Origin of the sequence: Streptomyces sp. NA02950 (assembly GCF_013364155.1) — a bacterium.
Classification (GTDB): domain Bacteria; phylum Actinomycetota; class Actinomycetes; order Streptomycetales; family Streptomycetaceae; genus Streptomyces.
In genome coordinates this window covers 8876106-8933776 of sequence record NZ_CP054916.1, presented here as the reverse complement: position 1 = coordinate 8933776, position 57671 = coordinate 8876106, and the positions used below count along the sequence as shown (strand labels likewise).

Below are 57671 nucleotides of genomic sequence, written 5' to 3'. Positions count from 1 at the left end.
CTGGATCAGCCCGCCGAGAACTACGCGGAAAAGCTCAGCGCGGACGCCGGATCCGGCAGCCTTCCGGATGTGGTCAATGTGTCCCCGGACCTCGCCCATCCGCTGGCCAAGGCCGGTGTGCTGATGAACCTCGACCATGAGAAGGCCAGTTCGCGCTACCGCCCGGAGTACACCCCCGAGGCGTGGCGCGGCAACGCCCTTCCGGGCCTGGACGGGACCTATGCCTTCCCCTGGTACCTCAACACCGGCCCGATGTTCTACAACAAGGCGCTCTTCCGGAAGGCGGGGCTCGATCCGGCCGACCCGCCGCGCAGCTACGACCAGCTGTTCAGCGCCGCCGACACCATCGCCGAAAAGTCCGACGGCAAGGTCGCCACCCTCGCGGGCACCCCGTCCATCGAGGACTTCGGCCGCTACGGCGTGACGCTGATGAACGACGACGCCACCGCCTTCACCTACAACGAGCCCCAGGGCGTCGAGCTGCTCACCCGGTACAAGAAGCTCTACGACAAGGGCGCTCTGGACGGGCAGGCGCTCACCAACACCCCCGAGAAGGCGGGGCAGAAGTTCCTGGAGCAGAAGGTCGCGATGAATCCGGGCAGCGCCCATGACCTGGAGACCTTCAAACGGGACGCACCCAGCCTCTACAAGAACCTCGGCATCACGGAGGCGCCCAACAACACCGGCAAGCCCAACATGTATGTGATGGGTCTGGCGGTGAAGGAGAACAGCGAGCACAAGGCCGCCGCCATCGCGTTCGCGCACTTCGTCACCAACCGGAAGAACCAGGAGTCCTTCGCCCACAAGGTGGCGATCTTCCCCAGTACCAAGGGGTCGCTGGACAAGCCGTACTGGACGAAGGACGACGGCACCGACGAGGGCCGCGTGCGGGTCGCTTCCGCGAAGCTGCTCAAGGGCGCGGTGAACTACACCCCCGTCGTCATGAGCGACGAAATGAAGACCGTGCTCCAGAACGAGGTGGCCAAGGCCCTCCAGGGCAAGAAGTCGCCGAAGAAGGCGCTGGACGACGCCGTGGCGCAGAGCAACAAGCTGCTCCAGCAGGGTTAGGGGCACCGATGAGCCGCCGCCCCGCCGCTCCCTCGCCACGGACGCACCGGGCCGCGAGCCCCTGGCTCTTTCTGCTCCCGGGGCTCGCCGTGGTCAGCGCGTTCACCCTCTATCCCTTTCTGACCACCGTCCACCAGGCGTTCACCGACACCCGGACGCTCACCGGCGGTTCCTGGGTGGGCCTGGAGAACTTCCGGACCATGCTGGACGACGAGCAGTTCGCGGTGGGCCTGCGCAACAGCCTGCTGTACGTGGTGATGGTGGTGCCGTGCACGGTGCTGCTGCCGCTGCTGCTGGCCCTGCTCGTCCGCAAGCAGATCCCCGGTGTCACCTTCTTCCGGGCCGCCTTCTACACCCCGGTGGTGGCATCGGTCGTCGTGGTCTCCCTGATCTGGGTGTGGATGCTGGACGACCGCGGTCTGGTCAACGGCATCCTCGCCTTCCTCGGCGCCGGTCCCGTGGGCTTCCTCGGCGACGAGTGGCTGCTGCTGTTCAGCGCCATGGCGCTGACGGTGTGGAAGGGGCTGGGCTACTACATGATCATTTATCTCGCCGCGCTGGCGAACGTCCCGCCCGAACTGCACGAAGCCGCCGCCGTGGACGGCGCGGGCGCGGTCCGCCGCTTCCTCAGCGTCACCGTCCCGGCCGTCCGCTCCACCATGGTGCTGGTCGGCGCGCTCTCCTCGATGGCCGCGTTCAAGGTGTTCTCCGAGGTGTATCTGCTGGCCGGGCCCACCGGCGGCCCGGCCGGGCAGGACACCACGCTCGTCATGCTGGTGCAGCGGGTGGGCACCGGGCTGAACGGACGGGTGGGCTACGCCTCCGCCCTCTCACTCGTCGTCTTCGCCATCACCCTCGTGCTGATGCTGCTGGTGCTGCGCGCCGACCGCCGGGAGGAGCTGAGGTGAAGCGCATTTCCGGCTGGGAGAAGGCGCTGCGCTATCTGCTGCTGCTCGCCGTCCTGGCGCTGACCGTGGGCCCCTTCCTGTGGCAGCTGTCCACCTCGCTCAAGAGCACCACCGAGGACATCTACACCTCGCCGCCGGCCTTCCTGCCCGAACACCCCACGCTCGACAACTACTCCGGGGTCGCCGACATCGTCCCGGTGTGGGACTACGCACTGAACTCGCTCAAGGTGGCGGTGGCCAATGTGCTCACCAACTGCGTGGGCGCGGCGATGGCCGGATACGCGCTGGCGAGGCTGCGGTTCCGGGGCCGGAAGGCGGCCAGGCTGGCGTTTGTGATGGCGCTGCTGGTGCCACTGGAGTCCATCATCATCGCCCAGTTCACCACCATGCGGGATCTGGAACTGAACAACACCCTCACCGCGGTGGTGCTGCCGGGCGCGGTCAGTTCGCTGAACGTCCTGCTGATGCGGAACGCGTTCGCCAACCTCCCGTACGAGATCGAGGAAGCGGCGGTCATCGACGGGGCCAATGTGTGGCAGCGGTTCGTACGGATCGGGCTGCCCGCCGTGAAGGGCACCCTCGCGGTGGTCGCCATCTTCGCCTTCATGGGCGCCTGGGACGACTTCCTGTGGCCGCTGATCGTGCTCTCCGACTCCGACAAGTTCACCCTGACCGTCGGCCTCGACTATCTGCACGGCACCTTCGCCAACAATCCACGGCTCGTCGCGGCGGGCACCATCATCGCGGTCGCCCCGCTCATCGTGATGTTCGCCTGTCTCCAGCGGTACTTCTTCCGTGGCGTCGGTGAGGGCGCCGTCAAGGGCTGAAGGGATCGATTCCGTGCGCTTCGGCGTCAACTACACCCCCACCCGCGGCTGGTTCCACCACTGGCTGGACTTCGACCTCGACGCGGTCCGCGCCGATCTGGACTCCATCGCGGCCCTGGGCCTGGACCACATCCGGGTCTTCCCGCTGTGGCCGGTCTTCCACCCCAACCGCACGCTCATCCGCCCGCGCGCGGTCGAGCAGCTGGTCGAGCTCGTCGACGCGGCCGCCGAGCGCGGTCTCGAGGTGAACGTGGACGGATTGCAGGGTCATCTGTCCAGCTTCGACTTCATTCCGTCCTGGACCACCACCTGGCACCGCCGCAGCCTCTTCACCGACCCCGATGTGGTGGAGGCCCAGGCGGAGTATCTGCGCACCCTGGCCGCCGCCCTCGCCGACCGGCCCGCGTTCCTCGGGATGACCGTCGGCAACGAGTTCAACCAGTTCTCCGCCGCGCCCCACCCCGACCCCGACCGCATCACCTCCGAACAGGCCGGGGCGTGGCTGCGCGGAATGCTCGACGCGTGTGCGAAGGGCGCGCCGGGGCGGCCGCATCTGCATTCCTCCTACGACGCCGCCTGGTACCACGAGGACCACCCGTTCACCCCCGCCCAATCGGCCCGGCTCGGCGCCGCCACCGCCGTCCACTCCTGGGTGTTCAACGGCACGGCGCAGCGCCACGGCCCCACCGGCGCCGCCACCGGACGGCACGCCGCCTATCTCATCGAGCTGTCCAAGGCATGGGCGACGGATCCGCACCGCCCGGTCTGGTTGCAGGAGGTCGGGGCGCCCGCGCCGCACATTCCCCCCGAGCGCGCCGCCGCCTTCACCGAGACCACCGTGGCCCATGCCCTGGACTGCCCCGATCTCTGGGGCGTGACCTGGTGGTGTTCCCATGACGTGGACCGCGGGCTCGCCGACTTCCCCGAGCTGGAGTACGGGCTCGGGCTGCTCACCAACGACCGCCGGGTCAAACCCGCCGGGCGGGCACTCGCCCGGATCGTCCGGGAGCGGCGGGAGCGGCTTCCCGCGCCGCGCACCACGGCGCTGGTGGCGGAGGTCGGGGAGGAGTCCGCCCGGGGGCGTTCGGGGTGCGCACCGGGCGGGGTGTTCTTCGAGGCGTGGATGCGGGCTGCCGCGCGGGGGCTGCGCCCGGCCGTGGTGCTGGCCGAACGGGCCGCGGACAGCACGCACTTGGCGGCCCGGGGCATCACGGAGGTGCTGACCGTCGACGCCATCGACTGAGCCGCCCGCCCCCACCTGACCTCGCAGCGAAGGAGTCCAGCATGTACGACAGCTCCGCAACGCCCGGCACAGCCACCGCTCGTCCCGGCCGCCGCCGGGTGCTGGCCGCGGGCGCGGCCACGGCGGCGGCCGCCGCCCTGCCCATGGGCACCGCGACCGCCGCGGGCCGGACGGGTACGGCGGCCGCCTCTGCCGCCTCTGCCACCGACGATCTGCGGCCGTACGCCTCGTACTGGTTCCCCGACAGCCTGCCCTCCGGCAGCCCGGGGGACGGTGTCGTCTGGCGCAGCCTGATGTCCTGGACCCCGGAGTCCGATCCGGACCTGGCCTTCAACACCTCGGCCGTTCCGCTCGCGTCCCGTTTCACGCCGGTGGCGCCCAACGCCACCGCGCGCACCGGCCAGGCGCGGGTGTCCGCCCTGGCCGCCTTCGCTCCCACCGCCGGCAACCCCTCCCAGGGGTCCGCGACGGCCGACTCCTACGCGCTCACCCACTGGGCCTATCTCGACGAGCTGGTGTTCTGGGGCGGTTCCTCCGGAGAGGGGCTGATCCTGGCGCCCAACGCACCCGTCGTGGACGCCGCTCACCGCAACGGCGTCCCGGTGCTCGGCACCGTCTTCCTGCCGCCCGTGGCGTACGGCGGGCAGTTGCGCTGGACCCGGGATCTGGTCCAGCGCGGCAGCGGCGGCGGGTTCCCGGTCGCGGACAAGCTGATCCAGGTGGCGAAGGCGTACGGCTTCGACGGCTGGTTCATCAACGCCGAGACCGACGGCGGGAACACCCAGCTGGCCACCGATATGCGGGACTTCCTGCTCCATCTGCGCGACCGCGGCGAGGGCCTGCGGGTCACGTGGTACGACGCGATGGTCGACAGCGGGGCCGTGAGCTGGCAGAACGCGCTCAACAACCGCAACTCCGCCTTCTTCCGGGCCTCCGCCACCATGTTCCTGAACTTCGACTGGAGCCGCTCGGGACTGGCCTCCTCGGGGCGGCTGGCACAAGAGCTCGGCCGCAGCCGCTACGAGCTGTGGGCCGGGATCGACGTCGAGTCCCGCGGCTATGACACCTCGGTGAACTGGGACGCCGTGATACCCGCCGACGCCCCGCACACCACCGGCTACGGCTTCTACCGTCCCGAGTGGACCTGGACCAGTCTGCCGTCGGGGCAGCGGACACCGGCGGCCTTCCACGCCCGCGACGACCGCTTCTGGACCGGCGCCTCCCTCGACCCGTCCGCGCCGGGCAGCGGCACCGGAGGGTGGCGGGCGCCCGCCGTCTCCGTCGCGGACCGCTCCACCGTCACCGCGCTGCCCTTCGCCACCTCCTTCAACACCGGCCATGGGATGCGCTGGTACGAGGAGGGCACCGCGCTCTCGGACACGGCCTGGACCCATCTGGGCCTCCAGGACCGGCTGCCGGGGCGCCGCTGGGTGGTGCGCACGACCGGTGCCCGCCCCACCGTCAACTTCGACTTCGCCGACGCGTGGCGCGGTGGCAGCAGTCTGCTGGTGGACGGCGCCCCGGGCGCGCCCACGACGGTCGAATTGCACTCCGTCCGGCTGCCGCTGTCGGCCGCCACCGTGGTGGAGCTGGCCCATCGGGCCGACGCCGGGTCGGCGGCGGTCCGGGTGGAGCTCGCGGTGGCCGTACGGGAGCCGGACACTCCGGGCGGTGCGTACGACTTCAGCTACCTTCCGGCGGGCACGCTCCGCGCGGGCGGTGGGTGGACCACGGCCACCCTGTGGATCGGACGGCGGCTGCGCGCGCTCCGGGCGGAGTCCGTGCGCGCCTTCGGGGTGCGGCTGACCCCGTCCGGCGGTGGCACCGTGCGCTGGCGGCTGGGGGCGCTCGCGGTGCGGGATGCCGCGGCCGGGGCTCCGGACACGCCCGGACCGCTGACGGTGACCGCGTCCCGGCCCGGCGGTGAGACCGGGACGGCCGCGCTGCGGCTGTCCTGGGGGCGCTCGTCCGGTGCGGTACGCCACTACGAGCTGCACCAGGTGCTGCCGGGTGGAGGCCGCCGCTTCCTCGGCGGCACCTGTGGCACGGCCTTCTACGTTCCCGCTCTGCGCCGTGCGGAGGGTGAGCGGGCGTCCCGGATCGAAGTGCGGGCCGTGGACGAGCTGTTCACTCCCTCTCCGCCCTCCGCCGTCTCGTTCACCTGGTAGTCCCCGGAAGCACCCTCCGCCCGGCAGTCAAGGAGTCCTCGTCTCATGCACAGCGACCGTGCCGTCACCGAAGCCCGGCTCAAGCGTGTCCTGGAGGAGCGCATCCGCCCGGCGGTCCACCCGGAGTCCGTACCGCTCGAGACCGGGATCTGGAACGCACCGGGCGAGCCGGTGCCCGTGGCCGAGGGGCTGGCCGCGCCCCGAACCCCCATCGCGGCCGGCGCGGCCTGGGGGCCGCCGTGGGGCACCAGCTGGTTCACGGTGCGCGGCACGGTCCCGGACTCGTGGGCCGGCCGGACCGTGGAAGCGGTGCTGGACCTGGGCTTCGACGAGAACATGCCGGGCTTCCAGTGCGAGGGGCTGGTGTACCGGCCGGACGGCTCCCCGGTGAAGGGGCTCAATCCGCGCAACCAGTGGGTGCGGGTGGGGTCCCCGGTGGCGGGCGGCGAGGAGGTGGTGCTGCACATCGAGGCCGCCTCCAATCCGGTGCTGCTGGACTACCACCCCTTCCAGCCGACCGAGCTGGGCGATCCGGAGACGGCGGGCAGCGAGCCGCGGTACCGGCTGGCCCGGATGGATCTCGCCGTCTTCGACGAGACGGTGTGGGAGCTGGTGCAGGACCTGGAGGTGCTGGGCGAGCTGATGGCGGAGCTGTCGCCCGAGAGCCCGCGCCGCTGGGAGATCCTGCGCGCGGTCGAACGGGCCCTGGACGCGGTGGACTTGCAGGATGTGGGCGGTACGGCGGGCCGGGGCCGGGAGCTGCTGGCGGAGGTGCTGGCGGCCCCGGCCCATGCCTCGGCGCACCGGATCAGCGCGGTGGGCCACGCGCATATCGATTCGGCGTGGCTGTGGCCGCTGCGCGAGACGGTGCGCAAGGTGGCCCGCACCACCGCGAACATGACGGCGCTGCTGGAGGACGAGCCGGACTTCGTCTACGCGATGTCGCAGGCGCAGCAGTTCGCCTGGATCAAGGAGCACCGCCCGGAGGTGTACGCCCGGGTGAAGAAGGCCGTGGCGGAGGGCCGGTTCGTTCCGGTGGGCGGGATGTGGGTGGAGTCGGACACCAATATGCCGGGGTCGGAGGCGCTGGCCCGGCAGTTCGTGCACGGCAAGCGGTTCTTCCTGGAGGAGTTCGGCATCGAGACCGAGGAGGTGTGGCTGCCGGACACCTTCGGGTACTCGGCCGCGCTGCCGCAGCTGGTCAGGCAGGCGGGGGCGAAGTGGTTCCTCACCCAGAAGATCTCCTGGAGCCAGACCAACGCCTTTCCCCATCACACCTTCTGGTGGGAGGGGCTGGACGGCACCCGGGTGTTCACCCACTTCCCGCCGATCGACACCTACAACGCACAGCTGTCGGGGAAGGAGGTCGCGCACGCGGTCCGCAACTTCCGGGAGAAGGGCTCGGCGGGGCGTTCGCTGGCACCCACCGGCTGGGGCGACGGCGGCGGGGGCACCACCCGCGAGATGGTGGCCCGGGCCAAGCGGCTGGCGGACCTGGAGGGTTCGGCGAGGGTGGTCTTCGAACGCCCGTCGGCGTTCTTCGAGAAGGCGCACGCGGAGTACGGACATGCCCCGGTGTGGGTGGGCGAACTGTATCTGGAGCTGCACCGGGCGACGCTGACCAGCCAGGCCAGGACCAAGCAGGGCAATCGGCGCAGTGAGCACCTGCTGCGCGAGGCGGAGCTGTGGGCGGCGACGGCGGCGGTGCGCACCGGATTCCGCTATCCGTACGAGGCGCTGGACCGGCTGTGGAAGACGGTGCTGCTCCACCAGTTCCACGACATCCTGCCGGGGTCGTCGATCGCCTGGGTGCACCGGGAGGCGGAGCGGACGTACGCGCGGGTCGCCGAGGAACTGGAGGAGATCGTCGCGGGGGCGCTGGCCGCCCTCGCGGCGGACGGTGCGGAGGGCGGTGCGGAGCTGGTGTTCAACGCGGCTCCGCATGAGCGGGCCGGGGTTCCGGCGGGCGGTGCCGCGCCCGCGCGACCGGGCGTGGGCGCGCCGGTGGCCGCCGAGCCGCGCGAGGGCGGTGGCTTTGTGCTCGACAACGGGCTGCTGCGGATCGGTATCGACGGCCGCGGTCTGGTGGTGTCGGTGTACGACCTCGTCGCGGACCGGGAGACGGTGGCCCCGGGGCAGGCGGCCAATCTGCTCCAGCTGCACCCGGACTTCCCGAACATGTGGGACGCCTGGGACGTCGACCACTTCTACCGGAACACCGTCACCGACCTCACGGACGTGCGGGAGCTGGCGTGGGTCGACGGCGCGGTGCGGGTGGTGCGGACGTTCGGCTCCTCACGGGTCGAGCAGCGGCTGAGCCTTCTCCAGGGCGAACGGCGGCTGGAGATCGACACGGAGGTGGACTGGCACGAGACGGAGAAGTTCCTCAAGGCCGCCTTTCCGCTGGATGTGCGCAGCGACCGGATCGCCGCCGAGACCCAGTTCGGCCATCTGCACCGGCCCACGCACACCAACACCAGCTGGGATGCGGCGAAGTTCGAGGCGTGCCAGCACCGCTTCGTCCATCTGGAGGAGCCGGGATGGGGTGCCGCCCTGGTCAATGACTCGACCTATGGCTACGACGTCACGCGTACCGCGCATACGACAACCGTCCGGCTGTCGCTGCTGCGTGCCCCGCGCTTCCCGGATCCGCGCACCGACCAGGGGACGCACCGCTTCCGTTACGCACTGGTGCCGGGGGCGGCGATCGGGGACGCGGTGCGGGAGGGGTACCGGATCAATCTGCCCGAGCGGCGGATACCGGTCGGTGCCGCCGTGGCACCGCTGGTGTCGGTCGAGGACGACGCCGTGGTGGTGACGGCCGTCAAGCTGGCCGACGACGGCAGCGGCGATGTGGTGGTGCGGCTGCACGAGTCGCGGGGAGGGCGGGTGCGGACAGGGTTGACCGCCGGATTCCCGTGGACCGGCGCCGCGTCCTGCGATCTGCTGGAGCGGCCGACCGGCCGGGCCGATACCGAAGGCCCGCACTGTGCGCTCGCGCTGCGTCCGTTCGAGATCGTCACCCTGCGCTTCTCCCGCACCACCGAGTGAAATGACGTGACGCACATCACACAGCCTGGGGAGGGTCGCAGCACAGCGCGGTGTGGCCCTCATTCCCCGTCAACTCCCTCTTGTTGTGGCCGAATCGGGCCCCTTATCTTTGGCGCGCCCGGCAGCCCGCCGCACAGGCGCCAGCAGGAGAAGGAGCCGTCCATGCCCTTACGGGGACGCCACCGCCGTCCGAAACCCAACCGCATCTCCCGTGCCTCGCTGAGCGTCACGGCGGGCGGCGCCGGTATCGCCCTGCCACTGGTCGGCGCCACGGGCGCGCACGCGGCCTCGGAAGGGACCTGGGACAAGGTCGCCCGGTGCGAGTCCACCAACAACTGGGACATCAACACCGGCAACGGCTTCTACGGCGGACTCCAGTTCACCCAGAGCACCTGGAAGGCGTACGGCGGAACCGCCTATGCGGCACGGGCCGATCTGGCCACCAAGGACCAGCAGATCGCCGTCGCGGAGAAGGTGCTCGACGGCCAGGGACCCGGCGCCTGGCCGGTCTGTTCCGGCAAGGCCGGGCTGGCCCGGGGGGCCGCCGCGCCCCGGAGCGCCCCCGAGGCCCTCAAGGCATCCGCGCCGAAGGCCCGGGAGACCCAGCAGAAGCAGACCCGGCGGAGCGAGCCCACGCCCACCCGGCTGCCCGGTCAGGCGCCGTCCGGGGCCGGCCGCTATGTGGTCGTCAGCGGCGACTCGCTGTCCCGGATCGCCAATGACCACAATGTGCGGGGCGGTTGGCGGACGCTCTACGAGACCAACCGAGAGACCATCGGCGGCGATCCGGATCTGATCTATCCCGGTCAGAAGCTGGCATTGAGCGGCAGTGGCAAGGCAACGCCGAAGAAGACCGCACCGAAAGCCAAACCGAAGCGCCGGGCCGAAACCCACCACAAGGCCAAGCCCAAGCCCCGGCCGCAGCCCGAGAAGCAGCACACCAGCCGCCACACATCCGCAGCGAAGCCCGCCGCCGGCTCGGGGTTCACCGCGCCGGTCAGCGGGGTCAGGCCGACCACGGCCTACCGGGCGTCCGGTTCCAGCTGGGCCAGCGGCCATCACACGGGCGTGGACTTCCCCGTGGGCGTGGGCACCTCGGTGAAGGCCGTCGGCGCGGGCCACGTGGTCTCGGCGGGCTGGGGCGACGCCTACGGCTACGAGGTGGTGATCCGCCACCGGGACGGCAGATACAGCCAGTACGCCCATCTCTCCCAGCTGTCGGTACGGGCGGGGCAGAACGTCAACGGCGGCCAGCAGATCGGCCGTTCCGGTTCCACGGGCAACGCCACCGGTCCACACCTCCACTTCGAGATCCGCACCGGTCCCGGCTACGGCTCCGACATCAACCCGCTCGCCTATCTGCGCGCCCACGGCGTCAGCATCTGAGACGTTCGGCCCGTCTCATGCGCACAGGGCCGCCCGCTGCGCCTTCTGGAGCCCCTTGGAACGCGGCACGGGCGGCTCGCCCTTCAGCTCCGCGGCCAAGTCGAAGACGGTGGCGGCGAGGACCAGTTGGCGTTTGCCGTCGGCGGTGGTGAGGGCGACGCTGGTGAAGCCCGGTCCGCCGCCGTCGGTCTCCCAGGCCGTGACCGGGTCGGCGTCCTTCCCGGTGCCGCACGGCAGCTCCATCCGCTGCACCCCGAGGCCGTACGCCGGGGCGTCGGGGAACGACACCGGAGTCCGGAGTTCACGCTGCTGCGCGGGACGCAGCAGCGCGCCGCCGAAGAGCGCCCGGTGGAAGCGGGCCAGATCGTCCACGGTGGAGATCATGGCTCCCGCGGTCCAGTCGTAGGAGGGGCTGAACCGGGTGAGATCGCGCCCCTCGAGGTCGTAGCCGTGCAGATGCGGCCCGCGGATGCCGGGGTCGGTCACCGGGAAGGAGGTGCGGGTCAGCCCGAGCGGGGCGAGGATCCTGCGGTGGATCTCGGCGGGGGCGCTGTGCTGCGTGACCGCCTCGATCACCAGCCCGGCGAGCAGGTAGTTGGTGTTGGAGTACGACCAGCCCCGGCCGGGCGCGAACTCCGGCGGATGCCCGACGGCGCGGGCGATCACCTCGCGCGGGGTGATGATGTGGTCCCGGTCGCCGTCCTCGAGGTAGGGGGCGAAGAACTCGGGTTCGGTGGTGGGGTCGTAGATCCCCGAGGTGTGGTTGAGCAGCTGCCGTACGGTGATGGCGGCGCCGTCGTTGCCGTTTCCGCGCACCATGCCGGGAAGCCACCTCTCCACGCTGTCGTCGAGCGAGAGCCGCCCCTCGCCCTCGAGTTGCAGCAGTACCGTCGCCACGAACGCCTTGGTGTTGCTGGCGATCCGGAACCGCTGGCCGGGGCGGGCCCGTTCGCCGGTCGCGGTGTCGGCGACCCCGGCAGCCGTACGCCAGGTCTCACCACCGCGCCGTGCGTAGGCCACGGCGGCCGGGAAGCCGTCCTCGACGGTCTGTCCGACGGCCTCCTCGAAGCCGGGCGGGGGCGCGGCGGACGTCCCCCGCGCCGGAGTTCCGGCCGCGACGGCCGATGACACCGCCACCGCCCCGATGCCCGTCCACAGTGCCACGGTCCTCGCACGTGCACCCACAACTGCTCCCGCTCCGCTCGGCTGTTCCGTCCGGGGATCAAGCCTGCCGGGGCGCCGGGCACGTCGCCCATCCCGCTGGCGCCCGTCCGCCGCGGGGGTTGTCCCCACCCCCTTCCCTCCACCCGGGCGCTTCTCCGCGCACGGGTGGGGACAGGCCCTCAGCAGGCCCCGTACACCGGCTCCGGCGGTCGGGCGGCGGCGAGGAGTTCGCCCACCGCCTCGCCCGCCTCGGCGGGGGTCCAGCGGGCGCCTTTGTCGACGGTCGGGCCGCGGCGCCAGCCGTCCATGACGGTGATGCGCCCGCCGTCGGCCTCGAAGACCCGGCCGGTGACCCCGGCGCAGGCGGCGGAGCCGAGCCAGACCACGAGCGGTGAGACGTTCGCGGGGGCCATGGTGTCGAAGGCGCCGGGCCGGTCGGGGGCGGTCATGGTGTCGGCGAAGGTGGTCTCCGTCATCCGGGTGCGGGCGGCCGGTGCCACGGCGTTGACCTGGACGCCGTAGCGGTCCAGTTCGGCGGCGGCGACGAGGGTGAGACCGAGGATCCCGGCCTTGGCCGCCGCGTAGTTGCCCTGGCCGACGCTGCCCATGAGCCCCGCGCCGGAGCTGGTGTGGATGACGCGGGCGGCCGGGGTGCGCCCGACCTTGGTCTCGGCGCGCCAGTGCGCGGCGGCGTACCGCAGTGGCAGGAAGTGGCCCCTGAGGTGGACGCGGATCACCGTGTCCCACTCCTCCTCGCCGAGGTTGACGAGCATCCGGTCGCGTACAAAACCGGCGTTGCTGACGAGGGTGTCGAGGCGGCCGTAGGTGTCCAGCGCGGTGGCGACGAGGGAGGCCGCGCCGTCCGTGGCGGCGATGTCCCCGGTGTGGGCGACCGCTTCACCGCCCGCGGCGCGGATCTCCGCCACCACCTCCTGGGCCGGGTCCGCCGACCGGCCGACGCCGTCCGGGCCCGCGCCGAGGTCGTTGACGACGACCTTCGCGCCATCGGCGGCGAAGGCGAGCGCGTGTGCGCGGCCGAGGCCGCGGCCCGCTCCGGTGACGACGGCGACACGTCCGCCGCACAGTCCGCTCATCTCACTCCTCCTGGGTGGTGGGGGCCTGGACCGTGGGGCCCTGGGCGCTGGGATCGGTCGCGGCGGTGTCCTCCGCCGCGTTCACCGTGGCGGCGTGGAGGAAGGCCGGGCGCTCCCCGCCGCCGTGCACGGCCAGGCTCGCGCCGGTGATGTAGCGGGCGAGGCCGGAGGTGAGGAAGACACAAGCGTCACCGGCCTCGGCGGGTTCGGCCAGCCGTCCGAGCGGCACGGTCCGGCCGACGGCGGCGACACCGTCCGCCTCTCCGTAGTGCAGATGCGACAGCTCGGTGCGGACCATGCCGAGCACGAGAGTGTTCACCCGCACCTCCGGGGCCCATTCCACGGCCAGGGTGCGGGCGAGGTTCTCCAGGCCCGCCTTGGCGGCCCCGTAGGCGGCGGTGCCCGGGGAAGGGCGGGTTCCGCTGACGCTGCCGATCATCACGACGGAGCCGCCGCCGTGCTGATGGCGCATCATCGCGTGGGCGGCGAGGGCGACGGTCATGGGCGCGGTCAGATTCAGCTCCAGGACCCGGGCGGCGCGGCGTGGACCGGTGTCGGCGATCAACCCGTAGGGGCTGCCTCCGACGTTGTTGACCAGGAGGTCCAGGCGGCCGTACGCAGCCCGCAGCCAGGTGAAGAAGCCGTCGACGGCATCGGCGTCACGGACGTCCAGCGGCCGGTATCGCGCGGTGCGGCCGGCGGCCTCGACCGGGCGGCCGGGGGCGCGGCGGGCGCACACCACCACCTCGGCCCCGGCGGCGAGCAGGGCGCGTGCGATGCCCGCCCCGACGCCGCGCGTTCCTCCGGTGACCACGGCGACCTGCCCGGCGAGGTCGATGGTGACGGCCACGCGACACCTCCCGCTGTACGGTGAGCGCTGCTACCTTCTCACCTAACAAATGTTTGGTGGAAAGGTAGCGGATCTGCTCATGGGTGTCTCCACCACCGCCCCGGAAGCGGGCGTCGCCGTTGTCACCACGGACTTCCCACCCGTCAACGCCCTTCCCGTGCACGGCTGGTACGCACTGGCCGCGGCCGTGCGCGACGCGGGCGCCGACCCCGCGGTGCGCTGTGTGGTTATCACCGCCGAGGGCCGGGGGTTCAACGCGGGCGTGGACATCAAGGAGATGCGGCGCACCGAGGGGTACGGCGCGCTCCTCGGCGCCAACCGGGGCTGCGCCGAGGCGTTCGCCGCCGTGTACGACTGCCCGGTACCGGTCGTCGCGGCGGTGCAGGGCTTCTGCCTCGGCGGCGGTATCGGCCTGGTGGGCAACGCGGACGCGATCGTGGCAAGCGAGGACGCGGCCTTCGGACTGCCGGAGCTGGACCGCGGCGCGCTGGGGGCGGCCACCCATCTGGCCCGGCTGGTGCCACAGCATCTGATGCGGGCGCTGTACTACACCGCGCGTACCGCGACCGCGGAGGAGCTGCACCGGCACGGTTCGGTGTGGCGGGTGGTGCCGCGCGCCGGACTGCGGGCCGCGGCGCTGGAGCTGGCACGCGAGATCGCCGCCAAGGACGGCGAACTGCTGCGGCTGGCCAAGGCGGCCATCAACGGGATCGACCCGGTCGATGTGCACCGCAGTTACCGCTTCGAGCAGGGCTTCACCTTCGAGGCCAACCTCGGCGGGCTCGCCGACCGGCACCGGGACGCCTTCCTCGCGCGGGGCGGTGAGAGGCGATGAGGCACGGGGACAAGCGGATGAGCGCGGCGGAGGCGGTCGGCCGGATCGAGAGCGGGATGACGGTCGGCATCGGCGGCTGGGGTTCCCGCCGCAAACCGATGGCGCTGGTACGGGCCCTGCTGCGCACGGACGTCACGGATCTGACGGTGGTCTCCTTCGGCGGCCCGGACGTGGGGCTGCTGGCCGCCGCCGGAACGATCCGCACACTGGTCACCGCGTTCGCGACCCTGGACTCCATCGCCCTGGAGCCGCACTTCCGTGCGGCACGCGAGGGCGGCACCCTCGAACTGGTTGAACTGGACGAGGCGATGGTCATGTGGGGGCTGACCGCCGCGGTGCACCGGCTGCCGTTCCTGCCGGTCCGCGCGGGCCTCGGCTCGGACGTGATGACGGTCAACCCGGCACTGCGGACGGTCCGTTCCCCCTACGGGGACGGCGAGGAGCTGGCAGCCGTACCGGCGCTGCGGCTGGACGTGGCGCTGGTGCACCTCAACCGCGCGGACGCCGCGGGCAACGGCCAGTACCTGGGTCCCGACCCGTACTTCGACGACCTGTTCTGCGAGGCGGCGGAGCGGGCGTATGTCTCCTGCGAACGTGTGGTCGACACCGCGGAGTTCGCGGCGGCGGGCGGTCCGCAGACGCTGCTGGTCAGCCGTCACAGTGTGACCGGTGTGATCGAGGCCCCGCACGGCGCCCACTTCACCTCCTGCGCCCCCGACTACGGACGCGACGAGGCGTTCCAGAGCGCGTACGCCAAGGCCGCCACCGACCCCGCCGCATGGCGGGAGTTCAGTGCGCGCTTCCTGTCCGGGGACGAGGACACGTACCGGGCCGCGGTGGCGGACTTCCGGAGGGAGAGCCGATGAGCCGGGGCGTGAGCCGGGCCGAGTACTGCGTGGTGGCGTGCGCGGAGGCATGGCGGGGCGACGGGGAGATCCTGGCCGCGCCGATGGGGGTGGTGCCCCGGATCGGCGCACGGCTGGCCAGGCTCACTTTCGCGCCCGGTCTGCTGCTGACCGACGGCGAGGCCATGCTCATCGGCGACGACCCGGAGGTGGTGGAGGGCTGGCTGCCGTACCGCCGCCACCTGGCGCTGGTCACCGGCGGCGGACGCCATGTGATGATGGGCGCGAGCCAGCTCGACCGCCACGGCAACCAGAACATCAGTTGCGTCGGCGACTGGAAACGGCCCCGGCGGCAGCTGCTGGGGGTGCGCGGAGCGACCGTCAACACCCTGAACAACCCAACGAGTTACTGGGTACCCCGGCACTCCCGGCGGGTCTTCGTGGAGCGCGTGGACATGGTCTGCGGGGTCGGCCACGACCGGGCGGCCGCGGCCGGGCCCTCGGCGAGCCGCTTCCACGATCTGCGGCGGGTGGTGACCGATCTCGCCGTCCTCGATTTCGCCACCCCCGACCGCGCCCTGCGGGTGTGTTCCCTGCATCCGGGGGTGACCGCCGATCAGGTGCGGGAGGCCACCGGCTTCCCGCTGGCCGTCGCCGACGACGTCCCCCGCACCCGTGAGCCGAGCGGGGCCGAGCTGCGGCTGATCCGGGAGGTCATCGATCCGGAGGGGCTGCGCGAAAGGGAGGTGCCGTCCTGATGGACACCCCGCTGACCGCGCTCACCGGCGTCCGCCACCCGATCGTCCAGACCGGTATGGGGTGGGTGGCCGGGCCCCGGCTGGTCTCCGCCGTGGCCGGCGCCGGGGCGCTGGGCATCCTCGCCTCCTCCACCATGTCCCCCGACCGGCTGCGGGCGGCGGTACGGGAGGTCGCCTCGCGCACCGACGCACCCTTCGGCGTCAATCTGCGGGCCGACGCGGGCGACGCCGCGGAGCGGGTGCGGATCATCATCGAGGAGGGCGTGCGGGTGGCGTCCTTCGCGCTGGCCCCCACCCGTGAGCTGATCGCCCGGCTGAAGGACGCGGGCGTGGTCGTCATCCCCTCCGTCGGCGCGCGACGGCACGCGGAGAAGGTGGCGGCCTGGGGTGCGGACGCGGTCGTGGTGCAGGGCGGCGAGGGCGGCGGCCACACCGGTGAGGTGGCCACCGGTGTGCTGCTCCCGCAGGTCGTGGACGCGGTGGACATCCCGGTGGTGGCCGCGGGCGGCTTCCACGACGGCCGGGGCCTGGTGGCCGCGCTCGTCTACGGGGCGGCCGGGATCGCGATGGGCACCCGCTTCCTGCTGACCTCCGACAGCACGGTGCCGGACGCGGTGAAGGCCCGCTATCTGGCCGCCGCGGTCACCGATGTCACCGTCACCACCGCGGTGGACGGACTGCCGCACCGGATGCTCCGCAGCGAGCTGGTCGACGCCCTGGAGCGCTCCGGGCGCGCCGCCGCCCTCGTCCGCGCCGTGCGCCACGCCGCCGCCTTCCGGCGGCTGTCCGGGCTGAGCTGGGCGCGGATGGCGCGCGACGGGCTGGCCATGCGCCGCGGCCGGGACCTCACCTGGAGCCAGGTGCTGCTGGCCGCCACCACCCCGATGCTGCTCAAGGCGTCGATGGTGGACGGCCGGACCGACACCGGGGTGATGACCTCGGGCCAGGTGGCCGGGGTCATCGGTGATCTGCCGTCCTGTGCGGAGCTGGTGGACCGGGTGATGGCACAGGCGGAGGCGGTACGCGCCCGGCTGCCGGCCGGATAGCGGTCCGCCCGTTTCCGGTCGGCCACGGGTCCGTGGCTTCCGGTCGGCCCGACGGTCCGGAACGCCCTGGTCAGCACGGAGACAGCGGCTCGGCCCTGTCGTACGCACCGGTCGTACAGTGGGGAGAAACGCGTGACAGCGCCGCGTGGTGCCGCCACGCCGGGAGCCCGGTGGACCGGGCTTCCCCGGCCAGACCATGACACGGGTAACGGAGGCCGTCATGGCCGACCCGAAGGGTTTTCTCACCACACCGCGCCGCCTTCCACCCCGCCGCCCCGTGGCCGAGCGGGTGCGGGACTGGGACGAGGTCTACGCACCGGGCGGACTGCTGCCGATCATCAGCGCCCAGGCCGGTCGCTGTATGGACTGCGGTATCCCGTTCTGCCACCAGGGCTGCCCGCTGGGCAATCTCATCCCGGAGTGGAACGACCTGGTCTCGCGGGACGACTGGCTGCGGGCCATCGAGCGGCTGCACGCCACCAACAACTTCCCGGAGTTCACCGGGCGGCTGTGTCCGGCCCCGTGCGAGAGCGCGTGTGTGCTCGCCATCAACCAGCCGGCGGTCACCATCAAGAACGTCGAGGTCGCCATCGCCGACCGGGCGTGGGAGAGCGGCCGTGTCCCGCACCGGCCCCCGGAGCGGCTGACCGGCCGCACCGTCGCGGTGATCGGCTCGGGCCCCGCGGGTCTGGCCGCGGCCCAGCAGCTGACACGGGCGGGGCACACCGTGGCGGTGTACGAGCGGGACGACCGGGCGGGCGGTCTGCTGCGCTACGGCATCCCCGCGTTCAAGATGGAGAAGCACCACCTGGACCGGCGGCTGGCGCAGATGCGGGCCGAGGGCACCAAATTCCGTACCGGGGTGGGCGTGGGCACCGATGTGGACGCCGCCGAGCTCAGATCCCGCTACGACGCGCTGGTGATCGCGGTGGGCGCGCGGGCCTGGCGGGAGCTGCCGGTGCCCGGCCGGGAACTGGCCGGGATCCACCAGGCGATGGAGTTCCTGCCGATGGCCAACCGGGTCCAGGAGGGCGACTACCTCCGGCCGCCGATCAACGCCGAGGGCAAGCACGTCGTGATCATCGGCGGCGGGGACACCGGCGCCGACTGCCTGGGTACCGTACTGCGGCAGGGCGCCGCCTCGGTGACCCAGCTGGACATCCACCCCCGGCCGGGCGAGGAGCGGGACGAGGCCGAGCCCTGGCCCACCTACCCCAGGATCTACCGGATGTCCGCCGCCCACGAGGAGGCGGACGAGCTGGCGGCCGCACCGGAGGCGGACGTGGACGCCCGGGTGTTCTCGGCCACCACCGTCCGCTTCGAGGGCACCGCACCGGACGCGGCGTGCCCGCACGGCGGCGTCCGGGCGCTGCGGCTGGTCGGGGCGGAGCGCGAGGGGCGGCCGGAGCCGGGCGGCGAGCGGGTGCTCCCCGCCGATCTGGTGCTGCTCGCCCTGGGGTTCCGCGGTCCGGAGCACGACGGGCTCTTCGACCAGCTCGGGCTGGAGACCGACACCCGGGGGAACATCGCCCGCGACGTGGACTTCGGCGCCGGGGCGGACGGGGTCTTCGTGGCCGGGGACGCGGGCCGCGGCCAGTCGCTGATCGTCTGGGCGATCGCCGAGGGCCGGTCGGCCGCGGCGGCCGTGGACCGCTATCTGACGGGCTCCACGACGCTTCCGGCGCCGATCGAACCGGCCGACCGCCCCCTCACGGCGTGACCCGCTCCCGCACGGCGTGACCGCTGGGGCGGCCGCGACGGCTGGGGCGGCGCCACCGTCCCCATGGCGCGAAGTCACCGTCGTGAGGCCCGGCACCCGGGATACTGGCGTTCATGATCTCGCAGTCGCCGCTCATCGCCCTCGCCGACGGAGTCCACCTGTGGTCCCCCAGACCGAGTACCGGATGGGGACTGGCCAACTGCGGTCTGATCGTCTCCCCCGACGGCGCCGCCGCCTGGGTGGACACCCCCTACGACCGGCGGATGGCCCTCGACTTCCTGGAGCGCAGCAGGACCCTGCTCCCCGACGGCGGCCGCATCGGACGGGTGATCGTCACCCATGCCAACGGTGACCATCTGTGGGGTGCGGAGGTGCTGCCGGACCCGGAGGTCGTGGCCACCCGTGAGGCGCTCGGTCATATCGCCTGGGAGCCGAAGCCACGGCAGCTGCACGCCCTGGTGCACGGCAGCGATCCGGAGACACCGCTCGGCTGGTACCTCCAGCGCCACTTCGGACGGTTCGACTGGTCCGCCACCGATGTCGTGGAGCCGACCCTGACCTTCACCGGCGAACTCGATCTGTGCATCGGGCAGGTGCCGGTCCAGCTGTTCGGACTGCCCTCCGCGCACACCACCGGTGATCTGATCGCCTATCTGCCGCGGCAGCGCGTGGCGTTCACCGGGGATGTCATCTTCGCCTCCGGCACGGAGGACCCCGGCGACCACGCGGTGCACTGGGCGGGCCCGCTGAGCCACGTGATCGCCGCCTGTGAACGGGTGCTGGCCACCGGGGCCGAGATCATCGTCCCGGGCCACGGTCCGGTGCTCGATCCGGAGGGCGTCCGCGGCCACATCCGCTACCTCGAGCACCTCCGCCACCGCAGTCATCAGCTGCACCAGGCCGGGGTCCCCGCCCTGGACGCGGCCCGCGCCCTCATCGCAGAGAACACCTTTCCGCGGCTGGGACTGCCCGAACGGATGGTCATCACGGTGGCCACCGAATACCGCCATCTCGACGGGGCAGCAGACGGTCCGGACATCCTCGCCGTCATGGCCGATGTCGCCCAGGTCGCCTGGGAGCGACGGGAGGAGGTGGCGGCGGACTAGGCCGGGACGGGGGCACGGAACACCGGCGGGGCGGCCGCTCATCCGTCCGACGCCGTGGCGATCACCTCGTCCAGGACATCGCGTGAGCGGATCAGATCGCCGATCATGCGGTCGATGCGGTCCCGTTCCCCGATGAGTTCGGTGACCAGCTGCCGGGTGGCGATCTCGGACGGCCCGCCGTCCCCGTCCCGCATACAGGGCAGCAACTGGGCGATCTTCGCGCTGTTCAGTCCCGCGGCCAGCAGTTCCTGAATGCGGATGACCCGGTCGACGGCCCAGTCGCCGTAGTCGCGGTGGCCGCCGGGAGTGCGCTCCGCGCGCAGCAGTCCCTGCTGTTCGTAGTAGCGCAGCGAACGCTCGCTCACCCCGCTCCGCCGGGCCAGTTCACCGATGCGCATTGCCCCACCTCGCATGCCGACTCGAGGACTTGAATCTGACACTGATGTCAACTTCTACCGTACCGGCATGACGAACACATCAGTACAGTCCCCCGCATCGGTGGAGTCCCCGCTCTTCGCCCCCTCCCGCCTCGGCCCCCTGGAACTGCCCAACCGTCTGGTGATGGCACCGCTGACCCGCAACCGGGCCGGGGCCGACGGGGTGCCGGGTCCCATGATGACGACGTACTACGCACAGCGCGCCTCCGCGGGGCTGATCATCGCCGAGGCGGCCACGCCGAACGCCGTGGGGCAGACGTATCCCCACATCCCCGGGATCCACACCGGTGCGCAGGTGGCGGGTTGGCGACGGGTGACCGACGCGGTCCGTGCCGCCGGTGGCCGGATGTTCCTGCAGTTGCAGCACGGAGGACGGGTCGGCCACCCCGACACCCACGGTCTGACGCCCGTCGCGCCGTCACCCGTCCCGCTCCCGGAGACGATCCACACCCCTCAGGGACGTCAACCCGCCTTTCCGCCCCGGGAGATGACTGCCGACGACATCCGGTCCACCGTGGCCGACTTCGCCGCGGCGGCCCGCAACGCCATCGATGCCGGGTTCGAGGGCGTCGAGGTGCACTCGGCCAACGGCCACCTCCTGCACCAGTTCCTGGCGAAGAACACCAACCGGCGCACCGACGGCTACGGCGGTGCGGTTTCCGGCCGGATCCGCTTCACGGTCGAGGTGGTCCGGGCCGTCGCCGACGCGATCGGTCCCGAACGGACCGGACTGCGCATCTCCCCCGGAAACACGGTCAACAGCATCGCGGAAGGCGACACCGACGAGATCTACCCGGCGCTGGTCAGGGTGCTGGCCGGCACCGGCCTGGCCTATCTGCACATCGTGTTCGCCGACCCGGACCAGCCGCTCTACCGGGACATCCGGCGTGACTGGCCGGGCACACTGATGGCCAATCCGGCGCTGGGGCGGGGTCCGCTGCCCGCCGACGGCGGCCGCCGCGCGGGCGAACGGCTGTTGGCCTCCGGAGCCGACCTCATCGCGCTCGGCCGCGCGTTCATGGCCAATCCCGACCTGGTCGAACGACTGCGCATCGGCGCGCCCCTCAATCCGGTGCGGGACCGGTACGCGATGTACACGGGCGGAGAGACGGGCTACACCGACTACCCGACCCTGGCCAGCGCCCGTTGAGTCCTCGCCCACCGGCGTCCGGGACGGGCCCTCACGGTGTCGTATCCCGCCGATAACGTGTGGGGTGTTGCGGGGGAAGACAGGTCACCTGCCGAGGGAGCGTCATGCTCCCCGGCCGGTCGCCCTGTCCTGGTTCCCCGCGCCCTGTGAGCGCCGATGAGAGGACCAGGCCAGATGACCGGATTGCCGCCCCGCCCCGCGTTCGGGCCGCTGCTCGACCGCGGCCGCCCGGAGGATCTGCGGGAGTTGCTCGAGCGGACGCCCGATCTGCTGAAGCCCGTGGTCCGGTCGGCCGAGCGGATCCCGTCGGCTCTGGTGGACGCGGTGCTGGCCGAAGGCGGCACGTGGCTGGAGTTGCTGGCCGGGAACCAGAAGGCGACGGCGGCCGGTCCGGCGCTGCGCGTGCGGCTCGCGGCGTCCGGGCATCCGCTGGTGGCGGCCAAGGCGTTCCACGACGGCTCGTGGACACTCGCCGAGCTGCGCACCGTTCTGGCGGCGGCGGATCCCGCCGACCGCCTCTGGTTCGACAGGCCGGGTCCGGCGGCCGGGCTGCTGACGGTGCGGGCCTCCTCGGCCGGGCACCGGCGGCTGGCCCTGCGGGCCGCGGTGGTCTCTCCGTTCCCCGAGGTGGTGGCGCACGCCCTGGACACCTTGTGGCCCGGCGGGGAGCTGACCCGTGGCGAGCGGCTGCGGGGCATGCTCTCCCTCGTCCTCCACGATGGCTCGGACCGGCTCGCCGCGCTGCTGGACACCGGGGGCGCACCCCGCGGCGGCCACGGCGACGCGGAGGACCTCGCGCTGGGCCGGGCGGCCGCGGCCGGTCCGGAGGGAGTGGAGGCCCTGCGGGCCGCGGTGGCGGCGGCCGAGGGGCCCGCGGGGCTGCTGGACGAGGTGTACGGCGCGCCGGAGGGCGTGCCCCAGGCCCTGGGGCTGCGCGCCGAGCTGGACTGGGCGGGTCTGGTGCGCGGACATCGCTCACGGCCCCTGGCACCGGCGGTGGTGGCCGCGCTGGTGTCCAGGGCCGAGTGTCCCGCCGAGGCGCTGCCGGTGCTGTGCGAGGGACATCCCGACGCCGGGAAGCTGCTGACGGACCTCGGGAGGCCGGTGCCGCTCGCCGCCCTCGAGGCGCTGCCCGCCAAGGACGCCCGCAAGCTGCTCCCCTCCCTGGTGCGGGAGGGGCTCGGCGGGACCGTGTCCGCCGATGAGCTGCTGGCGTTGCGCCCGGCGATGGCGGCGCTGACCTCGGTGCAGCCGATGACGACCACCCGCGAAGGGCGCGAGCGGGCCGCCGAGTTCACCGGAATGCTGGCCGCGCTGGTGGCGGAGAAGCTGGGGGACGAGGTGGCCGCCTGGCGCGTGGTGCGGGCTCGGCTGTCCCGGTTCCGCGGCACGGTGGCCGAGTTGCTGGACGACGCCGTCGCCAGGGCGGCGCGCGGGGAGGGCGCCGCCGGGCCGTGGCCGGAGGCGGCCGAGCGCCCGGCGTTCACCGAGGCGGTGGTCCCCAAGGGCGCCCGGGCGGCGTTCCTGGTGCTGCTCGACGCCGCCGACACCGCGGCCCAGTGGCGGCTGCTGCCGCATCTGGACGCCCGCACCGCGTACGACCTGCTGGTGCTCGGCCGGTGGCGGACCGGGTGGCTGGAACGGGCGCTCACCGCCCCGGAACACCAGGAGCGGGTGCTGCTCTCCCGCCGCCGCGATCTGTCGGCGGAGGCGGTGACGGCGCTGGCGGCCCTGGACGATCCGGCGGTCAACGCGGGCCTGGTCTATCAGCGCGCGGCGAGCTGGGAGCAGCGGTTGGCGCTGGTCACCGGCAGGCCGTTCACACCGGGACGCACCGATCGGCTGCCGGTCGACGAGGCGCTCCGCGCGGACCTGGACCGAAGCACCCGCAGGGACCAGAAGGTGTGGTTCGCTCCCTGGATCGCCAGTGGCGACCCGTGGATGCTGGGGCGTGCTCTGGACCGGGTCTCGCTCTCCTCGCAGCATCTCCAGTGGCGGTTCGCGCTCGGGCTGTGGGAGCGTCAGGGGCCGGAGGAGGTCGGGGACCGGATTCCGGACTGGTTCCAGCCCACCGTGCGCACCACGGTCGCGGGTGCTGCTGGCGGACCCCGACCCGGACGGTGCGCTGGAGCGGTTGCGGGAGCTGGCGCGGAAGGCCGGGTCGGCCAAACAGCTGGCCGGGCGACTGCGCCATCCGACCATCGACCGCACCCTGGACTGGCTGCTGGCCGAGGGCTTCGTCTGGGACTGGGACACCCTGCTCGCGGAGCATCTGCGGGCGCCGCTGCCCTCCTACTACCTGTCGCAGCTGGCCGGACTCGACGGCTGTCCGGAGCTGTTGCGGCTGGCGGTCGCGCAGATGTCCCGTTCGGAGCAGACCGCCTACCGGAAGCTGACGGAGGGCGAGGACCCCTCGCGGGTGCTGGCCAAGGCTACGCTCTCGCTGCCCTACCGCGGGGTGTCCTGGGTGGAGTTGGCGGTCCGGCGGAACCTGCTGACCCACGCCGAGACGATGCGCACCGCCAAGCCCGCCCGGTGTGTGCTGACCCTCGTGGACCACGCGGAGGAGCGGGGCGAGGGGGACGGTGGCGGGGAGTATCTGGAGGCTCTGATCCGTCAGCATCTGGACGGCGGTGCGGAGGCGTGGACAATGGCGCTGCGCCTGCTCCCGGAGTTCACCGGCACCGTACCGGAGCTGTTGCGGACCGCGGCACTGGCGGCCCTGGCCCCCGTCGGGGCCGGAGCGGGGCGGGAGGGCGAGGCATGACGTGGGTGGCGGGGCGAAGCCGGCACACCCCGGTACGCCCGGTCGTGGATCTGGCCGACCGGCGGGCCCTGCTGGCCTGTCAGGTGGACGACCCGGAGGTGACCGAGGAGGGGCGCAGACTCAAGGAGGCGGCGCTGCTCGACTTCGGGGTCAGGGACAGCGTGGTGTCCTCGTGGCTGTACGCCAAGTGCCACTATCAGATCCCGACGGCAGCGGTGGACACCGCGGCGGTGGTGGCCACCGGCGACGGCAGCTGTCTGCTGCTGTACAACCCCGCGTTCTTCGTGGCCATCGGGGCGAGCGGGGTGCGGTTCGTGCTGTTCCACGAGGCGCGTCATCTGATCCACCGCCATCTGTACGTGGAGGAGGAGCTGCGCGCCGACCCCGTCTTCGATCTGGCGGCCGAAGTGGCGATCAACCATGTGGCGCTGGTCCGGCTGGGGCGCACCGAGCTGCCGACCCGCGCGGTGCCGGACGGCGAGGGGGGCGCCCGGCGTGAGCCGGTGGGGGTCGATCCGCGCGAGGTGCACCGGGATTATGTGGCCGATCTGCGGGAGCAGGGTCTTCAGCCGCTGTCCTACGAGGACTTCACCGTGACGGATCTGACGATCTACGGGGAGCTGAAGCGGATGCGCAACCCTCCGGTGCCACCGGTGCTGTGCGTCCACATGGGCGCGGACGGGGACGGGCGGGACAGGCTGCCCTTGGACGCGGAGACGGTGTCCTCGGTGGTGGACCGGACGCTGGCCGAGGCGATGCGCCGGGCGCTGCGCGGTGAGCCGCTTGCTCGCGATGAGCTGCTGGCCCTGGCGGACCGCAGTGCGGGAGGCGGCAAGCGGCTGGAAATGATGTGGGGCCGCATGGGGCTCGGCGCACTGCGCGGCGAGACCCAGCGGACCCGCAAGGTGGAGTGGTGGCGGCGCTGGCTCTCCGATGTGCTGGCGTCCAAGCTGCGGGAGGGCGATCGACTGGTCTACCCGAAGAAGCAGGGGGCGGTGCTGCTGGCGCTCGGGCATGATCCGATGCTGTCCCGGCGCGGTGCCGAGCGCACCAAGGTGGTGGTCGTGGCGCTGGACACCTCGGGGTCGATGCCCCAGCCGGTGGTCGACTGGATCACCTCGCTGGTGGGCCGGACCGAAGGGGTGGAGAGCCATTGGCTGAGCTTCGACGGGACGGTGATGCCCTTCGCTCCCGGGGAGCGGGTGCACGGCGGGGGCGGCACCAGCTTCCAGTCGGTCGTGGACTACGTCGAGGGGCGGCTCGCGGTGAACGGACGGCGGTTCGAGGAGCGCGCCGACGCGGTGATCATGGTCACCGACGGCTATGCGCCCGCCGTCACCCCGGAGCGGCCCGATCGATGGATCTGGCTGATCACTGATGGTGGCGACGACTGGCCGGAGCGACATGACCCGCCGATGGCCTGCCACCGCGTGATCACCGGCGACAGCTGAACGAGAAGTCCGTCGGACCGAGAAGTCCCTCCGCGCCCGGGCGCACGGGGACGCAGACAGAACAACCGGAACGGGATGAGGGAACAGGCCACCGTGAGCAGTGTGGACACAACGGCACCCGCGGGGAACGCGGCGGCGGAACAGCGGCAGCCGGCGGCGCAGCGGACCACCCGCACGAGGACGGGGACCAGCGGCGCGACGACCGCAAGCGCGAGGAGGACCACAGCGGTTGGCCGCGGCACGGCGGCACGCCACGACGGCACCGGGGACGGCTGGCGGGCCACCGCCACCTACCCCGAACCACCCCGGCGGACCGGTCCGGCCAGGGGCGGGCCACGGCTCGAGCGGTTCATCAGCGCCATGATCGCCATGGGGCAGACCGGACAGGTCTTCGGTGAGCACGGCATCGGGAAGACATCGACGTTCCTGTCCTACATACCGCGGGCGCATCCGGGCACCGAGGTGATCCTCGTCCCGGCGGCCAATCTGACCCCGGACGATCTGCTGGTGAACGCGCCGGTCCGGGACGACCGCACCGGGGAGCTGGTCCTCACTCAGCTGATGACGCGTCAGCTCGCTCCGGGGAGGCCCTTTGTGCTGCTGATCGACGACTCCTTGCAGGCCGGGGAGACCATCCAGTCGCAGTTGATGCAGATCGCCTGCAACTGGACGCTGGGCGAACACGATCTGCGGAAGCTGGGGTGCGTCGGTGTCTTCCTCGCGGACAACGAGTCCCTGGCCGAGACCAGCGCCCGCCGCAGCGATCTGGCCGTCCTGGACCGGATGGTCACCCTGCGGATCACGGCCAATGACACCGCCTGGCGGGAGAAGCTGGCCGAGCGCTACGAGGACTGGGACCTGACCGAGGTGTTCCGCGTCTGGGCCGGGCTGACCCCGTATCTGCGGTCGCTGCTGTCGCCCCGCACCCTCCAGCACATCCTGGACTGCGCCCGCGCCGAGTTCCCGCTCGCCTGGGGGCTGCCCCTGGTGGGCGGCGCGCGGCTGCGGCTGCGGGACCGCAAGGGCGACGGCACCCCGGGGCCGGACCGCACCACCGAGCTGCTGGACGCCATCGCCGCCGCCCTGGGCCGCCCCAACCCCGCTTCGGTCCCCGACCCGGTGCGCCGGATCCTGCGCACCGCGGTCCGGGAGAACTGGGCGGTACTGCTCCAGGGGCCGCCCGGCTGCGGCAAGACGGAGATCACCAAGACGGTGGTCCGCGAGGAGAGCGGCACCGACCCGGTGTACTTCTCGCTGCCGGTCACCAACGTCGAGGACCTGTGCGTACCGGTCCCCACCCCCGACGGCACCCTGGAGACCCTGCTCAGCCGCTCACTGACCGGCCCCGACCCCAAGGTGATCGTCTGGGACGAGTACAACCGGCCCAAGGACAAGGCCACGTTCGCCAAGCTGATGGAGATCACCCAGGAGTGGTCCCTGGCCGGGCGGCCGATCCCGGGGCTGCGCGCCCAGGTCGCGCTCCAGAACCCGCCGTACCACCTGGGCCGCAAGCTGCTGGTGAGCAGCAACAACGTGGCGCAGGCCAGCCGTTTCACGGTCAGCTACGAGGTGCGGCCGGAGGACATCCCCGCCAACGAGTGGCTGATCTCCACCTACGGCGAAGTGGCCGAGACGGTGCTCGACTGGTGGAAGAACGACATCGACGACGAGGGCCGGGACTGGATCACCAAGCGCACCCTGGAGCGGCTGATCAAGCTGCATCTGGCCGAACAGCCACTGGAGACGGGGCTGATCTACCTCGGCGAGGGCGAGTACGCACCGGTGCCGCTGTCCCGGCTGGAGGCGCGGCTCGCCGAGAGCACCGAGCGACGGGTCATCGGGCTGCGGGAGATCGCCAAGGACGTGGACCGCTGGGAGGCCCGGCTGGCCGCCGCGTCCGAGACCTCGGCCGAGGGCACCAATGACACCGATCTGGTGCACCAGGCGTTCGCCAACGCCGAGGTGTCCCAGCTGAAGCGGCACACCGAGGCGGTCGCACGGCTGCTGCGCCATCTGCCGCCCAAGCTGCGCGCCACCCATCTGGTGGGCCAGAGCGCGGAGCGGCAGCGCTTCTGGGTCGGCGCGCTGGCCCGGATGGCCGAGCTGCCTGCCACGGAGTGACCCCGGCGCAGGGTATGCCGGCCGGTCTATGGGACAGTTTCACATGAAACTTTCCTGCATATCTGCATACAACACACCGGACGGGAGCCGGTGCCGGATCACATGTTGACCATGTGCCCCGCCAGCCCGTGGACCGCCTCCTTGACGGCCTCGCCGAGCGTGGGATGGGCGTGCACGTTGCGCGCCACCTCGTGCACGGTCAGATCCCACTGCTGGGCGAGGGTGAGCTCCGGGAGCAGCTCGGTGACCTCGGGGCCGATGAGATGGCCGCCGAGCAGCTCCCCATGGCGGCCGTCGCTGATGAGCTTCACAAAGCCGACGGGGTCGCCCAGCCCGTGGGCCTTGCCATTGGCGCTGAACGGGAACTTGGCCACCCGCACGTCGAAGCCGCGCTCCCGTGCCTGGGCCTCGGTCCAGCCGAAGCTGGCGATCTGCGGCTGGCAGAAGGTGGCGCGCGGGATCATGACGTAGTCCAGCTCCATCGTCTCCGCGTCGGCGATGGTCTCGGCCGCGACGATGCCCATGGCCTCGGCCGCGTGCGCGAGCATCAGCTTGGCGGTGACGTCCCCGACCGCGAAGATGTGCGGCACGCTGGTGCGGCAGCGGCCGTCCACGTCGATGGCGCCGCGCTCGGTGAGCCGGACCCCGGTGTTCTCCAGGCCGTACCCCTCGACCCGGGGCCGGAATCCGATCGCCTGGAGCACCCGTCCGGCCTGGAGGGTCTGCCGCTGGCCACCCGTGGTGACCATGACCTTGACGGCGGGGCCCGCGTCGTTGATCGCCTCGACCCGGGTGGAGGTCAGCACGTGGATGCCCAGTTTGCGGTAGCGGCGCGCCAGCTCGGCGGAGACCTCCTCGTCCTCCAGGGGCACGATCCGGTCCAGGAACTCCACCAGCGTCACCTGCACGCCGTAGCTGTGCATGATGTACGCGAACTCCACGCCGATGGCGCCCGCGCCCGCGATCAGCACACTGCCGGGCAGGTCGGGCGAGAGGATCTGTTCCTCGTACGTCACCACGCGGTCGCTGAGCGAGGTGCCGGGCAGCAGATTGGTGGTCGTGCCCGCCGCGATCACACAGTGGTCGAAGGTCAGGTTCTCGATGCGCCCGTCGGCGAGCCCGACCCGCAGCTGATGGGGGCTGGTGAAACTGCCCCGTCCGTTGTACTGGGTGATCTTGTTCTTCTTCATCAGGTAGTGGATGCCGCGGACCCGGCCGTCCGCCACCTTCCGGCTGCGCTCGAACGCCGTGCGGTAGTCCAGGGTCACATCGCCGGTCACCCGGAACCCGAAGGTCGCCGCCTCATGGGTGAACAGATGGGCCAGCTCCGCGTTGCGCAGCAGTGCCTTGGACGGAATGCAGCCCACGTTCAGACAGACGCCGCCCCAGTAGCGTTCCTCCACGATGGCCGTGGTCAGACCGAGCTGAGCGGCGCGGATCGCCGCGACATAGCCGCCCGACCCCGCCCCCAGGACCACGACGTCGAAATGTGCGCTCATGCGTCGCACCTTAGACATTAGAGTCGGAGTATGGCTTCTGATGAGGGGTCCGTACGGGTGGACAGCTGGATCTGGTCCGTGCGGCTCACCAAGACGCGTTCCATGGCGGCCTCGGCCTGCCGCGCCGGTCACGTCCGCGTCAACGGCGAGCGGGTCAAGCCCGCCCACGTGGTGCGCGCCGGTGACGAGGTGCGGCTGCGCCATGGCGGGCGGGACCGGGTCGTGGTGGTGTCGCGGGTGGTGCGCAAGCGGGTCGGAGCGCCTGTCGCGGTGGAGTGCTACGTGGACAACAGTCCTCCTCCGCCACCGCGCGAGCACACGGTGCCGATCGGGCTGCGCGACCGGGGCACCGGGCGGCCGACCAAGCGGGACCGGCGGGAGATGGAGCGGCTGCGCGGTCTGTGAGCGCGCGGGAGGCCGCGGTGTCCCGGTCGCGGGTCGGCGCGGTCAGTCCACGGCGATCAGCACCGGTCCGCCGCGCGGATCCGCCGAGGCGATCCAGTCGGCGCCGAGGTGGAGCGGCCGGGCGGGTGCCACGGTGCGCGGCACCCACCGCCGGTGAAGCGTCCGGCCGTCCTGACGGACGGTGAGGACCGGCCGGGTCAGAAACGCGGCGGTGCGCAGGGTGAACCGGTCCAGTGGCGGACGAGGGCCGTCGGGGTCGATGCGGTTGGGCGCGATCCAGCGCAGTGGCGCGCGGACGCGCACCGGCAGCGGGTCGGCGGGCCATCGTCCGTCGGTCAGATGGCGCAGCACCGGTCCGGCCGCGAACCGGCCGTCCAGGGCGGCCACATCGGCCGTTTCGACGGGGTGCAGCAGATTGCCCACGGCGAACACCCCGGGCTCCCCGGTGCGGAACTCGGTGTCGGCCGCGGGGCCCCGGGTGCCGTGGTCGAGGGCGATTCCGGCGCTCCGGGCGAGTTCGTGGTCGGGGATCCAGTCTCCGGTGAAGACCACGGTGTCGCAGGCGATGGTCGCGGTCCTGCCGTCGCGGTGGCGCACCCGCACACCGTCCAGCCGCCCCCGTCCGGTCAGCCCGGTCACGGTGGTGTCGGTGAGCAGCGGGAAGGGGCGGCGCAGCCGGGCCCCGATGTCGAACGCGGACACGGTCTGGTGGTGCGGGAGAGCGGTGACCATGGCGGCCACCTCGGCCCCGGCGTGGCGGAGGGTGAGGACGGCCGAGTAACTGATGTGTTCGGCGCCGACCACCACCGCCCGGCGGCCGACGGTCTGGTGGTGCACATGGACGGCCTGCTGGAGCCCGCCGGTGGTGAGCACACCCGCCGGGCGGTCGCCGGGGACCAGCCGTGCGTCGCGCGGGCGTTCACGGGCGCCGGTGGCGAGGACCACGGCCCGGGCGGTGATGCGTTCCAGACCACCGGGGCCGGTGGTGTCCAGGGTGCGCGGGCCCGCCCATCCGGTGGCGGTGACACCGGTGCGCAAGCGCGCTCCGGCGCGCAGGGCGGTGGCGATGTGGTGACGGGCGTAGTCCGGGCCGTTCATCATTCGCCGCAGATCGCGCAGTCCGAATCCGGTGTGGTGGCAGTGGCGGGGGATGCCGCCCGCGTGCCGTTCGCGGTCCAGCACCTCGACCCGGTCCAGCCCGGCGGCGGCCAGCCGGGCGGCGACGGCGAGACCGGCCGGTCCGGCGCCGACGACCAGCACATCGACGGTGCGCGGGCGGCGGCCGGGGGCGGCGGTGGCGGGCTCGGTCGGAGTGGTCATCGCCGGACCTCCTTCGGTGCCGTGCCGGGGGTGCGGGGAGGTGCGCCGGGGCCGCCGTGCGCCTCGAACTGGGCGCGTACGGCGGCTCCGCAGGAGAACCCCTGGCAGCGGCCGCCGAGTGCGCGCGTACGGCGCTGGAGGCCGCCGAGGGAGCCCGGTGGCACGGTGCTGGTGAGCGCGTCGCGGATCTCGCCGCGGGTGACGCGTTCGCAGTGGCAGACGACGGTGCCGTAGGCGGGGTCGGCGGCGATGAGGTCGGCCCGCTGGTAGGGGCGCGGAAACGCCTCGCCGATGTTGGGCATCCGCACCGGCTCGAGCTTCCGCGCGGGGCCGGGGTCCAGTCCGCAGCCGGTGAGGAGTTCGGCCACATGGGCGGCGATGGCCAGGGAGGCGGTCAGCCCGGTGGAGCGGATGCCGCCGACGGTCACATAGCGCTGCTCGGGGTGGGCGCGGATCCGGTAGTCGCCGTGTCCGGTGGCGGCGCGCAGTCCGGCGTAGACCGCGGTGACCTCCTCGTCCAGCAGCTCGGGCATGATGCGTGCGCCCTTCTCGCGGAGGAGGGCGAGCCCTTCGGCCGTCGATCCGGTGGCCTGCTTGTCGTCGAGGTCCTCGGCGGTGGGCCCGAGCAGCACATTGCCGTAGACGGTCGGCGCGACCAGCACCCCCTTGCCGAGTGCGGTGGGCACCGGCAGCAGGATGTGGTTCACCAGGCCGCGGGCGAACTTGTCGAAGACGATGAGCTGGCCGCGGCGCGGGGTCACCCGGAACTCGGTGTGGCCGAGCAGCCGGTCGATCTCGTCGGCGTACAGGCCCGCGGCGTTGACCAGATGGCGGGTGCGCAGCACACCGCGGGTGGTGGCCACCTCGTGGGGTTCGCCGGTGGTGACGGCCCGCACCGCGCAGTGCAGATGGAGGTGGACACCGGCGCGCACCGCCTGGGTGGCGTAGGCGAGCGTGGTCGTCCAGGGGCAGATGACGCTCTCGCCGGGGACGTGGAGTGCGCCGAGGGCGCCCGGCCCCAGACGCGGTTCCCGGGCGTAGACCGCGTCTGCGCCGAGGATCCGGGTCTCGTGGCAGCCGTTGCGCACGGCCTTCTCGGCGAGTGCCGGGAGCGCTGCGAGCTGTTCGGTGTCCCAGGCCGCCAGGAGGGCGCCGAGCCGCTCGACCGGGATGCCCGCCTCGGTGGCGTACGCGTTCAGCCGCCGGTGGCCGTCGCGCACCAGCCGGGCCTCCAGGGTGTCCGGGGTGGCGTCGAAACCGGTGTGCAGAATCGCGGTGTTGGCCTTCGACGTGCCGTTGCCCACGTCGTCGGACGCCTCGAGGAGGGCGATCCGCAGCCGGTGTCCGGCCAGTTCGCGGGCGATGGCGCTGCCGACCACCCCGGCGCCGACGATGGCCACGTCGTAGACCTCGTCCGGGAGGTCGCCCGTGGTCGTGACGGTCATGCTGGTCCCTTGCTCGCTGCGGCTCGTGTGCGGTGGCGGTCACCCGGCGCCGGGCGGGGCGGCCGGTGGCGCGGGCTCCGGCAGCGCGGCCACGGCCGAGCGGAAGCGGGCCAGCCGTTCGGCGGCCTGGGCCGCGCCGATCCGCGGCTCGTAGACGGCGGACGGCTCCCAGGCCGGGACGGCCCGTTCGACGTCGAGGCCGGGGTCCCGTCCCATCCGGGCGGCGGCGGCCACGCCCAGCGCGGTGACATCGGGCAGGGCGGACACCTCGACGGGCCGTTGCAGCAGATCGGCCTGGGTCTGCATGAGGAGGGCCGAACGGGTCAGCCCGCCGTCGACCCGAAGGCTCGTCAGCGGCGCGCCCAGGTCGGCGGAGGCGGCGGTGGCGATCTCGGCGACCTGGGCTGCGATGCCCTCGCACAGCGCGCGCACCAGATGGCCCGCGGTGGTGTCCAGGCCCAGCCCGGTCAGCGAGCCCCGTGCGTCGCCGCGCCACCACGGCGCCGCGAGTCCGGCGAGCGCCGGTACGAAGGTGACTCCCCCGGTGTCCGGCACACTTCCGCCGACAGGATCGAGGTCCCCGGCCCCGCCGATCACCTTGAGGTCGGTGAGCCAGCGCACCGCGGAGGCGGCGGTGTACACCTGCCCGTCCAGGCAGTAGCTGGTGCGCCCGCCGAGCCGCCACGCGACACAGCTGACCAGGCCGTGGCTGCCGCGGCGGGGCCGGGGGCCGGTCTGGGCGAGGAGGAAGGCGCCGGTGCCGTAGGTGCACTTGGCGGTGCCCGCCCGGGTCACCCGCTGGGCCAGCAGGGCGGCCTGCTGGTCGACGAGCAATCCGGTGAGGGGGATCTCGGGGCCGAAGGCGGTGGTGGTGCCGACCGCGGTGTCGGCGTCGACGACCCGCGGCAGCCGCTCGGCGCTCAGCCCGTAGAGGTCCAGGGCCTTCGGGGACCACTCCACCCGGTCCAGGTCGAGCAGCTGGGTGCGGCCCGCGGTGGCGGCGTCGGTGACAAACGCTCCGGTGAGCCGGTGCACCAGCCAGACGTCGCTGGTGGTGACCACACCTTCGCGGGTGAGGTGGCGGCGGATCCACGCCATCTTGGGCGCCGCGAAGTACGGGTCGAGCGGCAGCCCGGTCAGTTCGCGCAGGGTGTCCGCGTGCGGTGCGAGGTCGGCGCACACCGTCTCGGCCCGCCGGTCCTGCCACACCAGCGCGTCGGTCAGCGGAGTGCCGGTGGCGGGGTCCCAGGCGAGCACGGTCTCGCCCTGGTTGGCCAGACCGACCGCCACGACCGGTTCCCCCGCCGCCGCGAGCGCCTGGCGTCCGGCCTCGACGACCGAGGTGAGCAACGCCGCGGGGTCCACCTCGACCAATCCGCCGGGCAGGAAACGGGGGCGCACGGTGGCCGCACCGTTACCGATCACACCGCGCTCGGGACAGACGACCAGTGCCTTGGTGCCCGAGGTGCCCTGGTCGACGGCGAGCACCGGCCCGCTCGGGGAGCCGGCCGGGGTGGGGGTGCGGCGCTCTGCTGGCAGCATGTCCCTTTCTCCACAGGGGAGTTCGCCGATCGCGTTCCCCCGATCGGGGGTTGGTCGATCGTGGGGTGATCGATCGGGGGTCGGTCGATCGTGGTGGGTTTCGATGATCGCGCGCAAAAGCCTGGTGGCAGGGTCCGTGCGACGTCAAGGGCGCCCCCGAACCGGTGCCAATTCTCCACACCACCGGCCGAGTGCGGCCGGCCGCGGGATACGCGGTCATGTACCGGACACAGCGATGCCCTAGGATCCCCCACATCCCGATAACCAGCCGCCACTTGATGCCCCATCAGTAACTTCAGCACCACGTCCGGCACGTCCACGTCAGCTCCGCAGGAAAGTCATCCGATGGCCGAGGAAGAGTTCCGCCCCGTCTACCACCCGGCGGGTTACGACGACGGGCTGCGCATCGCCTTGCAGGACCTGCGGACCGGCCGCTGGATCTCGATGCGCAACCTGCTGGCGGAGACCCCGACCTGGGCGCTGTGGACCCAGCGCACCCAGGTGCTGGCCGCGGTGGCCGCCGGATCCAATGTGGTGGACGCGTGGCGAGCCGAGGAGCCGCGGAGCGTGGCGGCGCTGGTGATGCACACCCGGGTGGTGGTGGAGCGGGCGGTCCGCGCCCACCGGGAGGGACACCAGCGCACCCAGGAGCTGTGGCAGGAGGCGTGGGAGTCCTGCCGGATGGCCGCGCACAACTCAGCGGCGGACCCCGTGCCCTGGGTGTGTCTGCTGGCCCTGGCACAGCTCGACACCGGGCAGCGGATGGCGGAGCACCGGACGGAGCCGCCGGGGCCGCTGCTGTTCCCCGGCCCCTGGGGGCTGCTGGCGGAGGCCGACCGGCGCGATCCGTACAACCGCGAGGCGTACCACCGGATGCTCCAGTTCGTGTACATGCGGCGGGCCGGCGGTTCGCTGGCCGAGGCGGTCAACTTCGTGCAGTGGGTGGTCTCGGGCGCGCCCGAGGCGTCACCGCTGCATGTGCTGCCGCTGTACGTCCACGTCGAGCGGTACCGGGAGGAGCGCGGCTTCGAGAAGGCGCTGGATCTGCACTGGGCCACCGAGGACGCGGTCCGGGACGCGAACAGGGCGCTGCACGGCTGGTTCGACCACACGGACCGGACCACACGTTCCCCGCTGGACCTCAACCATCTGGCGCACGCGCTCTGGGGAGCGCTGCAATTCCCCGACGCCGCCCGCGTGTTCGAGGCACTCGGGCCGTACTTCACCCCGCTCCCCTGGGCCTATCGCACCCCCGACCCGGCGGACCGCGCACTGGCCGAGGATACGTTCCTGCGCGCCCGCGTCCGCAGTCTGGCGGGCGCCGGCGGGTCCAGATCCGGGCCGAACGGCTGAGCGTCACCGCTCGGCCCTCCTCCACCTTCCGTTGAACGCTCTCCGCTTTCCGATTCCGGAGGTACCTTCATGTCCACGGCATGGTCGCAATCGGGGCACGCCCCCCAGCACGACGAAGAGCAGCGGCTGCGGGAACTCGGCTATCAGCCGGTCCTGGCCCGCCGGATGGGCGGCTTCGGCAACTTCGCCATCAGTTTCTCGGTGATCTCGATCCTGTCCGGCTGTATGACGCTGTACGGCTTCGGGCTGAGCACCGGCGGTCCGGCGGTGATGCTGTGGGGCTGGGCCGGAGTCGGCCTGTTCGTGCTGTTCGTCGGGCTGGCGCTGGCGGAGGTGACCAGTGCGTATCCCACCTCCGGTGCGCTGTACTACATGGCCGACCGGCTCGGCGGCCGGGCCTGGGGCTGGTACACCGGCTGGCTCAACCTCCTGGGACTGCTGGGAGCGATCGCCGGAATCGACTACGGCGCCGCGCTGTTCACCGGCGCCCTGTTCCAGCTCCAGTGGGGTTTCGATCCCACCCCGGAATCGACCATGGTCATCTTCGCCTGCATCCTGCTGCTGCACGCGGTGCTGAATCTGTTCGGGGTGCGGCTGGTCAGTGTGCTCAACTCGATCAGTGTGTGGTGGCATCTGGTGGGTGTGGCCGTGATCGTCGGGGCGCTGGCGGTCGTCCCGTCCCACCACCAGTCGCCGGAGTTCGTGTTCACCGAGTTCGTCAATGACACCGGCTGGTCGAATCCCCTGTATGTGGCGGCGATCGGGCTGCTGCTCGCGCAGTACACCTTCTCCGGGTACGACGCCTCCGCGCATCTGTCCGAGGAGACCTCCAACGCCTCGGTGTCCGCCGCGCGCGGGATCGTCCGGGCCATCTGGGTGTCCTGGGCCGCCGGGTTCGTGCTGCTGGCCGGGCTGACGTTCGCCATCCAGGACTACGCCGGGACCCAGAACAGTGACACCGGGGTGCCCCCGGCGCAGATCCTCATCGACGCCCTCGGCACCGGCGGTGCCACCGCCATGCTGCTCATCGTCATCGTGGCGCAGCTGTTCTGTGGCAACGCCGAGGTGGCGGCGGCCAGCCGGATGGTGTTCGCGTTCAGCCGCGATGGCGCGCTGCCGGGGTCCCGGATGTGGCAGCGGGTGAGCTCCCGTACCCAGACCCCGGTACACGCGGTGTGGCTTTCGGTGGTGGTCGCCTGTGTGCTGGCGCTGCCGTCTCTGTACTCCAAGACCGCCTACGGCGCGGTGACGGCGATCAACGTCATCGGGATCACGCCCGCCTACGCCATCCCGGTCTTCCTGCGGCTGCGCGCCGGGGACCGGTTCCGTCCGGGGCCGTGGCAGCTGGGCCGCTGGAGCAAGCCGGTGGGCTGGGTGGCGGTGGTGTGGGTCGCCTGCGTGACGGTGCTGTTCTGTCTGCCGCAGTCCAGCCCGGTGACGGTCGACTCCATGAACTACGCCGCCATCGCCCTGGCGGTAGTGCTGCTCCTGGCCACCGTCTGGTGGTTCGTCGCCCGCCGCTCGTACCGGACCCCCACCGGTTACGGGACCGCCCGTGAGCAGGCGGAGATCGCGGAGGGCATCGTCTGAGCGGTCCGGCTCCGTGCGCTCGCCCGGTTCAGTCCGGGCGCCGCAGCGACACGGCGGGCGGGCGCTCGCGCATCGCGCCGTAGGCGAGGAAGTACGCGGGCGCCCGCTTGAGCCATGGCGCCTTGGTCAGCAGATCGGCCAGCCGCAGGGGGCGTACTTCCTTGCCGACCGGTGAACGTCCGCTGAGCAGCGGTTCGATGACCCGGGCATGGGCGAGCCGCTGGAGTGCCTGGGTCGCGACCGTGGTCGGCCACCGGCGGCGCTGGACCGCGCGGACGTCGCCCAGCCCGACGGTGCCCTCGCACAGGGGCCCGACGAGATGGCGGGCGGCGGCGACGGCGTCCTCGACGGCGAGGTTGATCCCGATCCCGAAGACGGGCGACATGGCGTGCGCGGCGTCGCCGATGCACAGCAGTCCGGGGCGGTGCCAGCGGTGGAGCCGTTCGAGCCGTACGTCCAGCAGCTTCACCTCGTCCCAGGACTTCAGCTCCGGCTCGCGGTCGGCGATCCAGGGGTTCGCCTCGGCGAAGTCGGCCAGGAACCGGTCGAGACCGGCGGCGCGGCGTTCCTCGTCGCGGCCCTTGGGGATGAGGACGGCGCACTGCCAGTAGTCGCCGCGGTCGATCATGGCGGTCACGAAGCGGTCACCCGCGTTGGCCACCGCGCCTTGCGGATCGGACTCCCGCCGCGGCAGCCGGAACCACCAGGCGTCCATCGGGCAGGGGAAGGCGCGCAGCCCCAGTTCGGGCAGGGCCCTGGCCAGCGAGCTCCGGCCGTCGCAGGCCACCGTGAGGGTGGCACGCAGCTCACCGGTGGCACCGCCGCCGGTGCGCTCGCGATAGCGCACCCCGGTGATCCGTCCGCCCTCCCGGAGGAAGGAGGTGGCCTCGGTGTTCATCCGCAGCCGGAAGGAGGGCTCCCGCGCGGCCTCGTCCGCCAGCAGGTTCAGCAGGTCCCACTGCGGCACCATGGCCACGTAGTTGTACGGGCCCGAGAGCGCGCCGATGTCACCCACGGTGACCAGATCGCCGCCCGGCCCGATGGGCAGCCGGACGGTGCGGACATGCCTCTGGGGCAGCGCGGCGAACCGCTCGGACAGGCCCAGGTCCTCCAGCAGGGCCAGGGTGCTGGGGTGCACCGTGTCACCGCGGAAGTCGCGCAGGAAGTCCCCGTGCTTCTCCAGGACGGTCACCTCGACGCCCGCTCTGGCCAGCAGCAGACCGAGGACCATCCCGGCGGGGCCGCCGCCCACCACACAACATGTGGTCCGTTCCATCACAATGCGCTCCCTTCGATGTGTCAGGAGACAGGGCAACACTTCGGGATGCGTACCCCGGGGAGCCACGCCATACCGACGCCCGGTGCCGGGAATGGTGAGACCAGTGAGATCACTGATTCGCGGCCTTCGATGAACGCTCCGCTTGAGACGTCCCGGACTTCCGTCCGTATGTCCGCTTGACGGTGTGGGCGCAGAAGGAGGTTGTATGGCAGCCGAACACGATCCCGGCCGGCGGATCGGGAGTGAGATGAGCCGGCCGACCGGCACCTTCCGTTCGGTCCCCGCGCCCGGCCCGGTCCCGGCACCCCGCGCGGCGCGGGAACCGGACGCGGAGCCGGGCCCTCCGGTCGAGGAGTGGATGGAGGATCTGCAGCTGTTCCGCCCGCCCGGTGCCGCGCTGCCGCCGGACGCCCACCGGATGGCCGAGGCCGACACCCAGGAGATGGAGCCCGGGCCGGGGATGCCCGGGTCCTGGGACGCGGTGCCCACCGCTCCCGCGTTCGCGCCCGACCCCGTTCCCTTCCCCGAACCCGGCCCGGTGGTGGGGCGCCGCTCCCGGGCCGCGGCGCTGCTCGTGGGCGGGCTCGGTGCGGGGGTCGCGCTGACGCTCGCCCTGGTGCTGCCCCGGGACGCGGCGACGGGCGCGGCGCCTCCGGTGACGGGAGGGGTGAGTTCGCCGCCCGCCGCCGGGGGCTCCTCCACCGCGCCCACGCCGCCCGCCACACCGCCGTCGCAGCCCCCGACGCAGACACCGGACGGGCAGTGGCAGCAGCAGGCGCATCCGAACATCCTGACGCTCGGGGACAGCGGCCCGCCGGTCACCGAGCTCCAGACCCGGCTGCTGCGGATCCCGGACGTGTATCAGGGCGGGCAGGTCAACGGCCAGTACGACCAGACCCTCGCGGAGGCCGTGTCCCGCTTCCAGATCCTGAACGGGATCCGCGGGGACGCGAACGGGGTGTACGGGGACGCCACCCGGCGCATTCTGGAGTCGCGCACCTGAGCGGCCCCGCCCCTGTCGTCAGACGCCGCCGAAGACCTGGGTCCAGTAGGTGCCGGCCCGGCTGCCGGTGGTGTAGCCGACGCCGATGTGGGTGAAGTCGGGCTTGAGGATATTGGCGCGGTGACCCGGACTGTCCATCCAGCCGCGCACGACCTCCGCCGCGGAGCGCTGGCCACAGGCGATGTTCTCACCGATGCCCCGGTGGCCGGCCCCGGCGGCGCGGGCCCGGTCCCAGGGCTGCTGCCCCTCGGGCCCGGTGTGGGAGTAGAAGTCGCGGGCGACCATGTCGTCGCTGTGCCGCTGCGCGGCCGTCGTCAGCCGCGGCTCGGGGGTGAGCGGGGCGAGGCGGGCGGCGGCCCGCTCGGCGTTGGTGAGCGCGATCACCTCGGAGGTGAGCCGGCCCAGACCGTCCGGGGTGAACGGCCGGGCCCACACCGCCGTCCAGAAGATGTCCCCGCCGGGGCCGACCGCCCGGCCGAGCCCGATGTGGACCACGGCCGGGTCGCCGAACGGGCCGCGGCGCTCCGCGTCCGACAGGCAGTAGTCCACGAACCCCTCGGGCGTGCGCGGTCCGGAGATCAGGTGCTCATCGACCGTCAGACAGCGGTAGCCCGCGGTGGCGATCCGGTGGAACAGCGAGATGCCGTCCGGGCCCTCCATGGCCAACCGCCCGGCGGTGGCCATGGCCCCGGCGTGCGCCTCGGCCGCGGCGGTGAGCCGTGTGTCGAGGGTCAGCGGTGGCGCTCCGGCCCGTGCCCGCGCCGCGTTCACCACCTCCAGCGGTCCTCCCGGCGCGGAGCGCTGCCCCTGGGGCGGGGACGGTGCCGGGGCTGCGGGCCGGGGCCCGTCGTCGGCGACATCGACACCGAAGTCCCGGGCCAGCCCGGCCAGTCCGTCGGCGTATCCCTGGCCGAGCGCCCGCACCTTCCACCGGCCGCCGCGCCGGTAGACCTCGGCCAGCAGCAGCAGGGTCTCCTGGGCGGGGCGCGGCGGGGTGAACCGGGCGACCGGCACCCCGCCGTCCGCCAGGACGGTCAGCGCGGGCACCGGCAGCCGCCCGAGCGGGGTGGCGGGGTCGGCGGGGCTGACGACGACGGTGATCCGCTCGGCGTCCGGGCGCAGCCGCCGGGGGTGGAGGGCGAGGGTGTCGCCGTGCAGCCGCGCGCCGGGCGCCGAGGGCTGGTTGAAGAAGACGAAGTCGGCGTCGCCCGCGACCTTTCCGTCCGCACCGGTGATCAGCGCGGACAGGTCGAAGGGGCCGGGCACCCGGATTGTCAGCGCGCCGTCGGGCAGCGCCAGATTGCCGCCGGGGACCAACTCGCCCATGTCCGCTCCTCACCACCGCGTTCATGGGGGCAACGCCCCGGCCGCACCGCTGGTTCCGGACGGTCCGGTCAGCGGGTGTACGGCGGTGCGCCCGCCCCGGGCCGTGGGGCCGGGGCGGGCGCGGGGCGGTTGGTTCGGGCGGTGCGGTCAGACCGGGACCGCGACGTACTTGTACTCCAGGAACTCGTCGATGCCGACCCGGCCGCCCTCGCGGCCGAGCCCGGACTGCTTGACCCCGCCGAAGGGAGCCGCCGGGTTGGAGACCAGACCGGTGTTGAGGCCGACCATGCCGACCTCGAGCCGTTCGCTCATCCGCAGCGCGCGGTTCAGCTCCTGGGTGAACACATAGCCCACCAGCCCCCATTCGGTGGCGTTGGCCGTGGCGACGACCTCGTCCTCGTCGTCGAAGGTGAGGATGGCCGCGACCGGTCCGAAGATCTCCGTCTCCATCAGCCGGCTCGCGGGGTCCACTCCGGTGAGCACCGTGGGCGGGTAGAAGCAGCCGGGCCCCTCCGGGGCGCTGCCGCCGATCAGTACCTCGGCGCCGCGGGCCACCGCGTCGGCGACCAGGTCCTCGACCTTCTCCCGGCCGGCCCGGTCGATGAGGGGACCCACGTCGACACCGGGGCGGCTGCCGGGCCCCACCTCGAGCGCGCCCATCCGGCGGGCGAGCCGGCCGGCGAACTCGGCGGCGACGGACCGGTGGACGAAGAACCGGTTGGCCGCGGTGCACGCCTCCCCCATGTTGCGCATCTTGGCGATCATGGCGCCCTCGACCGCGGCATCGAGATCGGCGTCGTCGAAGACGATGAAGGGAGCGTTGCCGCCGAGCTCCATGGAGGTGCGGACGACGGCGGGCGCGCACTGGGCCAGCAGGGTGCGCCCGACCTGGGTGGAGCCGGTGAAGGAGAGCTTCCGGATCTGCCCGCCGGTCAGCAGCGGCTCCACCACCTCTCCGGCACGTGAGGTGGTCACCACGTTCAGTACGCCCGGCGGGAGCCCGGCCTCCTCCAGGATCCCGGCGAGGGCGAGGCTGGACAGCGGTGTCTGGGGTGCGGGCTTGAGCACCATGGTGCAGCCCGCGGCGATCGCCGGGCCGATCTTGCGGGTGCCCATGGCGAGCGGGAAGTTCCACGGGGTGATGAGCAGACAGGGGCCGACCGGGCGGCGCATGAGCAGCATGCGGTTCCTGCCGTCCGGCATCGTGGCGAACCCGCCGTCGATACGGACGGCCTCCTCGGAGAACCAGCGGAAGAACTCGGCGGCGTAGGCGGCCTCGCCGCGCGCCTCGGCCAGCGGTTTGCCCATCTCGGCCGTCATCAGGGCGGCCAGCACGTCGGCGCGCTCGAGGATCAGCTCATAGGCGCGGCGCAGGATCTCGCTGCGGGCCCGGGGCGCGGTGGCGGCCCACTTCTCCTGGGCGTCCACGGCGGCGGCCAGGGCGCGCTGCCCGTCCGCGGGGCTCGCGTCGGCGACCTCGCACAGCGCCTCGCCGGTGGCCGGGTCGTCGACCGGCATGGTCAGGCCACCGGCCGCGTCGGACCACGATCCGGCGATGTAGAGCTTCTTGGGCACCCTGGCGAGGACGTCGTCCGCGGCGGGGAACGAGGGGGTGGACATGGCGGCAGTCTCCTTCGAGGTCCGGGGCGCGTCAGGAGGCCGCGGTTCCGGCGCTCACGGCGGCGGACCAGGCGCGCAGACCCTCGTCGATCGCCGCTTCGTCGACGACCAGGGCGGGGATCATCCGGACCACATGGTTCCAGGCGCCGCACAGCAGCAGCAACAGCCCTTCGTCCACCGCGGCCTTCTGGACCCGGGCGGCGGTGGCCGGGTCCGGCTCGCCGTCCTCGGTGACGAACTCGCTGGCCTGCATCAGCCCGAGTCCGCGGACATCGCCGATGGCGGGGGTCTTGGCGGCCACGTCCTCGAGCCCGCTGCGCAGCCGCGCCCCCATGGCCGCGGCGTTGGCGACGAGGTTCTCCTCGCGTACCACGTCGAGGGTGGCGGCCGCGGCGGCGCACGCCACCGCGTTGGCGCCGTAGGTGCCGCCCTGGGAGCCGGGCCAGGCCTTGCTCATCAGCTCCTCGGAGGCCGCGATGCCCGACAGCGGGAAGCCGCTGGCCAGGCCCTTGGCGGTGACCAGGATGTCGGGGCGGACCCCGAAGTGATCATGTCCCCAGAACCGGCCGGTGCGGCCGACGCCGGTCTGCACCTCGTCCAGGATGAGCAGGAAGCCGTGGCGGTCGGCCCGCTCGCGCAGTCCCTGGAGGAAGCCCTCGGTGGCGGGCACATAGCCGCCCTCGCCGAGCACCGGTTCGACGATGACCGCCGCGGTGTCGTCCGGGTGGGAGATGCTCTGGAGGACGTAGTCCAGCTCCCGCAGGGCGAACCTCGTCGCGGTCTCCTCGTCCCATCCGTACCGGTAGGCCGTGGGGAACGGGGTCACCACGACACCGCTCATCAGGGGCGAGAAGCCGGAGCGGAAGCGGGTCCCGGAGGTGGTCATGGACGCGGTGGCGACGGTACGGCCGTGGAAGCCGCCGTGGCACACCAGGACGTTCGGCCGTCCGGTGGCCTGACGGGCGAGCCGCAGGGCCGACTCCACCGCCTCGCTGCCCGAGTTGGCGAAGAACAGACTGTCGAGCCCCGGCGGCAGCACCTCGCCCAGCTTCTCGACCAGCCGCCGCAGCGGCGGGTGCATCACGGTCGTGTACTGGCCGTGGATGAGGGTGCCCACCTGCTCCTGCGCCGCGGCGACGACCCGCGGATGGCAGTGGCCGGTGCTGGTGACACCGATGCCCGCGGTGAAGTCGAGATACCGCCGGCCGTCCTCGCCGTCGACATGGACGCCCTCTCCACGGACGGCAACCACCGGAGTGGCCTGGCGAAGCTGCGGCGACAGATTGGTCATGTTCTCTCCCACACCCAACAGGTCGGCGTTTGCGCGGACTCTTCGAGCGTGAGGGAGCGGACCGGGCCAAGACAATGATCATTGTGTCGCTCTGTGGTGATCGGTATGGACGATCTGTCAACGACACCGCACGGGCACCGTGTCAAGAGGGCCCGTTGCGCGGAGGACGGGAGCTTGTCAGAGTGATCCGCATGAACGGCTCCGGCGGTATCACGTACGAGGCCGGCGCACCGCTCACGCTCGCCGCGACGCTGCGCCTGCCGGTGCTGGCCGCGGGGCTGCCGGAGGTGGTGTCCGGCCGGGAGCAGCTGTCCCGTCCGGTGCGCTGGGTGCACATCACCGAGCTGCTCGATCCGGCCTCCTTCCTCAAGGGCGGGGAGCTCGTGCTCACCACCGGGATGCCGCTGCCCGAGGAGGACCCCTCGCAGGTTCGCCGCTATGTGGAGGAGCTGGCGGACGTCGGTGCGGCGGGGCTGGTGATAGAGCTGGTCCGGCGCTACCACCAGCCGCCGAAAGAGCTGGTGCGCGCCTGTCTGGACCGGGATTTCCCGCTGGTGCTGCTCTCCAGGAGCGTGAACTTCGTGGAGGTCACCCAGATCGTCCACTCCGTGATCATCGGCAGTCAGGTCGAGAGCCTGCGCCGGGCCCACGACGTCCACGACACCTTCACCGCGCTGACCCTGCGCGGCGCCGAGCCCGATGAGGTGGTGGGCATGGCGGCCGAGATGAGCGGACATCCCGTGGTGCTGGAGAACCTGGTGCACCAGGCCGTGATCTGCGGTCCCCCGGGCCCGGGGGTCGAGGCGGCGCTGTCCGGCTGGGAACGGCGGTCCCGTGCCACCCCTTCCCCCGATCGCACCGAGCTGAGCGGGCCGGAGAACTGGCTGGTGACCGCGGTGGAGTACCGGGGCGAGCGCTGGGGGCGGCTGCTGATGCTCCCCGACGCCTCCGGCGCCCCGGCCACCGGCCCCGAGCACGCGATGGTCCTGGAGCGCACGGCCACCGCCCTGACCATCGCCCGGCTGACCCAGCACATCCGCTGGGAGCGGCGGGCGCACCGCACCCTGCTGCTGGACCTGGTCGAGCAGCGCTGCCGGTCGGCCGGGGAGGCCAGGGCGCGGGCCGAGGCGCTGGGGACACCGGTGCAGGGCCGCCGGTTCATCGTCGCCCTGGTCGCCCTCACCGGGCGGCCGGGGCCACCCGAGGAGTCGGCGGAGCTGGAGGACCGGCTGACGGCCGAGCTGACGGCGGGCGGAACGTCCGTGCTGGTCGGGGCGGTGCCCGGGGACCATATCGGGGTGCTGCTCGCCTTTCCCCCGGCCACCTCCTGGCGGCCGCTGGCGGAGCGGCTGAGCCGGTTGGTGCGGGAGTCCCGGCCGGACGCGGTGGTCAGCGTGGGCTCCGAGGTGGCGGATCTGTCCCAGTTGGCGCGCTCCTTCCAGCAGGCGGCCCGGGTCGCGGACGCCGCCGTTCCCGGCACCCCGGACAAGCCCTTCCACGAGCTGTGCGACATCGGACTGCGGCAGCTGCTGTACGCGCTGCGCGGTGATGTGCGGGTGCAGGAGTACGTGGAGCGGCAGCTGGGGCGGCTGGTCGACCACGACGAGCGGCACGGCACCGACCTGCTGTCGACTCTGCACGCCTATCTGGACGCGGCGGGCAGCAAGACCGTGGCCGCCAAGCGGGCGAATCTGTCCCGGCAGGCGTTCTACCAGCGACTGCGCTCGATCGAGCGGCTGCTCGGCTGTGATCTGGAGTCAGGCGGCCGGCGCACCGAACTCCATGTCGCGCTCACCGCCTTCCATGTGCTGCGGCTGTCACACGGCCCCTCCTCCGCGTCCTGAGCCGCTCGCACCGCCCGGCGGATCCCAGCGGACGGGGAGCCGTTCGGGCGGCCGCTCGGCGGAGCCCGCGCGCGGCACCACCTCCTCCGGCGCCATCGCCGGCCGCAGCCCGGGCAAGCGGCCGGCCAGACACCGCAGGCCGGCCTCCAGCTCCATCCGGGCCAGCCGCGCGCCGGGGCAGTAGTGCGCACCGTGGCCGAAGGCCAGATGGCGGGGGGTGCGGCCCGGCAGCAGCCGGTCGGGGGCGGTGAAGACGGTCTCGTCGCGGTTGGCGGAGGCGAGGGAGACCAGCACCACGTCACCAGCGGGCACCGTCACGCCGCCCACGGTGACATCGGCGATCGCGCGGCGGGTGCGCAGCGCGTCACCGAAGGTGCCCAGCCGCAGCAGTTCCTCGATCAGCGCCCGGGGGTCGGTGGGCCAGGGCGCGGGGAGACCGCCCCGGGTGAGCAGGGTCAGCACCGCGTTCGCGACGGCGGCGACCATCGTCTCGTATCCGGTGACCAGGAACGTGGCGGCGAGGGAGACGGCGGTGGCGTCGTCGCCGTCCCGTGCGAGCGCGGAGACCAGGTCGTCCGAGGGTGCCGCGGCGCGTGCGGCGACCAGGGCCGCGGTGTACGCCATGAGGTCGCGCTGGGCGCGCTCGACCTCGCCGGAGCCGTGTCCGTCGACCGCGAGCACCGCCTCGGCCCAGTGCGCGAACCGCTCCCGGTCGCCCAGGGGGACGCCGAGCAGACGGCACATGACGCGCATGGCGAGGGGCCTGGCGAAGTCGGCCACGAGGTCGGCCTCGCCGCGGGGGCCGAGGGTGTCCGCGAGGTCCCGCGCGATCTGGCCGACCGCGGGGCGCAGGGTGCCGATCCGGGTACGGGTCAGCGCGGCGGTGGCCCGGGTGCGCAGTACGGTGTGCTCGGGCGGATCGGTGGTGAACAGCAGCCCCGGCGGCAGGACTCCGGGCCGGATCCGGGGTGCGCCGGGCTCGGTGAGCGCGGCCTTGCTCAACCGGCGGTCGGAGAGCGCGAACCGGGCGTCCTTGTACCGGGTGACCAGCCAGCCGAGATCGCCGGACGGCATCCGGACCCGGCTGACCGGGCACTCCCGGCGCAACCGGAGGTAGAGGGAGGGCGGTTCGGCCGGGCGCCCGCCCGGGAACGGCAGCCGGGGCGGCCCGGCGGGGGCGCGGACGTCGGTCACGGTGTCTCCCGCGGCGCGTCCGCCTCCCGCGTTCCGGCCGCCGTGTCGACGGCCGCGCCCGCGGCTCCGCCGGTGCCCAGGGCCTCCCGGAGGGTGATCGACCATCCGGTGCGGAGCAGCCGCCGCGCGGTCTCGTCGGCGACCGTGTCCAGCCGCCCGGTGAAGACGGCGACCGCGACGCACGCCGGGCCCAGGGCTAACGGCGGGGTGACCGCGGTGGCCCCGAAGACCGGGGCCGGCGCCGCGGGGGTGATCCCGGTGAACGCGATCCGCCGCAGCCGGGAGTGCACGCTCCACCACAGGCACGCGGCGTGGGCCAGCGCGGTGGCGACCTCGCTGCCGCGCCGTCGCGGCTGCACGATCTGCCGGGCGAACATCAGCAGTTCAGCGTCGCCGAGCGTCCTGTGCAGCGGGCCGAAATCGTCGTGGCCGAAGTCGCCTCGGCCGAAGTCCTCGTGGCCGAAGTCGCTTTGCCCGAAGTACTCGTGCCCGAACTCCTCGTGCCCGAAGTCCTCGTAGAGCTCGCCCTCTCCGGCCCGGTCGACGGTGACGCGCAGGGCGCCGACCGCCGTGTCGCCCTCCGTGCACAGCAGATGCACGGCCCGCTCGTCGTCCTCGTCCCAGACCGGGACGCCGAGCCGGTCCAGCGTCCGCCGGTGGTGGGCCCGGCGCAGATGGAGCACGTCGGCGCGGCGCGGGGTGGTCCGGGCGATCCGTACGGTGCGGACGACGCCGTCGCGGGCGTAGTCGGCGACCGGCGGGTCGAGGTGGGCGAGGGCCCGGTCCGTGTCAGGTGTTCTGGAGTGGCGGCGCGGCCACAGCCGGTCGGCATCGGACCGGCTGTGGCCGCGAGTCGCCCACCCCTCGGGCGGGATCACTTGACGAAGTCCTCGACGACCTTCGGAGGCCAGGAGCCCACATTGAGGACGCCCATGGAATAGGCGCGGGAGACCAGGGCGGCACGGTTGGGCACCCGCAGCTTACGGAGCAGCCGGGTCACGTGGTACTCGACGCCCTGTCGGCTGAGGTAGAGCCGCGCGGCCAGGGGGATCGTCGACAGACCGGCGGCGATCCCCTCCAGGATGCGCGCCTCGATCTCGGTGAGCAGCTTCTTGCGTTCGGTGACCATGTTCAGCTCGCCGCCGCCCGCGGTGGGGCGCAACAGCACGAGGATGGACGCCACATGGGAGCGGCCCTCGCGTACGGCCACGCCCGTGAGCACACTGGTGAAGGCCGAACCCTGCGATCCGACGAGCACCGTTTGTGCGGCGAAGCGATGACGGGAACCGTCGACGAGCCCGGTGAACTGACGTCGCAGGGTCTGCCGGACACTCGGGTGGACCAGGTCGCAGAAGCCGCGGCCGCAGACGTCGGCCGTGGCGTCGTCGAACTGGCGGAAGAATTCCCGGTTGGCCTGCTGGACCGTCAGGGACGGGTCGAGACATACGACGCACACCCCTGGCTGGTCGAACTGGCGCAGGAGATCGGCGTACTCGGCCTGTTCACATCCGAGCTCGTGGGGGGTTGGCCGAGCCGAATCTGCTAGTGCGGACATTGCCAAGGGACTGCCATCCCTTCCTGAATTCTGAATTCTGCGGGGGGGATTGTGCGCGCAATTGTTTTTCGAATGTGATTTCAGAATGGAGACTAGGGAGGAGTGGCTGAGCCAGTCAACGTCAACTGCGGTGTTGTGGCCCAATCCTGTGGTCGGCGGGGGCCGGGGTTCGGTCCGCACCCCTGGGTTTCGGTGGTTCGGTTCGGTGGTTCACCGGCTGCGCCGATCCCGCTCAATTACCGACGTTAACTGCGGTTTTCCCGTTGAAGGCGAGGCAGTAGACGGATGAGTTCGCGGCGGCCGGAGACCTCGAGCTTGCGGTAGGCGTGGGTGAGGTGCTTCTCGACGGCGCGTGAGGTCACCCCGAGTTCACCGGCGATCTCCTGGTTGGTGAGCCCGCGGCCGACGAGGGAGATCACCGTGCGTTCGGTGCGGGTGAGACCGGCCTCCGGCCGCGTGGCGGACGCGGCGCGGCCGTTCCGGGTACCGGCCCGTTCCCTCAGCCAGGGAGCGCCGCAGGCGGCGGCGAGGACGGCGGCCTCCTGGAGTACGGTCTCGGCTTCGGTGCCGCCGCGCAGCCGTCTGCCCAGGGTCAGCAGCGCACGGGCGAGTTCGAGTTCATTGGCGGAGGCGCGCAGCACATCGACGGATTCCCGCAGGAGGTTCACGCCCCGGTCGCCGCCGTTCAGCCGCCCCTTGAGCCGCAGGGCGCGGCCCACCGCCACGGGCGCTCCCCACTCCACGGCCCGCAGATGTTCCTCCTCGGCGAGGGCGAACGCCGCGCGGGCGTCACCGACGCGCACCTGGAGGGCGGCCGCGCAGGGCCGCCACGGGAAGAGCACGGGGTTGCGCCAGCCCGACGCCTCCATCTGCCGTCCGCAGGCGAGCAGGGTCTCCAGCGCACCGGTCCAGCGGCCGTGCCCGGTGTCCTGTGCCGCCTTGAGGAGCTGGAGGGCGGCCGTCAGCGCCAGGTCGGCGGAGCGGCGCCGGCCGAGCCGGTCGAGGATCCGCTCGGTGAGCGCGGGGTCGCGCAGTTCCAGGGCGACCCCGGTGAGGGCCGCGGTGGAGATGACGCCGATCTCCTGCCAGTGGTCCTCGGCCAGCCGCGCGGCGCGTTCGGCGTGGTCGAGCGCCTTGGCGGCCCGTCCACGGGCGGTGAGCACCATCGCCCGCTCGAGGTGGACGAACGCGTCGACGACGGTGGCGTCCTGCCGCACGGTGTGCCGCTCGGCCGACAGCCATGAGGTGATGTCGCGCACCGAGTCGGAGGCGACCAGGGCGATCACCACCAGCGGCAGCGCCGAGTGCACCCGTGCCGAGGTGGCCGGTTCGCGTTCCAGGACGCGGTGGGCCAGCCGGGTGACCCGATCGGCGGGCAGCCGGGCGGTGAGCGTCGCCGCGGTGAGCAGCACGGCCGTCAGCTCGCGTTCGGCGGGCGAGCCGAGCGGCGGCTCCTCCCCCATGCCGTTCAACCGGGCCACGGCGGCGGCCAGTTCGGCCGGATCCTCGTGCCCGGCGTGCCGCAGCCGGGCCTCCAGCCGCAGGGACAGATCGCGTGCGGTGCCCTCCAGCTCGGCCACCGGGCCCAGGTCCTCGGCGACCTGGTGCAGCAGGTCGAGGACGGACGGGGGCGTGAGCCCCACGATGGTCGGGGAGATGCGCAGGGCGGCGGCGGCCCGGTGCCGGGCCGAGGGCAGCAGGGGTATCGCCTGGGAGATATGGCGTTCGCAGGCGGCCGGGTCGAAACCGCGCTCCGCGGTGGCCAGATCGATCAGCAGCCGGGCCCGGCCCTCGCCCGACAGCGAGCCGTCCAGCAGGGCACGGCGCAGATAGCGGGCGGCGATGTCCGGTGCGCCGCGGCGCAGCGCGGTGTCCGCGGCGGCCCGCAGCACCTCCACCGACCAGGGGTGGCGGGAGGCGGTGACGGCCATCAGCTGGGCCGCCACCAGCTCCGCCGGGCATCCGTTGCGGTACAGCAGGGCGGCGGCCGTGTCGTGCAGCCGCTCGCGTTCGGCCACCGTCATGGAGGACTCGACCGCGTCCTGCACCACGCGGTGGACGAAGCGCGGCTCCTGTTGGGCGGCGAGCAGCCCCAGTTCGTGGACGGCGCGCAGCGCGGCGGTGTAGCCGATCGCGTCCAGTCCGGCGAGCCGGGCCATCAGCTCGGGTTCGCCCTGGTCGCCGAGGACCGCGATGGCCGCCGCCAGGTCCCGTACCGGCTGCGGCTGGGTGCGCATACAGCCCGCCAGCCGCTCCCGCAGCTGGGAGGGGCGCAGTTCGCGGGCGGCGTCGGCGTGGTCCGCGGTGGGCCGGTGGCCGCCCACGGCGAGGCCGAGCAGCACCGACAGCAGGAACAGCGGGTTGCCCCCGGAGATCTCGAAGCAGGCGCGGGCGAACTCCTCGTCGCCCCGCTCGCCGAACTGCTCCCGGATCATCCCCTGGGTGCCCTCGAGAGTGAGCGGCCCGGGGCTCAGCACCCGCGCGGCCGCGTCGGTGACCTCGCTCAGCAGCGGGTGCTGGGCGCGCGGATCGCCGTCACGCAGGGTGCACACCAGGACCGCGCGCAGTCCGTGCAACCGCTTGACCAGGTAGGCGAGCCAGCGCAGCGAGGGGGTGTCCACCCACTGGAGGTCGTCGACGAGGATCAGCAGCGGACCGTCGGCGCAGACGTCGGCCAGCAGGGAGCGCAGACCGTACAGCACGGCCTCACTGGCGGCGGCCGCCCGGCCCTCCCCTGACGGGACGACGTCGTCGGCGAAGACCGTGCGGGCGAAGCCGCCGTGCTGCCGCAGCCAGCGTTCGCGGAGCTCCTCCGGGGCACCGGTGAGCAGACTGTCGAAGAGCTGGCGGACCACGCCGAAGGCGAAGTCCTGCTCCATCGGGGCGGCGTTGGCGCGCAGCACCCGGACGTCGGCGTCCTCGGTGGGGGCGGCCAGCCGTTGCAGCAGCGCGGTGCGGCCGATCCCGAGCGGTCCGGTGATCAGCAGCAGTGACGACTCTCCCGCGCGGGCGGCCTTCAGGGCCTCCGCGACCTGTGCCCGCTCGGCCTCGCGCTCAAGCAACATCCGTTCCGTACCCCTCTGCCGCCCGGATCAGCGTGCGCAGTTCCGCCCGCCCGCGGATCCGCAGCTTTCGGTACGCGCCGCTGAGCCGGAGCTCGACGGTGCGGGTGGTCACCGACAGCAGTTCGGCGATCTCGCGGTTGCCGCGGCCGTGTCCGGCCAAGGTCGCGGTGCGCCGTTCGGCCTCGGTCAGTGTGGCCCACGCCGGATGCGGGACGGTGCCGGACGCGGCGGACCGGCCCAGTCGTTCGGTGAGCGTACGCACCCGCTCGGCCAGCCTGCTGGAGGGGCGGTGGGTGGTGGTGAACGTGGCCAGTTCGGCGACCAGCGCGGAGGCCGCACGGTGGTCCCCGGCGTCGAGTTCGGTCCTGGCCAGCTCGGTGAGCGCACCGGCGAAGGCCAGCAGGGAGGGGGTGCCGCGAAGGGTGCGCACCGCGTCGCGGAGCCGGTCGGCGCGCCGTTCGCGGGCCACCCGTCCGGCACCGAGCTGGGCCCAGCCCAGAGCGCTCGGCGCGCCCCACCGCCGGGCCAGCGCGATCTCCTCCCCGGTCAGCCGCTCGGCCTCCTCGTGGTCCCCGGCCGCGTGGCAGGCCCGGGCGGCCATCGAACGCCACGGCATCAGCGCGGGGTTGAGGTGGCCGCGGCGCAGCAGTCGTCGCCCCGCGGAGCGGAAGCGCTCTCTCGCCTCGGTCACCCGGCCGTCCAGAAGGCCCACCATCCCCTGGGCGAACAGCAGATACGCCCAGGCCGTGCCCTGTCGCTCGCCGGTGGGCGGGGCGGTCGCCGCGAGCGCCCGGGCCCGGTCGGCCTGGCCGCTCTCCAGGGCGACGGTGATCTGCACGGCGGACAGATAGGGGGCGGTGTCCGGATGCCACCGGGCGTGGGGCAGGGACCGTTCGGCGGCGACGGCGTCCCGTTCGGCCCGGTCCAGGCGTCCGCGGCGCAGATGGAGTTCGCCGCGGACGGCGAGGACGAGCGCGGCGGCGGCGCGGGCGTGGCGGCGGCGCAGTTCGGTGTGGAGGACGTCCAGCCGGGTCTCGGCCTCCTCCACGTCATCGGTCAGGAACAGGGCGCGGGCCGCCGCGAGCCGGGGCAGGGTGAGCGCGCCGCCGCCCTCTTGGCCGGTGACCGCGCGGCGGGCCAGCTCCCGCGTCAGGGGCAGGTTCTCGGCGCGCAGGGCGAGTTGCCAGGCACGCGCCCCGGCCTGTGCCGGGCACGGCGGGCGGTCCGGCAGCGGGGGGACGTCGGCCAGCGTCAGCGCGGTGTCGTCCTCCCGTTCCTCCTCGGAGAGCCAGAAGAGGGCGGTCAGTTCGGCCCGCTCCGTCTCACCGGCCGCGGGCAGCGCGCTCAGCATCGCCCGGCGCAGCCCCTCGACACCGCCGCGGGTCAGGCCCAGATCGGCGGCGCGGGTGCGGGTCCGGGCGAGCTGGTCGCCCTCGGTGCGGATGATCTCCTCCAGGCGACGGTCTCCGGCCTCCGGCGCGGCCAGCACCTCGATGGCGGCAAGTTCGAGGCCCAGCCGGGCGCGCGGCCCGGGTTCCATGGGCTCTTCCAGCGCTCTGGTGAGACAGGCGATCGCCTCGGCGGACCGTCCGGCGCGCAGGGCGGCGGCGCAGGTGCGGCGCAGGGTGTGCACGGCCCAGGGCTCTCCGGCGGGGCGGGCGGCGAGCAGGAGGCGGGTGATGTCCTCGTCGGGTACGGCTGCCCGGTGCGCCAGTTCGGCGGCGCGGGCGAAGAGATCGGCGCGTTCGGCGGCGGTCATCTCCTCCAGGACGCGGGCGCGTACGTCGGCGTTGCGCAGCCGCAGGGCGGTGCCGGAGGTGACGGTGAGCCCGGTCGCCTCCAGGGTGGCGCGCAGCCCCGGTTCACGTGCCGCCCGGGGTCCGGCGAGGGTGTACAGCAGGGGCAGGTCGAGCAGTTCGCCGCAGACCGCCAGCGCCCGCAGTACGGCCACGGCGGTGTCGGGCAGCCCGCTCAGCACCCGGGCGGTGTGCTCTCCCGTGACGGAGGCGGCGAGGGAGCGCAGTTCGGGCACCCGGGCGGCCAGCGGCCGGTGGCCGCGCCCGGCGAAGCGGCGCAACGCCTCGTGCGCCACCTCGGGATTGCCCGCCGTGGCCTCCGCTGCGGCCGCGGTGAACGGCTCCTCGCCGGGCTCGCCGCAGATCAGCGCCACGGCGGTGGCGAGGTCCCGGCCGGTCAGGGCGGACAGGGTGAGCTGGGTGGCGGGGACCGGGCCCGGGGCGGAGGTGATCCCGCACCAGCCCGGGTGGTGGCCGCCGGTGCTGCCGGCCAGGACCGCGATCGGGGTACCGGAGAGTCTGCGTATCAGGGCTCCGAACCAGCGCAGTGAGACCGGGTCCAGCCGGCCCACGTCCGCCACGGTCACCAGGGTGGGCCGGTCGCGGGCGGCGCGCAGCAGTTCGGCCAGTCCCGGTAAACGGCTGTCCGGGCCCTGTCCGACGAGGGCCCGGCGGGCGCCGTCGCCGAGCCCGTCCACGGGGGTCAGCACCTGGTCGACGGCGCCGTAGCGCAGGACGCTCTCGCCGACGGTGGCTTCGGCGCGCAGGACGCGCAGTCCGCGGCCGGCGGCGAGCCGGGCCGCCCATCCGAGCAGTGCGCGCTGTCCGAAGCCGGGTCGCCCGGCGATCGTCACGACCGCGGGCCGGCCCTCGACGAGATCGGTGACGACCCGCGCCAGCGCCGCCTGCTCTCGTTCACGCCCGGGGAACGGGAGCCCGTTGAACTGCATGGTGTGACTATATGTCCGGCGCATCGTCCAGGGACCGCGCCGGGCCGTCACATCGCGCTCAGGGTCGCCCGCGCGCGGCGGAGACCCAGGCCGGGGCCCGTGGATCGGGAACGCTCGGGGTGTGCAGCACCGAGCCCAGCTCGGTGCGCTGACTCACCCCCAACTTGCGGTAGACGCTGGTGAGATGGGTCTCGACGGTGCGTACGGTGACGAACAGCGACTCGGCGATCTCCCGGTTGCCCGCGCCCCGCGCGGCGAGCCCGGCGACCGTGCGCTCGGTGCCGGTGAGCAGATCCACCGGCGAGGCGGTGATCTCGCGCATCCGGCCGCCCGCGGCGACCAGCCGCCGCCGGGCGTCCCGGGCGAGCGCGAGCGCCCCGCAGCTCTGGGCCAGGTCGGCGGCCATGCGCAGATGCTCCCGGGCGGCGCGTGGATCGCCCGCCTCCAGCAGCGCCCCTCCGAGCAGCAGTTCGGCCCGGACGTACTCGGCCCGGGCGGGTGAGGCGGACAGGTGGTCGACGGCCTCGGTGAGCAGCTCGACACCGGACCGGCCGGGGGTGATCACTCCCCGGGCGAGCGCGGCGAGCCCGAGGGCGCGGGGGGTGTTCCAGCGCCGGGCCAGCTCGGCTCCGTGGTCGACGGCGTCCCGTGCCCGGTCGGGGCGTTTCTCCGCGGCGCAGATACAGGCCGCCTCGGCCCACCAGGGGACGAAGACCGGGTTGGCGAGCCCGGCTTCGGCCAGGGAACTCCCGCAGTCGAGCAGCAGCCGCAGCGCGGTGTCTCCGTCGCCGAGTGCCCACCGGGCCCGCGCGCGGGCCATCAGATACGAGTGGTACTCCATGGCGAACCCCTCGATGTTCGGCCGGGTGACCCGCGCCAGCAGCTCTTCGGCGCGTTCCGGCTCGCCGCGGTCGATCAGGACGGTGGCCAGCGCGGTCTGCGGCATGGTCATATTGGCGCCCCACCGCTCCTCGCCGATGATCTCGAGGGAGGTCTGGGCGTCGGCGAGCGCGTCGGGCATCGCGCCGAGCCCGTGCAGCACCAGGGCGCGGCTGGACAGGGCGAGCACATACGACCACACCGCCGCGCTCTCCTGGCTGAGCCGCATCGAGCGGTCCAGCGCCTCCAGCGCGCCGTCGGTCTCGTCGGCCAGGGTCAGACTGACCGAGGACAGCAGCAACGACCAGTTGTCCAGCGCCACCCCCGAGGAGCTCAGGATGTGCCGGGCCCGGCGCACCGTGCTCTCGGCGGAGCCGCCGCCCAGCGCGGAGTGCAGCGTCATCACGGCCAGGATCTGGCGCTGTGCGGGGGTGTCACCGGGCGGCTCGGGCATCCGCGCGAAGCGTTCCCGGACCGCGTCGATGGTCGCCTTCTCGTCGGAGCCGGTGATCAGCAGCGCGGAGCGGACGAGGGTGAGCAACTCGGCGTCCTGGGGATCGGGTTCGGGCCCCGTCCCGGCCTCGAGCGCGTCCAGCACCTCGGTGAGCACCCGGACGGCGCTCCGCGAACGCTGCACGGGCAGACAGGTCATGCCGTACTGCACGGCGATGGGCGCCTTGGCGCGGACGTCGGAGGTCAGCGACAGCGCGTGCTCCAGCAGCCGGACCGCTTCCAGCGGGTTGATCTCCGCCAGCGCCCTGGCGAGTTGGACCCGGACCGGGACGCTGTCCGGCTCGGCCTCCAGGACGCGGTACAGATAGCGGGCGGTGGCCTCGGGGGCGCCCCGGTGCTCGGCCCGCGAGGCGGCCTCGCGCAGCACCACGCGCATCCACGGTTCGGGGGTGCCGGGGACCAGCAGCACCTGGTTGGCGACCTCCTCGGCGGGCCGTCCGATGTCGCTCAGCAGCAGGGCGGCCTTGGCACGCAGCACGGCCAGGGCCGCGGCGCCGGCGGTCTCGAGCACCGCCGAGCGCACCACGTCATGGGCCAGGTCCGGGCGGTCGGGCGCCATCACCTCGGCGTCGCGCAGCAACGCCACGGCCTCCTCGACCCGGGCGGCCGGGACCCCGGCGAGCGCGCCGATGTGCCCGGCGTCCTCGTCGCCGAGGACCGCGATCGCGGTGGCCACGTCCCGGACCCAGCCGGGCCGGTGGTCGAACAGGGCGCGCACCGACAGGGCGACCACGTGCTGGCCGACCTCGGCGATCTCCCGGATGCCGTGCTCGTCGGGCGGTACGCCCTTGGCGCGCAGCTCGCGCAGCAGCCGGGCGAGGGTGAGGGGGTTGCCGCCGCAGACGGCCGCGGCGCGCTCGGCGAAGCTCGGCGCGACGGGGGTGGGGAAGACCAGCCGCGCCATCTCCCCCACGTCCGTGTCGGTCAACGGGTCGAGGCGGAGCACCGCGGTGCGGGGCTGGGCGACGATGTCGGCCAGGGCGGCGGGCGCGGTGGGCTCGGCCTCGGTGCGCTGGGCGAGCACCACGAGCAGCGGGAGGTGGTCGGCCCGCCGCAGCAGGAAGTCGATCCAGCGCAGCGACCGCTCGTCGCACCAGTGCACATCGTCCAGTACGAGCGCCAGTGGGCCCTGGACCATGAGGTTGGCGGCGAGCCAGTACAGCCCGTGCAGCACCGGGTACGCGGCCGCCGCGTACGGCTCGTCATGGCCGGGGTCGGGGGTGAGCGCGGGGAGGGCGCGTGCGGCGCTGCCGCGCAGCAGCGCGGACTCCCCGGCAGTCCCGTCGGTGAGCCCCAGTGCGCCGAAGAGGGCGCGGACACCGCCGTAGCCCGTGCCGGAGGCGACCTCACCGCAGGTGCCGTGCAGCATGGTCATCTTCCGGCAGACATCGCTGCCGAGGAAGGCGCGCAGCAGACTGGTCTTGCCGATTCCGGCCGGTCCGGTCAGCAGCACCAGTCCGGATCGTCCGGCGATGGCGGACTCGGCGTGGCCGGTGAGCGCCGCGAGTTCCCCGGTGCGGCCGACCAAGGTGCTGGAGGGGCCGGAGGCCGTGGTCCGCTCATCCCCCACGGCAGCCCCCTCGGCCCCACACACTGCACAAACTGCGAAAAAATCCGAAAACTACGCCACTCGGTGCGATCGTCAGGCTACATGAACCGTATGACGACGATCAATGACGCGGGCAGAGACTCCCGTGGTGAGCGGGGGTGCGGCCCTGGGCAGACAGCGACCCGGGGACGGCCGGTGCGGTGAGGGCGCACACTGGCCGCTTCCCCGGGCCATGCGGTTTCACCGTATGGGTACGAGGCGTGGAGTTCTCTATGGCGTCTCCTTCCGTCGTGTGTGCAGTTCGAACCAGACGACCTTGCCCACCGCGGTGGCGGTGCTGCCCCAGCGGCGGGAGAGCAGTTCCAGCAGATGGATCCCGCGCCCCCCTTCGTCGTGTGCGCCCGCCCGGCACAGCCGGGGCTCTCCGCAGTCCTCGTCCGCGACCTCGCACCGGAAGGCACGGTCGGTCGCGCACAGCGAGAAGGTCAGCCGGATCGGTCCACAGGCGTGCCGCACCGCGTTGGTGACCAGCTCGCTCACCAGCAGCTCGGCGTTGTCGATGTGCTCAGTGAGCGCCCACGCCGCCAGCTGCGCGACCGCGAGGCGGCGGGCCTGGGGCACCGAGGCGGGTTCGGAGGGCAGCAACCACGAGGTCCCA

The 57671-nt window shown here is 72.9% G+C and carries 40 protein-coding genes (2 of these 40 cut by a window edge); 21 read left to right on the top strand and 19 right to left on the bottom strand.

Annotated elements, in window-relative coordinates; all coding sequences use genetic code 11:
- The 7 genes from HUT19_RS38375 to HUT19_RS38345 all read left to right on the top strand — a co-directional run.
- Nucleotides 1-1068: the 3' portion of a sugar ABC transporter substrate-binding protein gene (locus HUT19_RS38375; protein WP_176185544.1), read on the top strand. Its footprint begins 228 nt before the window's first position; 1068 of the gene's 1296 nt are visible here — the last part of the coding sequence; its start codon lies beyond the left edge, outside the window; its stop codon occupies nt 1066-1068.
- Nucleotides 1069-1076: 8 nt separating this feature from the next.
- Nucleotides 1077-1976: a carbohydrate ABC transporter permease gene (locus tag HUT19_RS38370; protein ID WP_176185542.1), complete on the top strand. Its 900-nt coding sequence runs from the start codon at nt 1077-1079 to the stop codon at nt 1974-1976.
- On the top strand, nt 1973-2803 hold the full coding sequence (locus HUT19_RS38365; protein ID WP_176185540.1) for a carbohydrate ABC transporter permease: 831 nt from the start codon (nt 1973-1975) through the stop codon (nt 2801-2803). The genes HUT19_RS38370 and HUT19_RS38365 overlap by 4 nt, the downstream gene beginning before the upstream one ends.
- 13 nt (nt 2804-2816) lie before the next feature.
- Nucleotides 2817-4046 (top strand): glycosyl hydrolase, encoded by a 1230-nt coding sequence (locus tag HUT19_RS38360; RefSeq protein ID WP_176185538.1) that lies wholly within the window; start codon nt 2817-2819, stop codon nt 4044-4046.
- A 41-nt stretch (nt 4047-4087) separates the two neighbouring features.
- Nucleotides 4088-6214: an endo-beta-N-acetylglucosaminidase gene (locus HUT19_RS38355; protein ID WP_176185536.1), complete on the top strand. Its 2127-nt coding sequence runs from the start codon at nt 4088-4090 to the stop codon at nt 6212-6214.
- A 45-nt stretch (nt 6215-6259) separates the two neighbouring features.
- Nucleotides 6260-9265: a glycoside hydrolase family 38 C-terminal domain-containing protein gene (locus tag HUT19_RS38350; RefSeq protein ID WP_176185533.1), complete on the top strand. Its 3006-nt coding sequence runs from the start codon at nt 6260-6262 to the stop codon at nt 9263-9265.
- A gap of 162 nt (nt 9266-9427) precedes the next feature.
- On the top strand, nt 9428-10651 hold the full coding sequence (locus HUT19_RS38345) for a transglycosylase family protein (protein ID WP_176185531.1): 1224 nt from the start codon (nt 9428-9430) through the stop codon (nt 10649-10651).
- A 15-nt stretch (nt 10652-10666) separates the two neighbouring features.
- Here HUT19_RS38345 and HUT19_RS38340 read toward each other — a convergent pair whose 3' ends face one another.
- From HUT19_RS38340 to HUT19_RS38330, 3 genes are all read right to left on the bottom strand, one after another.
- Nucleotides 10667-11815: a serine hydrolase gene (locus HUT19_RS38340; protein ID WP_254886016.1), complete on the bottom strand. Its 1149-nt coding sequence runs from the start codon at nt 11813-11815 to the stop codon at nt 10667-10669.
- 179 nt (nt 11816-11994) lie between these two features.
- The gene (locus tag HUT19_RS38335) at nt 11995-12909 is read right to left on the bottom strand and encodes an SDR family oxidoreductase (protein WP_176185529.1); all 915 of its coding nucleotides are present in this window, start codon (nt 12907-12909) and stop codon (nt 11995-11997) included.
- Between the two features lies 1 nt (nt 12910).
- A complete protein-coding gene (locus HUT19_RS38330; protein ID WP_176185527.1) occupies nt 12911-13759 on the bottom strand; it encodes an SDR family oxidoreductase in 849 nt (282 codons plus the stop codon).
- A 79-nt stretch (nt 13760-13838) separates the two neighbouring features.
- On the opposite strand from HUT19_RS38330, the gene HUT19_RS38325 reads away from it, so the two are divergent.
- The 6 genes from HUT19_RS38325 (at nt 13839) to HUT19_RS38300 (ending at nt 20069) form a co-directional block, all read left to right on the top strand.
- Nucleotides 13839-14594, top strand: coding sequence for an enoyl-CoA hydratase family protein (locus HUT19_RS38325; RefSeq protein WP_176185525.1), 756 nt, complete (start codon nt 13839-13841; stop codon nt 14592-14594).
- Nucleotides 14591-15460, top strand: a complete 870-nt coding sequence (locus HUT19_RS38320) for a CoA transferase subunit A (RefSeq protein WP_176185523.1) — start codon at nt 14591-14593, stop codon at nt 15458-15460. Before HUT19_RS38325 ends, HUT19_RS38320 begins: the two co-directional genes overlap by 4 nt.
- Nucleotides 15457-16197 (top strand): CoA-transferase subunit beta, encoded by a 741-nt coding sequence (locus HUT19_RS38315; protein WP_176185521.1) that lies wholly within the window; start codon nt 15457-15459, stop codon nt 16195-16197. The genes HUT19_RS38320 and HUT19_RS38315 overlap by 4 nt, the downstream gene beginning before the upstream one ends.
- The gene (locus HUT19_RS38310; RefSeq protein WP_176185519.1) at nt 16197-17243 is read left to right on the top strand and encodes a nitronate monooxygenase family protein; all 1047 of its coding nucleotides are present in this window, start codon (nt 16197-16199) and stop codon (nt 17241-17243) included. Before HUT19_RS38315 ends, HUT19_RS38310 begins: the two co-directional genes overlap by 1 nt.
- A gap of 220 nt (nt 17244-17463) precedes the next feature.
- Nucleotides 17464-18963 (top strand): glutamate synthase subunit beta, encoded by a 1500-nt coding sequence (locus HUT19_RS38305; protein ID WP_176185506.1) that lies wholly within the window; start codon nt 17464-17466, stop codon nt 18961-18963.
- 113 nt (nt 18964-19076) lie between these two features.
- A complete protein-coding gene (locus HUT19_RS38300; protein WP_176185504.1) occupies nt 19077-20069 on the top strand; it encodes an MBL fold metallo-hydrolase in 993 nt (330 codons plus the stop codon).
- A 38-nt stretch (nt 20070-20107) separates the two neighbouring features.
- On the opposite strand, the gene HUT19_RS38295 is transcribed toward HUT19_RS38300, so the two are convergent.
- Nucleotides 20108-20467 (bottom strand): MerR family transcriptional regulator, encoded by a 360-nt coding sequence (locus HUT19_RS38295; protein ID WP_176185502.1) that lies wholly within the window; start codon nt 20465-20467, stop codon nt 20108-20110.
- 67 nt (nt 20468-20534) lie between these two features.
- On the opposite strand from HUT19_RS38295, the gene HUT19_RS38290 reads away from it, so the two are divergent.
- The 3 genes from HUT19_RS38290 to HUT19_RS38280 all read left to right on the top strand — a co-directional run bounded on the left by HUT19_RS38290 (nt 20535) and on the right by HUT19_RS38280 (nt 27995).
- Nucleotides 20535-21656 carry an alkene reductase gene (locus HUT19_RS38290; RefSeq protein ID WP_176185500.1) on the top strand — a complete coding sequence of 374 codons (1122 nt, stop codon included), beginning with the start codon at nt 20535-20537 and terminating at the stop codon, nt 21654-21656.
- 2763 nt (nt 21657-24419) lie between these two features.
- Nucleotides 24420-25874 carry a hypothetical protein gene (locus tag HUT19_RS38285; protein ID WP_176187804.1) on the top strand — a complete coding sequence of 485 codons (1455 nt, stop codon included), beginning with the start codon at nt 24420-24422 and terminating at the stop codon, nt 25872-25874.
- Nucleotides 25875-26234: 360 nt separating this feature from the next.
- Complete coding sequence (locus HUT19_RS38280) at nt 26235-27995, top strand: ATP-binding protein (protein ID WP_176187802.1); 1761 nt, start codon at nt 26235-26237, stop codon at nt 27993-27995.
- Between the two features lie 98 nt (nt 27996-28093).
- On the opposite strand, the gene lpdA is transcribed toward HUT19_RS38280, so the two are convergent.
- A complete protein-coding gene (gene lpdA / locus HUT19_RS38275; protein ID WP_176185498.1) occupies nt 28094-29494 on the bottom strand; it encodes a dihydrolipoyl dehydrogenase in 1401 nt (466 codons plus the stop codon).
- 30 nt (nt 29495-29524) lie between these two features.
- Between lpdA and HUT19_RS38270 the strand changes: the two genes are divergently transcribed.
- Nucleotides 29525-29899: an RNA-binding S4 domain-containing protein gene (locus HUT19_RS38270; protein ID WP_176185496.1), complete on the top strand. Its 375-nt coding sequence runs from the start codon at nt 29525-29527 to the stop codon at nt 29897-29899.
- 42 nt (nt 29900-29941) lie between these two features.
- Here HUT19_RS38270 and HUT19_RS38265 read toward each other — a convergent pair whose 3' ends face one another.
- From HUT19_RS38265 to HUT19_RS38255, 3 genes are read right to left on the bottom strand one after another with little or no spacing between them, the layout of a single operon-like run.
- Nucleotides 29942-31219: an NAD(P)/FAD-dependent oxidoreductase gene (locus HUT19_RS38265; protein WP_176185494.1), complete on the bottom strand. Its 1278-nt coding sequence runs from the start codon at nt 31217-31219 to the stop codon at nt 29942-29944.
- Entirely contained in the window at nt 31216-32664 is a 1449-nt protein-coding gene (locus HUT19_RS38260; protein WP_176185492.1) for an NAD(P)/FAD-dependent oxidoreductase, read from the bottom strand. Before HUT19_RS38260 ends, HUT19_RS38265 begins: the two co-directional genes overlap by 4 nt.
- Nucleotides 32665-32703: 39 nt before the next feature.
- Nucleotides 32704-34206, bottom strand: a complete 1503-nt coding sequence (locus HUT19_RS38255; protein ID WP_176185490.1) for an FGGY family carbohydrate kinase — start codon at nt 34204-34206, stop codon at nt 32704-32706.
- Nucleotides 34207-34551: 345 nt separating this feature from the next.
- On the opposite strand from HUT19_RS38255, the gene HUT19_RS38250 reads away from it, so the two are divergent.
- Complete coding sequence (locus HUT19_RS38250; RefSeq protein ID WP_176185488.1) at nt 34552-35559, top strand: hypothetical protein; 1008 nt, start codon at nt 34552-34554, stop codon at nt 35557-35559.
- A gap of 69 nt (nt 35560-35628) precedes the next feature.
- A complete protein-coding gene (locus HUT19_RS38245; RefSeq protein WP_176185486.1) occupies nt 35629-37149 on the top strand; it encodes an amino acid permease in 1521 nt (506 codons plus the stop codon).
- 28 nt (nt 37150-37177) lie between these two features.
- Here HUT19_RS38245 and HUT19_RS38240 read toward each other — a convergent pair whose 3' ends face one another.
- Nucleotides 37178-38425, bottom strand: coding sequence for an FAD-dependent oxidoreductase (locus tag HUT19_RS38240; RefSeq protein ID WP_176185484.1), 1248 nt, complete (start codon nt 38423-38425; stop codon nt 37178-37180).
- Nucleotides 38426-38633: 208 nt separating this feature from the next.
- Here HUT19_RS38240 and HUT19_RS38235 point away from each other — a divergent pair, with 208 nt between their 5' ends.
- Complete coding sequence (locus tag HUT19_RS38235) at nt 38634-39431, top strand: peptidoglycan-binding protein (protein ID WP_254886015.1); 798 nt, start codon at nt 38634-38636, stop codon at nt 39429-39431.
- A gap of 18 nt (nt 39432-39449) precedes the next feature.
- Here the strand turns inward: HUT19_RS38235 and HUT19_RS38230 are convergent, their stop codons facing one another.
- The 3 genes from HUT19_RS38230 to HUT19_RS38220 all read right to left on the bottom strand — a co-directional run bounded on the left by HUT19_RS38230 (nt 39450) and on the right by HUT19_RS38220 (nt 43668).
- Complete coding sequence (locus tag HUT19_RS38230; protein ID WP_176185482.1) at nt 39450-40757, bottom strand: CAP domain-containing protein; 1308 nt, start codon at nt 40755-40757, stop codon at nt 39450-39452.
- Nucleotides 40758-40904: 147 nt separating this feature from the next.
- Nucleotides 40905-42377 carry an NAD-dependent succinate-semialdehyde dehydrogenase gene (locus HUT19_RS38225; RefSeq protein WP_176185480.1) on the bottom strand — a complete coding sequence of 491 codons (1473 nt, stop codon included), beginning with the start codon at nt 42375-42377 and terminating at the stop codon, nt 40905-40907.
- 31 nt (nt 42378-42408) lie between these two features.
- Complete coding sequence (locus HUT19_RS38220; RefSeq protein ID WP_176185478.1) at nt 42409-43668, bottom strand: aspartate aminotransferase family protein; 1260 nt, start codon at nt 43666-43668, stop codon at nt 42409-42411.
- A 191-nt stretch (nt 43669-43859) separates the two neighbouring features.
- Here HUT19_RS38220 and HUT19_RS38215 point away from each other — a divergent pair, with 191 nt between their 5' ends.
- Nucleotides 43860-45512, top strand: coding sequence for a PucR family transcriptional regulator (locus HUT19_RS38215; RefSeq protein WP_176185476.1), 1653 nt, complete (start codon nt 43860-43862; stop codon nt 45510-45512).
- Here the strand turns inward: HUT19_RS38215 and HUT19_RS38210 are convergent.
- The 7 genes from HUT19_RS38210 to HUT19_RS38180 form a co-directional block, all read right to left on the bottom strand.
- Nucleotides 45486-46706: a cytochrome P450 gene (locus HUT19_RS38210; protein ID WP_176185474.1), complete on the bottom strand. Its 1221-nt coding sequence runs from the start codon at nt 46704-46706 to the stop codon at nt 45486-45488. The genes HUT19_RS38215 and HUT19_RS38210 overlap by 27 nt on opposite strands.
- A complete protein-coding gene (locus HUT19_RS38205) occupies nt 46703-47584 on the bottom strand; it encodes a hypothetical protein (RefSeq protein WP_176185472.1) in 882 nt (293 codons plus the stop codon). The genes HUT19_RS38210 and HUT19_RS38205 overlap by 4 nt, the downstream gene beginning before the upstream one ends.
- Nucleotides 47581-48267, bottom strand: coding sequence for a helix-turn-helix transcriptional regulator (locus tag HUT19_RS38200; protein WP_254886014.1), 687 nt, complete (start codon nt 48265-48267; stop codon nt 47581-47583). Before HUT19_RS38200 ends, HUT19_RS38205 begins: the two co-directional genes overlap by 4 nt.
- 239 nt (nt 48268-48506) lie before the next feature.
- Nucleotides 48507-51326, bottom strand: a complete 2820-nt coding sequence (locus HUT19_RS38195) for an AAA family ATPase (protein ID WP_176185468.1) — start codon at nt 51324-51326, stop codon at nt 48507-48509.
- Nucleotides 51316-54072, bottom strand: a complete 2757-nt coding sequence (locus HUT19_RS38190) for an AAA family ATPase (protein WP_176185466.1) — start codon at nt 54070-54072, stop codon at nt 51316-51318. The genes HUT19_RS38195 and HUT19_RS38190 overlap by 11 nt, the downstream gene beginning before the upstream one ends.
- Nucleotides 54073-54130: 58 nt before the next feature.
- Nucleotides 54131-57034 carry a LuxR family transcriptional regulator gene (locus HUT19_RS38185; protein ID WP_176185464.1) on the bottom strand — a complete coding sequence of 968 codons (2904 nt, stop codon included), beginning with the start codon at nt 57032-57034 and terminating at the stop codon, nt 54131-54133.
- 249 nt (nt 57035-57283) lie between these two features.
- On the bottom strand, nt 57284-57671 hold the 3' portion of the coding sequence (locus HUT19_RS38180; protein ID WP_176187798.1) for an ATP-binding protein. The gene runs 86 nt beyond the window's last position; only the last 388 of its 474 coding nucleotides appear in the window; the start codon falls outside the window, past its right edge; its stop codon occupies nt 57284-57286.

Excerpts from the sequence above, each read along its gene's own strand:
- HUT19_RS38325 (WP_176185525.1), top strand. The coding sequence starts at position 13,839 with ATGGGTGTCTCCACCACCGCCCCGGAAGCGGGCGTCGCCGTTGTCACC.
- HUT19_RS38255 (WP_176185490.1), bottom strand. The coding sequence starts at position 34,206 with ATGCTGCCAGCAGAGCGCCGCACCCCCACCCCGGCCGGCTCCCCGAGC.
- HUT19_RS38225 (WP_176185480.1), bottom strand. The coding sequence starts at position 42,377 with ATGTCCACCCCCTCGTTCCCCGCCGCGGACGACGTCCTCGCCAGGGTG.
- HUT19_RS38215 (WP_176185476.1), top strand. The coding sequence starts at position 43,860 with ATGAACGGCTCCGGCGGTATCACGTACGAGGCCGGCGCACCGCTCACG.
- HUT19_RS38350 (WP_176185533.1), top strand. The coding sequence starts at position 6,260 with ATGCACAGCGACCGTGCCGTCACCGAAGCCCGGCTCAAGCGTGTCCTG.
- HUT19_RS38265 (WP_176185494.1), bottom strand. The coding sequence starts at position 31,219 with ATGACCACTCCGACCGAGCCCGCCACCGCCGCCCCCGGCCGCCGCCCG.
- HUT19_RS38300 (WP_176185504.1), top strand. The coding sequence starts at position 19,077 with ATGATCTCGCAGTCGCCGCTCATCGCCCTCGCCGACGGAGTCCACCTG.
- HUT19_RS38315 (WP_176185521.1), top strand. The coding sequence starts at position 15,457 with ATGAGCCGGGGCGTGAGCCGGGCCGAGTACTGCGTGGTGGCGTGCGCG.
- HUT19_RS38370 (WP_176185542.1), top strand. The coding sequence starts at position 1,077 with ATGAGCCGCCGCCCCGCCGCTCCCTCGCCACGGACGCACCGGGCCGCG.
- HUT19_RS38195 (WP_176185468.1), bottom strand. The coding sequence starts at position 51,326 with ATGTTGCTTGAGCGCGAGGCCGAGCGGGCACAGGTCGCGGAGGCCCTG.
- HUT19_RS38260 (WP_176185492.1), bottom strand. The coding sequence starts at position 32,664 with ATGACCGTCACGACCACGGGCGACCTCCCGGACGAGGTCTACGACGTG.
- HUT19_RS38310 (WP_176185519.1), top strand. The coding sequence starts at position 16,197 with ATGGACACCCCGCTGACCGCGCTCACCGGCGTCCGCCACCCGATCGTC.
- HUT19_RS38345 (WP_176185531.1), top strand. The coding sequence starts at position 9,428 with ATGCCCTTACGGGGACGCCACCGCCGTCCGAAACCCAACCGCATCTCC.
- HUT19_RS38355 (WP_176185536.1), top strand. The coding sequence starts at position 4,088 with ATGTACGACAGCTCCGCAACGCCCGGCACAGCCACCGCTCGTCCCGGC.
- lpdA (WP_176185498.1), bottom strand. The coding sequence starts at position 29,494 with ATGAGCGCACATTTCGACGTCGTGGTCCTGGGGGCGGGGTCGGGCGGC.
- HUT19_RS38295 (WP_176185502.1), bottom strand. The coding sequence starts at position 20,467 with ATGCGCATCGGTGAACTGGCCCGGCGGAGCGGGGTGAGCGAGCGTTCG.
- HUT19_RS38335 (WP_176185529.1), bottom strand. The coding sequence starts at position 12,909 with ATGAGCGGACTGTGCGGCGGACGTGTCGCCGTCGTCACCGGAGCGGGC.
- HUT19_RS38280 (WP_176187802.1), top strand. The coding sequence starts at position 26,235 with ATGATCGCCATGGGGCAGACCGGACAGGTCTTCGGTGAGCACGGCATC.
- HUT19_RS38240 (WP_176185484.1), bottom strand. The coding sequence starts at position 38,425 with ATGGAACGGACCACATGTTGTGTGGTGGGCGGCGGCCCCGCCGGGATG.
- HUT19_RS38285 (WP_176187804.1), top strand. The coding sequence starts at position 24,420 with ATGACGTGGGTGGCGGGGCGAAGCCGGCACACCCCGGTACGCCCGGTC.
- HUT19_RS38270 (WP_176185496.1), top strand. The coding sequence starts at position 29,525 with ATGGCTTCTGATGAGGGGTCCGTACGGGTGGACAGCTGGATCTGGTCC.
- HUT19_RS38190 (WP_176185466.1), bottom strand. The coding sequence starts at position 54,072 with ATGCAGTTCAACGGGCTCCCGTTCCCCGGGCGTGAACGAGAGCAGGCG.
- HUT19_RS38220 (WP_176185478.1), bottom strand. The coding sequence starts at position 43,668 with ATGACCAATCTGTCGCCGCAGCTTCGCCAGGCCACTCCGGTGGTTGCC.
- HUT19_RS38235 (WP_254886015.1), top strand. The coding sequence starts at position 38,634 with ATGGCAGCCGAACACGATCCCGGCCGGCGGATCGGGAGTGAGATGAGC.
- HUT19_RS38290 (WP_176185500.1), top strand. The coding sequence starts at position 20,535 with ATGACGAACACATCAGTACAGTCCCCCGCATCGGTGGAGTCCCCGCTC.
- HUT19_RS38305 (WP_176185506.1), top strand. The coding sequence starts at position 17,464 with ATGGCCGACCCGAAGGGTTTTCTCACCACACCGCGCCGCCTTCCACCC.
- HUT19_RS38230 (WP_176185482.1), bottom strand. The coding sequence starts at position 40,757 with ATGGGCGAGTTGGTCCCCGGCGGCAATCTGGCGCTGCCCGACGGCGCG.
- HUT19_RS38320 (WP_176185523.1), top strand. The coding sequence starts at position 14,591 with ATGAGGCACGGGGACAAGCGGATGAGCGCGGCGGAGGCGGTCGGCCGG.
- HUT19_RS38245 (WP_176185486.1), top strand. The coding sequence starts at position 35,629 with ATGTCCACGGCATGGTCGCAATCGGGGCACGCCCCCCAGCACGACGAA.
- HUT19_RS38250 (WP_176185488.1), top strand. The coding sequence starts at position 34,552 with ATGGCCGAGGAAGAGTTCCGCCCCGTCTACCACCCGGCGGGTTACGAC.